The 51,400-nt window shown below is 72.6% G+C and carries 46 protein-coding genes; 23 read left to right on the top strand and 23 right to left on the bottom strand.

Annotated elements, in window-relative coordinates; all coding sequences use genetic code 11:
* The first annotated feature begins 67 nt into the window (after positions 1 to 67).
* On the top strand, positions 68 to 1,579 hold the full coding sequence (locus AWX74_RS24075) for an NAD(P)/FAD-dependent oxidoreductase (RefSeq protein ID WP_054566110.1): 1,512 nt from the start codon (positions 68 to 70) through the stop codon (positions 1,577 to 1,579).
* A 207-nt stretch (positions 1,580 to 1,786) separates the two neighbouring features.
* Here AWX74_RS24075 and AWX74_RS24080 read toward each other — a convergent pair whose 3' ends face one another.
* On the bottom strand, positions 1,787 to 3,169 hold the full coding sequence (locus AWX74_RS24080; protein WP_091281238.1) for a M20/M25/M40 family metallo-hydrolase: 1,383 nt from the start codon (positions 3,167 to 3,169) through the stop codon (positions 1,787 to 1,789).
* Between the two features lie 95 nt (positions 3,170 to 3,264).
* Here AWX74_RS24080 and AWX74_RS24085 point away from each other — a divergent pair, with 95 nt between their 5' ends.
* Positions 3,265 to 3,798: a hypothetical protein gene (locus AWX74_RS24085; RefSeq protein WP_091281244.1), complete on the top strand. Its 534-nt coding sequence runs from the start codon at positions 3,265 to 3,267 to the stop codon at positions 3,796 to 3,798.
* A 362-nt stretch (positions 3,799 to 4,160) separates the two neighbouring features.
* Here the strand turns inward: AWX74_RS24085 and AWX74_RS24090 are convergent, their stop codons facing one another.
* The gene (locus AWX74_RS24090) at positions 4,161 to 5,102 is read right to left on the bottom strand and encodes a sulfite exporter TauE/SafE family protein (protein ID WP_091281247.1); all 942 of its coding nucleotides are present in this window, start codon (positions 5,100 to 5,102) and stop codon (positions 4,161 to 4,163) included.
* Between the two features lie 353 nt (positions 5,103 to 5,455).
* Between AWX74_RS24090 and AWX74_RS24095 the strand changes: the two genes are divergently transcribed.
* On the top strand, positions 5,456 to 5,905 hold the full coding sequence (locus tag AWX74_RS24095; RefSeq protein WP_091281250.1) for a hypothetical protein: 450 nt from the start codon (positions 5,456 to 5,458) through the stop codon (positions 5,903 to 5,905).
* A 199-nt stretch (positions 5,906 to 6,104) separates the two neighbouring features.
* On the opposite strand, the gene AWX74_RS24100 is transcribed toward AWX74_RS24095, so the two are convergent.
* The gene (locus AWX74_RS24100; RefSeq protein ID WP_091281253.1) at positions 6,105 to 6,590 is read right to left on the bottom strand and encodes a DUF456 domain-containing protein; all 486 of its coding nucleotides are present in this window, start codon (positions 6,588 to 6,590) and stop codon (positions 6,105 to 6,107) included.
* Positions 6,587 to 8,242: an ABC-F family ATP-binding cassette domain-containing protein gene (locus tag AWX74_RS24105; RefSeq protein ID WP_091281257.1), complete on the bottom strand. Its 1,656-nt coding sequence runs from the start codon at positions 8,240 to 8,242 to the stop codon at positions 6,587 to 6,589. The genes AWX74_RS24100 and AWX74_RS24105 overlap by 4 nt, the downstream gene beginning before the upstream one ends.
* A gap of 290 nt (positions 8,243 to 8,532) precedes the next feature.
* Here AWX74_RS24105 and AWX74_RS24110 point away from each other — a divergent pair, with 290 nt between their 5' ends.
* Positions 8,533 to 9,741, top strand: a complete 1,209-nt coding sequence (locus AWX74_RS24110; protein WP_091281262.1) for a serine/threonine-protein kinase — start codon at positions 8,533 to 8,535, stop codon at positions 9,739 to 9,741.
* 16 nt (positions 9,742 to 9,757) lie between these two features.
* Positions 9,758 to 10,420 carry a DUF309 domain-containing protein gene (locus tag AWX74_RS24115; RefSeq protein WP_091281265.1) on the top strand — a complete coding sequence of 221 codons (663 nt, stop codon included), beginning with the start codon at positions 9,758 to 9,760 and terminating at the stop codon, positions 10,418 to 10,420.
* Positions 10,421 to 10,456: 36 nt separating this feature from the next.
* Here the strand turns inward: AWX74_RS24115 and AWX74_RS24120 are convergent, their stop codons facing one another.
* Positions 10,457 to 11,122, bottom strand: coding sequence for a DUF6629 family protein (locus AWX74_RS24120; protein WP_091281269.1), 666 nt, complete (start codon positions 11,120 to 11,122; stop codon positions 10,457 to 10,459).
* A gap of 103 nt (positions 11,123 to 11,225) precedes the next feature.
* Positions 11,226 to 12,185: a DEDDh family exonuclease gene (locus tag AWX74_RS24125; protein ID WP_091281273.1), complete on the bottom strand. Its 960-nt coding sequence runs from the start codon at positions 12,183 to 12,185 to the stop codon at positions 11,226 to 11,228.
* A 487-nt stretch (positions 12,186 to 12,672) separates the two neighbouring features.
* Between AWX74_RS24125 and AWX74_RS24130 the strand changes: the two genes are divergently transcribed.
* Positions 12,673 to 13,212, top strand: a complete 540-nt coding sequence (locus tag AWX74_RS24130; RefSeq protein ID WP_091281276.1) for a helix-turn-helix transcriptional regulator — start codon at positions 12,673 to 12,675, stop codon at positions 13,210 to 13,212.
* 149 nt (positions 13,213 to 13,361) lie between these two features.
* Here AWX74_RS24130 and AWX74_RS24135 read toward each other — a convergent pair whose 3' ends face one another.
* Positions 13,362 to 15,038, bottom strand: coding sequence for a serine/threonine-protein kinase (locus tag AWX74_RS24135; RefSeq protein WP_091281279.1), 1,677 nt, complete (start codon positions 15,036 to 15,038; stop codon positions 13,362 to 13,364).
* A 710-nt stretch (positions 15,039 to 15,748) separates the two neighbouring features.
* Between AWX74_RS24135 and AWX74_RS24140 the strand changes: the two genes are divergently transcribed.
* The 3 genes from AWX74_RS24140 (at position 15,749) to AWX74_RS24150 (ending at position 17,909) form a co-directional block, all read left to right on the top strand.
* Positions 15,749 to 16,252 (top strand): MerR family transcriptional regulator, encoded by a 504-nt coding sequence (locus AWX74_RS24140; protein ID WP_242666382.1) that lies wholly within the window; start codon positions 15,749 to 15,751, stop codon positions 16,250 to 16,252.
* Positions 16,253 to 16,445: 193 nt separating this feature from the next.
* Entirely contained in the window at positions 16,446 to 16,904 is a 459-nt protein-coding gene (locus AWX74_RS24145) for a MerR family transcriptional regulator (protein ID WP_091281282.1), read from the top strand.
* 189 nt (positions 16,905 to 17,093) lie between these two features.
* Positions 17,094 to 17,909 carry a ClpP family protease gene (locus AWX74_RS24150; protein ID WP_091281285.1) on the top strand — a complete coding sequence of 272 codons (816 nt, stop codon included), beginning with the start codon at positions 17,094 to 17,096 and terminating at the stop codon, positions 17,907 to 17,909.
* Here AWX74_RS24150 and AWX74_RS42120 read toward each other — a convergent pair.
* Together AWX74_RS42120 and recD2 are read right to left on the bottom strand one after the other, a co-directional pair.
* Positions 17,838 to 18,503 carry a helix-turn-helix domain-containing protein gene (locus tag AWX74_RS42120; RefSeq protein ID WP_278184651.1) on the bottom strand — a complete coding sequence of 222 codons (666 nt, stop codon included), beginning with the start codon at positions 18,501 to 18,503 and terminating at the stop codon, positions 17,838 to 17,840. The two genes, AWX74_RS24150 and AWX74_RS42120, sit on opposite strands and share 72 nt — an antisense overlap.
* A 74-nt stretch (positions 18,504 to 18,577) precedes the next feature.
* A complete protein-coding gene (recD2, locus tag AWX74_RS24160) occupies positions 18,578 to 20,782 on the bottom strand; it encodes an SF1B family DNA helicase RecD2 (RefSeq protein WP_091281405.1) in 2,205 nt (734 codons plus the stop codon).
* Positions 20,783 to 21,137: 355 nt separating this feature from the next.
* On the opposite strand from recD2, the gene AWX74_RS24165 reads away from it, so the two are divergent.
* Together AWX74_RS24165 and AWX74_RS24170 are read left to right on the top strand one after the other, a co-directional pair.
* Entirely contained in the window at positions 21,138 to 21,854 is a 717-nt protein-coding gene (locus AWX74_RS24165) for a lysophospholipid acyltransferase family protein (protein WP_091281288.1), read from the top strand.
* Between the two features lie 279 nt (positions 21,855 to 22,133).
* Positions 22,134 to 22,871: a neutral zinc metallopeptidase gene (locus AWX74_RS24170; protein ID WP_091281291.1), complete on the top strand. Its 738-nt coding sequence runs from the start codon at positions 22,134 to 22,136 to the stop codon at positions 22,869 to 22,871.
* Positions 22,872 to 22,892: 21 nt separating this feature from the next.
* On the opposite strand, the gene AWX74_RS24175 is transcribed toward AWX74_RS24170, so the two are convergent.
* Positions 22,893 to 23,426, bottom strand: coding sequence for a pyridoxamine 5'-phosphate oxidase family protein (locus AWX74_RS24175; RefSeq protein ID WP_091281408.1), 534 nt, complete (start codon positions 23,424 to 23,426; stop codon positions 22,893 to 22,895).
* A gap of 314 nt (positions 23,427 to 23,740) precedes the next feature.
* Here AWX74_RS24175 and AWX74_RS24180 point away from each other — a divergent pair, with 314 nt between their 5' ends.
* From AWX74_RS24180 to AWX74_RS24195, 4 genes are all read left to right on the top strand, one after another.
* Positions 23,741 to 24,682 carry an SAM-dependent methyltransferase gene (locus AWX74_RS24180; RefSeq protein WP_091281293.1) on the top strand — a complete coding sequence of 314 codons (942 nt, stop codon included), beginning with the start codon at positions 23,741 to 23,743 and terminating at the stop codon, positions 24,680 to 24,682.
* 169 nt (positions 24,683 to 24,851) lie between these two features.
* Positions 24,852 to 26,321, top strand: a complete 1,470-nt coding sequence (locus AWX74_RS24185) for a TetR/AcrR family transcriptional regulator (protein ID WP_278184652.1) — start codon at positions 24,852 to 24,854, stop codon at positions 26,319 to 26,321.
* 327 nt (positions 26,322 to 26,648) lie between these two features.
* Positions 26,649 to 26,963: a hypothetical protein gene (locus AWX74_RS24190; RefSeq protein WP_091281298.1), complete on the top strand. Its 315-nt coding sequence runs from the start codon at positions 26,649 to 26,651 to the stop codon at positions 26,961 to 26,963.
* 14 nt (positions 26,964 to 26,977) lie between these two features.
* Positions 26,978 to 28,474: a class I adenylate-forming enzyme family protein gene (locus AWX74_RS24195; protein ID WP_091281301.1), complete on the top strand. Its 1,497-nt coding sequence runs from the start codon at positions 26,978 to 26,980 to the stop codon at positions 28,472 to 28,474.
* Between the two features lie 116 nt (positions 28,475 to 28,590).
* Here the strand turns inward: AWX74_RS24195 and AWX74_RS24200 are convergent, their stop codons facing one another.
* Complete coding sequence (locus tag AWX74_RS24200) at positions 28,591 to 29,325, bottom strand: VIT1/CCC1 transporter family protein (RefSeq protein WP_091281304.1); 735 nt, start codon at positions 29,323 to 29,325, stop codon at positions 28,591 to 28,593.
* 53 nt (positions 29,326 to 29,378) lie between these two features.
* Complete coding sequence (locus tag AWX74_RS24205) at positions 29,379 to 31,313, bottom strand: APC family permease (protein WP_091281307.1); 1,935 nt, start codon at positions 31,311 to 31,313, stop codon at positions 29,379 to 29,381.
* Between the two features lie 565 nt (positions 31,314 to 31,878).
* Here AWX74_RS24205 and AWX74_RS24210 point away from each other — a divergent pair.
* Entirely contained in the window at positions 31,879 to 33,183 is a 1,305-nt protein-coding gene (locus AWX74_RS24210) for a cation:proton antiporter (RefSeq protein WP_091281310.1), read from the top strand.
* Here the strand turns inward: AWX74_RS24210 and AWX74_RS24215 are convergent.
* Complete coding sequence (locus AWX74_RS24215; protein ID WP_091281313.1) at positions 33,170 to 33,823, bottom strand: response regulator; 654 nt, start codon at positions 33,821 to 33,823, stop codon at positions 33,170 to 33,172. The two genes, AWX74_RS24210 and AWX74_RS24215, sit on opposite strands and share 14 nt — an antisense overlap.
* Before the next feature lie 2 nt (positions 33,824 to 33,825).
* Positions 33,826 to 34,875 carry a sensor histidine kinase gene (locus AWX74_RS24220; protein ID WP_207550406.1) on the bottom strand — a complete coding sequence of 350 codons (1,050 nt, stop codon included), beginning with the start codon at positions 34,873 to 34,875 and terminating at the stop codon, positions 33,826 to 33,828.
* A gap of 145 nt (positions 34,876 to 35,020) precedes the next feature.
* On the opposite strand from AWX74_RS24220, the gene AWX74_RS24225 reads away from it, so the two are divergent.
* Positions 35,021 to 35,362 (top strand): STAS domain-containing protein, encoded by a 342-nt coding sequence (locus tag AWX74_RS24225; protein ID WP_091281316.1) that lies wholly within the window; start codon positions 35,021 to 35,023, stop codon positions 35,360 to 35,362.
* Here the strand turns inward: AWX74_RS24225 and AWX74_RS24230 are convergent, their stop codons facing one another.
* Positions 35,363 to 36,412 carry a sigma-70 family RNA polymerase sigma factor gene (locus AWX74_RS24230; protein WP_091281319.1) on the bottom strand — a complete coding sequence of 350 codons (1,050 nt, stop codon included), beginning with the start codon at positions 36,410 to 36,412 and terminating at the stop codon, positions 35,363 to 35,365.
* 440 nt (positions 36,413 to 36,852) lie between these two features.
* Between AWX74_RS24230 and AWX74_RS24235 the strand changes: the two genes are divergently transcribed.
* From AWX74_RS24235 to nhaA, 3 genes are all read left to right on the top strand, one after another.
* A complete protein-coding gene (locus AWX74_RS24235) occupies positions 36,853 to 37,965 on the top strand; it encodes a PP2C family protein-serine/threonine phosphatase (protein WP_091281322.1) in 1,113 nt (370 codons plus the stop codon).
* A 281-nt stretch (positions 37,966 to 38,246) separates the two neighbouring features.
* Positions 38,247 to 39,017 carry a class I SAM-dependent methyltransferase gene (locus AWX74_RS24240; protein WP_091281325.1) on the top strand — a complete coding sequence of 257 codons (771 nt, stop codon included), beginning with the start codon at positions 38,247 to 38,249 and terminating at the stop codon, positions 39,015 to 39,017.
* A 160-nt stretch (positions 39,018 to 39,177) separates the two neighbouring features.
* A complete protein-coding gene (nhaA, locus tag AWX74_RS24245) occupies positions 39,178 to 40,575 on the top strand; it encodes a Na+/H+ antiporter NhaA (RefSeq protein ID WP_091281413.1) in 1,398 nt (465 codons plus the stop codon).
* On the opposite strand, the gene AWX74_RS24250 is transcribed toward nhaA, so the two are convergent.
* Positions 40,519 to 41,361, bottom strand: a complete 843-nt coding sequence (locus AWX74_RS24250) for a DsbA family protein (RefSeq protein WP_242666383.1) — start codon at positions 41,359 to 41,361, stop codon at positions 40,519 to 40,521. The two genes, nhaA and AWX74_RS24250, sit on opposite strands and share 57 nt — an antisense overlap.
* A gap of 3 nt (positions 41,362 to 41,364) precedes the next feature.
* Here AWX74_RS24250 and AWX74_RS24255 point away from each other — a divergent pair, with 3 nt between their 5' ends.
* Entirely contained in the window at positions 41,365 to 42,957 is a 1,593-nt protein-coding gene (locus AWX74_RS24255) for an ABC transporter ATP-binding protein/permease (protein WP_242666384.1), read from the top strand.
* Positions 42,958 to 43,053: 96 nt separating this feature from the next.
* Here the strand turns inward: AWX74_RS24255 and AWX74_RS24260 are convergent, their stop codons facing one another.
* From AWX74_RS24260 to AWX74_RS24285, 6 genes are all read right to left on the bottom strand, one after another.
* The gene (locus AWX74_RS24260; RefSeq protein ID WP_091281334.1) at positions 43,054 to 45,105 is read right to left on the bottom strand and encodes an ABC transporter ATP-binding protein; all 2,052 of its coding nucleotides are present in this window, start codon (positions 45,103 to 45,105) and stop codon (positions 43,054 to 43,056) included.
* Positions 45,102 to 45,491: a lasso peptide biosynthesis B2 protein gene (locus AWX74_RS24265; protein WP_091281336.1), complete on the bottom strand. Its 390-nt coding sequence runs from the start codon at positions 45,489 to 45,491 to the stop codon at positions 45,102 to 45,104. The genes AWX74_RS24260 and AWX74_RS24265 overlap by 4 nt, the downstream gene beginning before the upstream one ends.
* Complete coding sequence (locus AWX74_RS24270) at positions 45,452 to 45,694, bottom strand: hypothetical protein (protein ID WP_091281339.1); 243 nt, start codon at positions 45,692 to 45,694, stop codon at positions 45,452 to 45,454. The genes AWX74_RS24265 and AWX74_RS24270 overlap by 40 nt, the downstream gene beginning before the upstream one ends.
* Positions 45,695 to 45,718: 24 nt before the next feature.
* Positions 45,719 to 45,973: a lasso peptide biosynthesis PqqD family chaperone gene (locus tag AWX74_RS24275; protein ID WP_091281343.1), complete on the bottom strand. Its 255-nt coding sequence runs from the start codon at positions 45,971 to 45,973 to the stop codon at positions 45,719 to 45,721.
* A gap of 1 nt (position 45,974) precedes the next feature.
* Positions 45,975 to 46,865, bottom strand: a complete 891-nt coding sequence (locus AWX74_RS24280; protein ID WP_091281346.1) for an AfsR/SARP family transcriptional regulator — start codon at positions 46,863 to 46,865, stop codon at positions 45,975 to 45,977.
* A gap of 157 nt (positions 46,866 to 47,022) precedes the next feature.
* Positions 47,023 to 49,284 carry a phosphoinositide-specific phospholipase C-related protein gene (locus tag AWX74_RS24285; protein WP_091281349.1) on the bottom strand — a complete coding sequence of 754 codons (2,262 nt, stop codon included), beginning with the start codon at positions 49,282 to 49,284 and terminating at the stop codon, positions 47,023 to 47,025.
* Between the two features lie 220 nt (positions 49,285 to 49,504).
* On the opposite strand from AWX74_RS24285, the gene AWX74_RS24290 reads away from it, so the two are divergent.
* Positions 49,505 to 49,753 carry a hypothetical protein gene (locus tag AWX74_RS24290; protein WP_091281352.1) on the top strand — a complete coding sequence of 83 codons (249 nt, stop codon included), beginning with the start codon at positions 49,505 to 49,507 and terminating at the stop codon, positions 49,751 to 49,753.
* A 33-nt stretch (positions 49,754 to 49,786) separates the two neighbouring features.
* On the top strand, positions 49,787 to 50,887 hold the full coding sequence (locus tag AWX74_RS42125) for a hypothetical protein (protein WP_091281356.1): 1,101 nt from the start codon (positions 49,787 to 49,789) through the stop codon (positions 50,885 to 50,887).
* A gap of 266 nt (positions 50,888 to 51,153) precedes the next feature.
* Here the strand turns inward: AWX74_RS42125 and AWX74_RS24300 are convergent.
* Positions 51,154 to 51,400, bottom strand: a 247-nt coding sequence (locus tag AWX74_RS24300; protein WP_278184653.1) for a group II intron maturase-specific domain-containing protein, incomplete at its 5' end; no start/stop codon positions are given.

A 51,400-nucleotide genomic window follows, 5' to 3' on the forward strand; every position in this document is an offset into this window, starting at 1 on the left:
CTCCGATTCACGGCGGAAGATGGTGAGGCGGACGGACCGTGAACCACTCCGTCAGAGACCCATCGGCATGTGGGGAGCGATTGTGACCGCTACGAGCGACGGACACCAAAAGCACCGGGTCGTAGTCATCGGCTCGGGTTTCGGCGGGCTGTTCGCCACCCAGGCGCTGCGCCGCGAGCCCGTCGAGGTGACTGTCGTCGCAAAGACCACACATCACCTGTTCCAGCCACTGCTTTACCAGGTGGCGACGGGCATCCTGTCCGAGGGCGAGATCGCCCCGGCCACCCGCGAGGTGCTGCGCCGCCAGACGAACGCGCGGGTGATCATGGGCGAGGTCACCGAGATCGATCTCGCCGCGAAGACGGTGACGTCGAACCTGCTGGGGCGGTCGGACGTGCAGCCCTACGACAGCCTGATCGTCGCCGCCGGCGCGGGCCAGTCGTACTTCGGCAACGACCATTTCGCCGAGCACGCGCCCGGCATGAAGAGCATCGACGACGCGCTGGAGCTGCGCGGGCGGATCTTCGGCGCCTTCGAGGTCGCCGAGACAGCCCCCAACCCGGAGGACGTCGCGCGCTACATGACCTTCGTGGTCGTTGGTGCCGGCCCGACCGGCGTCGAGATGGCCGGCCAGATCGCCGAGATGGCGCACCGCACGCTGCGCCACGACTTCCGGCGCATCGACACGACCAAGGCCCGGATCATCCTGCTCGACGCCGCCCCGACCGTGCTGGGGACGTTCGGCGAGAAGCTCGCCGCCAAGGCCACCGCCAAGCTGGAGAAGATCGGGGTCGAGATCCAGCTCGGTGCCCGGGTCATCAACGTCGATTCCCGTGGCATCGACGTCGAGGACTCCGACGGCAACCGGCGCCGGATCGAGTCGGTCTGCAAGATCTGGGCCGCCGGTGTCGCCGCCAGCCCGCTGGGCAAGCAGCTCGCCGAGCAGTCCGGCGCCGTGCTGGACCGGGCCGGCCGGATCCAGGTGCAGCCCGACCTGACCCTGCCCGGTCACCCCGAGGTCTTCGTCGTCGGCGACATGGCCACCCTCGACCGGCTGCCCGGTGTCGCCCAGGTCGCGATCCAGGGCGGCCAGTACGCCGCCAAGACGATCGCCACCCGGCTGCGCAGCGGCCCGCCGATGCGCAACTTCGAGTACAAGGACAAGGGCAGCATGGCCACGATCTCGCGCTTCAGCGCGGTGGCCAGCATCAAGGGCGTGCAGCTCAGCGGGTTCCTGGCCTGGCTGATGTGGCTCGCGGTGCACCTCGTCTACATCATCGGGTTCAAGCACCGGGTGACCACCCTGCTGCACTGGACGGTGAGCTTCATCGGCCGCGGCCGCTCGGAGCGCACGGTCACCCAGCAGCAGATCTTCGCCCGGTCGGCGCTGCAACGCCTCGGCGACGGGTTCTTCCCGACGCTGCCGGACGACTGGGCCTCCCGTGGCTCGTCGGCGGTGACGCGGCCGGCGGCGCAGCCGGGCGCGGTACCCAAGGCCCGCAAGGCGACGGCCGAGCCGTCCCGGCTGACCCCGGACAGCCCGGCGACCGGTGGCACCGCCTCCGCCGGCACCGCCTGACCGACCGGCACCGAACCGGCGCACCGGTGAACCACCAGGCCGGCGAACACCGAGCCGGCGGCCCGCCAGGCCGGCGAGGCAGCGGAACAGAACAACGACGAGCCCGTCCCGGGGATGCGCCCGGGACGGGCTTGTCTCGTTCCGTCCCGGCGTCACGTCACGCGGTGTGATCACACAGAGTTGATCACACCGCGTGGCGTCACCCGGTCAGGAAGCCGCGAGGAAACGGTCCAGCACCCGCACACCGAAGCGCAGCGACTCGACCGGAACCCGCTCGTCCACGCCGTGGAACATGCCGGCGAAGTCGAGGTCCGGCGGCAGCAGCAGCGGGGAGAAGCCGAAACAGCGGATGCCGAGCCGGGAGAACGACTTCGCGTCGGTCCCGCCGGAGAGCATGTAGGGCACCGCCCGGGCCGCCGGGTCCTCCGCACGCAGCGCGCTGGCCATCGCGTCCACCAGCGGCCCGTCGAACCCGGTTTCCACCGCCTGGTCGTTCACCACCCATTCACGGCGCACCTCGGGCCCGATCAGCTCGTCGACCTGGCGCAGGAACTCCTCCTCCTGCCCGGGCAGGTACCGGCCGTCGACGTAGGCCGTGGCCTCGCCGGGAATCACGTTCACCTTGTGCCCGGCCACCAGCTGGGTCGGGTTCACGGTGTTGCGGATCGTCGCCCCGACCATCCGGGCGATCGGCCCCAGCTTCGCGATCGTGCTCTCGATGTCGCCCGCGTCGAGCTCGATGCCCAGCGCCTCCCCGAGCGAGTCGAGGAACACCCGCACGGTCGGCGTGACGACGATCGGGAACTGGTGCCGGCCGAGCCGGGCCACCGCCTCGCACAGCTTCGTCACCGCGTTGTCCTCGCTGAGCATGGACCCATGCCCGGCCCGGCCCGCAACGGTGAGCTTCATCCAGGCGATGCCCTTTTCCGCGGTCTCGATGAGATACAGCCGCAGGTCGTCCGAAACCGTGTAGGAGAAGCCGCCGACCTCGCTGATCGCCTCGGTGCAGTCGGCGAAATGGTCGGGATGGTTGTCCACCAGCCAGCGCGCCCCCAGCGTGCCACCGGCCTCCTCGTCGGCCACGAAGGCCACGACAAGGTCACGCGGCGGCCGGCGGCCCGATCGGGCCAGGTCACGGACGACCGCCAGGGTCATCGCGTCCATGTCCTTCATGTCGATGGCGCCGCGGCCCCAGAGACATCCGTCCACCTCCTCACCGGCGAACGGGTGCACGCGCCAGTCGGACGGATCCGCCGGCACCACGTCCAGATGGCCGTGGATCAGCAGCGGGGACCGGGTCGGGTCCGCGCCGGCCACCCGGGTCACCACGCTCGTCCGCCCCGGGGCGGACTCGAGCAGGACGGGCTCCAGCCCCACCTCGGCCAGCTTCTCGGCCACGTACTCGGCGATCGGCCGCTCGTGGCCCTCACCGTTCCCGCGGTTGACCGACTCGAAGCGCAGCATGTCCCGACACAGGTCCACGACCTCGGACTCGGCCGTGGGCGCCGGTCGGGCACCGGCGGGCGCGGCGGCAGGCCTCTGCCTGACCGCCGCAGGGTCCTCAGAGAGGTCGTGGGACACGTTTGCCATGCCCCCAGTCTGCTCTCCCGGCCGTGCGTTCACCGGAGCAGGGACGTACCGTCGGGCCAAGCGTTCCACGCCGGTTTCCGGTAGGAGGACCCGCCATGACGTTGTATCGCTGCCCGCGCGAGGATCTCGGCTGCTCCGCCACCTTCCCCACCACCGGTGACCTCGACTATCACCTGCACCTCACGCACTACTACGGACGTCTCGCGCGGTTCGGCGCGGCGCTGCCCCCCACGAGGGCGCTGCCCGGCGGGCCCAGGCCGGCGCGTCGGGTACCGGACGGGCTCGAAGGTGGCGCCGGCACGCCGACGACCGCGCAGTCCCGTCATGCCCGCGACGCCCGCCCCGTTGCAGGGGCAGGAGCAGGGGACCAGGCGGCGATCGACAGCGGCACCATCGGCGAGCGCCCGGCGATCGAGGCCGCGAACACGGGCGGCACGGACCGCCCACCGCGCCCGGCATCCGGCGTGGGCGTGGGCGACCGGAGCGTCAGCCACCGCGGCGGGGGCAACCGGGGCGGGGGCCGGACCGCCCGGTTCCCCCGCCGCCGACGCCCCGCGGAGCGCCGTGTGCGGGAGCTGACCGCGGCCACGGCGCCGGACAGCGAATCGGACGGCCGCAGGCGTCACTAGCCGTGCTGCTCGCGGCCCCGGATGCCACTCGGCGCCGCGGCCACAGCGGGCGCCGGGGTGCGCGGGTGGTCCGGTGCCAGGTTCGACCGGCCTGTGGCGGGCGGTCGGTTGCGCTGGCGGCGACACGCCGACCGGCCCCGTCGCCGCGGGGTTCCGTCCGGCATTGTTCACAACAGCGGCGCATCCGGCCCGTTGCGCGGGACCGGGTCGGCCGGGCACGGTCACCGGCGGGCAGAGGTCGCTCCACCAGGGCCCGTCGTCACCGCAGCGTCCCCCGGGAAGCCGGGAACTTCCCGGGGGAACACGGCGGAGGTCTCCCCCGCGAGGTCGGTGGCGCGACATCTCCGTCGGAGCCCCTGGCGTCAGGGGCGGCGCGGCACCGCCTCGACGGGTGTGTCCCCAGGCCCGGACACGGCCGGCGTCGCGGAGGTGGCTGGCTGGGCGCGACGACTCCGCGCCACGACGCCCGCCGCAGCGACCAGCATGAGCGCCAACACCACGCCCAGGACCCCGGTGGGCACACCCACGAGCTTCAGTCCGCTGAGCGACACCACGACGACGATCGCCGGGCGGATCAGCGCGCTGGTGGCGCTGCCCGCCGAGATCCGGGCGCCGAGGTAGACCCCGGGCAGCGAGCCGATGAGCAGCGAGCCGGTCAGCCCCAGCTGGAAGTCGCCGAAGAGCAGGTGGCCGAGCGACGCGGCGGCGACCAGCGGAACGGCCTGGGCCAGATCGGTTCCCACCAGCTGCGAGGCACGGATCGACGGGTACAGGGCCAGCAGCAGGACGATGATCAGCGAGCCCGAGCCCACCGATGTCATCCCGACGACGAGACCTCCGACGACACCGACGGCCAGCGTCGGCAACCGCCGGACGGTGACCTCGGCGGCGGCGTCGTCGGTCGGTGCGGGTCCGCGGCGGCGGTCGAGCTCCGCCTTCGCGAGCATGGCGAGCGCGGCGATGATCAGCACCGCCCCCATGAAGATCTTCATCCGGTCCTGGACGGCCTCGCCGTCGCCCATCGCGCGCAGGATCAGGACACCGCAGAAGCCCGCGGGCACCGAGCCCAGGACAAGCCAGGTGACGAGCCCGCGGTGGACCGTGCCACGGCGCAGATGCACCGTCGCCCCCACCGGCTTCATCACCGCCGACGCGACCAGGTCACTCGAGACGGCCGCGAGCGGCTGCACCCCGAAGAGCAGCACCAGAATCGGTGTCATCAGCGCGCCGCCGCCCATGCCGGTCAGCCCGACGACGAATCCCACCAGTACCCCGGCCAGGGTCACCAACGGGTCGATCTCCATATGTGGACCACCTTCCCGACGGGGATGATACGCATTTCCGGCGACAGTCCGCCCAGTGCGGACCGAGAGCAACCAGAGGTTCTCGATCCGCACCGGGACGGTGGGAGCCGTGGTCATTCCCGCCGCCACCACCCCGCTGGGCGAGCCCCGGTCGGACCCGCCGCCAGGTCCCACCACCCGCCAAATCATTCTCCGGCCAGTTCGCGACCCGGCACACCAACATTCCGGAAATTACCCCGCACCAATTCGCCGCAATTTCGCGGCGGAAAGATTTTTGTTTGTCGATGAATTCCGGGTGGGAGGCCCTTCATTGCTGCGGGGCCGCCGCACGTGAATTCAGCGATGGGGGAACGATGGGAAAGTCCGCACCACGTAGGATCCTCGCCCTCGCGGCGACGGGCGTTGCCGCCGCCGCACTGGCCCTGGGTCCGGGTGCCGGGTCCGCGCAGGCGTTCTGGGACGACAAGGGATACCACCAGAACAAGCACGACAAGGACGACTGGTTCGGCGACGACTGGTTCGGCGACAAGGACAAACGACACAAGGACAAGGACGACTGGTTCGGCGACAAGGACAAGGACAGGCGGCACAAGGACAAGGACGACTGGTTCGGCGACAAGGACAGGCGGCACAAGGACAAGGACAAGTGGGACAAGGACGGCTGGGGCAAGGAAGCCAGCTGGCACAAGGACAAGGACGACTGGCACAAGGACAAGTGGAGCAAGGACGACTGGCGCAAGGACAAGTGGGACAAGGACCGTAAGCACAAGGACAAGTGGGACAAGGACGACTGGGGCTGGTAGTCCGCTGCCCCCGTCACGTTCCTGACCCACCACATTCCTGATCCACCACGTCCCTGACCGCTGATCACCGCCGAGCCGGACAGCGGCATGAGGACGGCGCCGGGGAACAGGCCTGTCAGGATGCCGGCGACATCAGCGGGCACCGGCGGGACGTTCCCCGGCGCGCGGCCACCAGGCCGTCAACGCGGCGACCGGGCGGTCAGGTGACCAGCTCACCGAGGCCCCAGACGGCCGCCATCGCGAGGCCGGCACAGATCTCGACCAGCAGGCCGACCCCGAAGGCGACCGTCGCCGCCCAGGTCGACGCGCCCGCCCGCACCGGGTCCCGCAGGCGGGCGAGCTCGGCCAGGTAGATGCCGGCGAGGCCGCCCACCAGCAGGCCCACGACCGGCACGACGAAGAACCCGACGACAGCGCAGACCGCGCCGACGAGCATCGTCCCGATCGTCGCACCGGAGGCGGACGCGGCGCGGCCAGGCAGCACGTACTTGGCCAGGGAGCCGGCGACGAACAGCGCGCTCATCACCGCCAGCACGGCCCAGCGCCCCGAGCCGCCCCCGTCGGCGATCGTCCACCACACGCCGGCGCCCCAGACCAGCAGCAGGCCCGGCAGGACGGGGACGAGGACACCGACCACCCCGACCGCCATGACCAGGGCCACCGCGAGGAGCTCGACACCGCTCACGGCACCGTCTCCGTCACCTGGCCACCGGCGACACGCAACCGTCGGGTCACCCGCACCGCGTCGAGCAGGCGGCGGTCGTGGGTGACCAGCAGCAGGGTTCCCGCGAAGCCCTCGACGGCCTTTTCGAGCTGCTCGATCGCGGGAAGGTCCAGATGGTTGGTGGGCTCGTCCAGCACCAGGCAGTTCACCCCGACTCCCTGCAGCAGCGCCAGTGCCGCCCGGGTGCGCTCACCGGGCGACAGCGACGCCGACGGCCGGGTCATCTGATCGGCACCGAGGCCGAACTTTGCGAACAGCGTCCGGACGTCGGCGGCCGAGGCACCGGTGGCCTCCTCGGCGACGGCGGCCGCGGTGGACGCCCCACGGAACGCCGACCGCGCCTGGTCGATCTCGCCGAGGCGCACGCCGGAGCCGAGCGAGTGGGTGCCCGCACTCAGCGGCAACCGGCCGAGCAGCGCGGCGAGCAGGGTGCTCTTCCCACCGCCGTTCGGTCCGGTGATGACGAACCGGTCAGCCCAGGCGACCGTGAGGTCCACCGGCCCGAGCCGGAAACCGGGGCGCTCCACGACCGCGCCGGACAGCGTCGCGACCACGTCACCCGAGCGGGGCGCGGCGGCGATCGACATCCGCAGCTGCCATTCCTTGCGCGGCTCGGCGACCGCGTCCTCGCTGTGGTCCAGGCGGTCGAGCTGCGTCTGCAGGGTGCGGACGCGCCCGGCGCTCTTGGTCGCCGCCTCGATCCGGGCGCCCCGGGCGGAGCGGTCGGAGTCCGAGGAGCGGCGCTTCGCCCTGACCGCACCGCGCACCGACTGCTCCCGCTGCCGCTGTACCTGCCCGACGAGATCGGCGCGGCGGTCGGCGAAGCGCTCGTAGCGTTCGCGGGCCTGACGGCGCGCGAGCCCACGTGCTTCCAGGTAGGCGTCCCAGCCGCCCGCGTAGCGGGTGACCGTGTGCTGGTGCGGATCGATCTCGGCGACCCCGTCGATCGAACGGTCGAGGAACTCCCGGTCGTGGCTGACCACGACGAGCGCGCCCGCCATCTGCGCCACGTAGCGCTCCAGTCGCTCCAGGCCGTCGAAGTCCAGGTCGTTGGTCGGCTCGTCGAGCAGGGTGATGTCGAACCGGGAGAGCAGCACGCTCGCCAGCGAGCCGCGCGCGGCCTGGCCGCCGGACAGCGCGACCGTCGGACGGTCCAGCGCACCGGCGGGCAGACCGAGGTCGGCGACGACCTGCTCGGCCCGGGTGTCCAGGTCCGCCGCGCCGATCGCCAACCAGCGGTCCAGCGCGTGGCTGTAACGATCATCCGCGCCCGCCACCGAGCCGGACAGGTCGGCGGTGGCCTCGTCCAGGGCCTGCTGTGCCGCCATGACACCGGTCCGCCGGGCCAGGAACTCCCGCAGTGTCTCGTCGGCACGCCGGTCGGGTTCCTGGGGCAACAACCCGACCACGGCGGTGGGCGGCGAGAGGTCGATCCGGCCGCCGTCGAGGGGGACCAGGCCCGCGAGCGCCCGCAGCAGGGTCGACTTGCCGACCCCGTTGGGGCCGACCACGCCGAGACGGTCACCTGGCGCGACGGTGAGCGAGACGCCCGCCAGGACGACGGCACCGCCACGCAGCACGGTCAGATCGGAGGCGACAAGTGTGGCCGACATGGGTCCAGTGTCGTCCGCCGCGCGGGCGCTGTGTCAGCCGGTCACACCGACGCCCGGTCGACCTGGTCACGCCGGCGGCTGATCCGGGCCCGGGCCGGGGCACGGACGGGCAGCTCACCCTGGTCCCGCCGGGAAGCGAATTCGCCGCAGAGGCACCAAAACGTCCACAATGGTGCGATCATGCGGTGTCTATCTTCATACCGGCGCGTGAGCCAGCGGCGTCCGGGTAACCGGCGCCCGGGCCATCGGCGCCTGGTGGATGTCGACGTGCCCGCGCGCCGGGCGGCGTCGTGAACGTCGATCGCGACCACATCGCCGCGGCGCTGCCGGGCTACACCCTCGGCGCCGAGCTCGGCCGTGGGGGCTCCGGTGTCGTGCTCGCCGCCCGGGACGAGGCGGACCAGCGGGTCGCCGTCAAGATCATGTCGATCGCCGACGAGGAACGGCCGTTGTTCGGCGTCACCGGCGTACCCCGAGTTCTCGCCGCGACCGATCCCGACGCCGAGGCCGAGGCACGCCTGCTGGCCGGCCTCGACCACCCCCACCTGGTGAAGGTCTCCCACCACGTCCGCCACGGCGACGTCGCGCTGATCGTCATGGAGCTGCTCGACGGCGGCAGCCTGGCGCAGCGGGCCGTCGCCGGGCTCTCCGTCGAGGCCGCCTGCGCGATCGGGCTCGGCACAGCCGCGGCCCTCGGGCACGCGCATTCCCGCGGGGTCATCCACCGCGACGTGAAGCCCGCGAACATCCTGCACACCTCGGCCGGCGTCCCGAAGCTGACCGATTTCGGCATCGCCCATGCGGACGTCCCGAGAGCCGGCGGACGAACACCCGTCCGCGCATCTTCGGGCACTCCGCGTTACATGGCGCCGGAGCAGTTCACCCTCGGCGAGCTCGGCCCCGCGACCGACCTGTACGGCCTCGGCGTCGTGCTGTACGAGCTGCTCGCCCGCCGGCCCGTCTTCCAGGTGCGGCCGTCGACGAAACAGGGCTGGGCCAACCACCACGTCGCGGTCACTCCGCGCCCGCTGACCGGCATACCCGGGCCGGTCGCGCAGGTCGTCGAGTGGGCGCTCGCCAAGGATCCGGACCGGCGCCCGGCCGACGCCCGCGAGTTCGCCCTCGCCCTCGCCCAGGCGATGGCGGGCACACGTGGAACCGACTGGCTCACGCGGGCCCGGACGCCGACGTTCCTGGACGACGACGTCCGGGCGGCGGCCAGTCGCTTCCCGGCCCGGACCGCCGAGCGGCCGCGGCAGGCGAGCACGCCCCCCGGGGACGACCACGGCCTGGAGCCAGTCCTGGACAGACCGGATACGGTCGACGACGACGTCGCTGTCGACAGTGACACCGCTCCCGACGGTGACACCGCTCCCGAAAGGGCCGTCGCCGCTGACAGCGACGGTGACGCACTGACGGACAGCGAGCACCGCCCGCCGCCGGGGCACCCGCGGCGGCCGAGGAGATCCTGGAGGTCGGCACCTTGGCGACGATCTTGACGATCGAGCTGCCTGGATGAACGATCGCCCGATACCACGCCACCGCAGGGAGCCACCACCGCTGGCCGCGGCACAACGACCACGGGACCGGCTCGGCCGGCCACTGCCCTACGGCTCGCCCGGGGTCCCTCCACTCACCGAGGACCTGCCACGGTCGCCCCGGGAGATCCTGCTCGCCGCGCAGAACCTGCTGGACGAAGGCCTGTACTTCCAGGCACACGAGGTACTCGAGGCCGCCTGGAAGGCCGCTCCGGCCCTGGAACGTGATCTGTGGCGTGGGCTCACCCAGATCGTGGTCGGCCTCGTCCATGTCGGCCGCGGCAACCGGCAGGGCGCGATCACGCTGCTGAGGCGCGGGCTGGCCGGCCTGGCACCGCGACCACGCCCATCCGAGGGGCCGGCGTCCGCACCCGCCGCCATCGACTCCACTACCGCCGACTCCCCGCTCCCACCTGGCGGGCCGGACCGGCCCCGCGAGCCCGACGCGGCGGCACCCGCCGAACCTGCCGCCGGTCAGGCCGGTCAGGCCGGTCAGGCCGGTGGAGCCGGCGGCGGATGGGGACGACGTGACGTCGATCTTCCCGGCGTCACCGGCTGGGCCGACGATCTGCTGCGCCGGTTGGAGGCCGGTGAGGTGCCGGTGACGGACCTGCGACCGCCCCGCCTCCTTCGGTCCTGACACCGCCGGCGGTCCTGACACCGCCGGCCGGCGGTGTCAGGGAGCGGACGCGCGCTCGCCGGACCTGCGGCTGTCGCCCTGGCGGCGCAGGTGCACCGCCACGGCGATGCTGGTCACGGCGGCCCACGCGCACCACAGAGAGGTGACGGCGTCCGTCTCGAACCAGGCCAGCAGGCCGACCGCGGCCAGGTTGGCGGCGCCGAACCAGCGAAGGAAGCGGAGGCTGGAGACGAGCAGCGCACCACAGGTACTGAGCAGATACAGCACGATGACCGCGATGCCGGCCCACAGATCCACGCGGTACACGATGTGGTGATGGTCCGGTTGGGCTGTGACCGGCCCGTCGATCAAGGTCGCGGCGAGTGCCATCGCGCAGAGGGCCCCGGCGACGAGGCTCACGATCTCGTACCGCCGATGCGCGGGCACCCGTTCCAGCGCGAGCACCGTGACGGGCACGTACATCGGCAGGACGACGAAGGCGAATCCCAGGTAGATCGCGGTCGCGACCGTCTGGCCCGGCTCACCGACCGAACCCCGCAGGCTCCACCACACGAACGCCTCGACGAACGTGTGCCCGGCCAGCAGAATCGGCAACGCGGCAAGCGGCCACTGCGCACGACGCTGAACGTGTCGGAGCGCGTCGACACCCGCGGCGCCGATCACGGCAGCGGCGACGACGTCCGCCTCCGGGGAGAAGCACATCCGGAACCCACCCCCGATCGCCGCCCCTTCGAGTATCGCGCGGGCCGCCCCCGGTTGGCTCCGGTTGGCTCCGGTCCACCCGGAACAGCCGGCGGCCGCCGGATCAGGTGGGCGCCAGTGTCGTCGCCTCCGGTGCTCCGGGCGCGACGGCCGCCAGCAACGCCAGGAACTCCCGCTCGTCACGGGTCGGGATTCCCAGCTGCGCGGCGGCCCGCGCCTTGCGGGTGGCTCCGTGCTTCTCGTTGGTCACCACAAGGCTCGTCCGCTGGCTGACGCTGGCGGTGACCTCCAGGCCCGCGGCCGCCGCCCGGTCGACGAGCGCGCCGCGCTCGGTCCTGGTCGGTCCGGTGAAGACGACCCGCATGCCCTGGACCAGCGGGGCCCCGGGCGCCAACGGGCCGGGATTGCGGTAGCCGCACGGCGGCGGCCGCCCCGCCGCGGAGTAGCGCGGCGGATACACCGCGACACCGTCACGTTCGACACCACACCGGGTCAGCGGCAGCTCGAGGAACTGCTCCGCGGCGCGGCTGAGAATGCGGGGAAGAAGTGCTGCGAGAACCTCGGCGTCGTCCTCGGCGTCATGCGCCCGCCGCTGGGTGACACCCCAGTGCTCCGCGAGGGCCGCCAGCCGTAGGCTCGCCAGTTCCAGGCCGAGCCTGCTGGCCAGTGTCAGCGTGCACAGCCGCCATTCCACCGGCAGTGTGCGCCCGATACGCAGCCCCTCACCGGCGAGCATCCGCCAGTCGAATGCCGCGTTGTGCGCGACCAGAACGCGCCCGGCGAGCAGCTCGGACAGCTCGTCGACAACGGCCGCGAAGGTCGGGCTGCCGGCAAGGCGCTCCCGGGTCAGACCGTGGATGTGCACGGGACCGGGATCGCATCCCGGATCGAGAAGTGTGGACCAACGGCCCTGTACCGCGCCGTCGGGAGCTGTCAGCACAACGGCCACGGACAGCACTCTGTCCCGAGCGGGCGACAGGCCTGTGGTCTCCACGTCAACCACCGCGTACGGGCGCGGGAACCGCGCTGGAAAGCCGAGCGGGTCAGCAACCTCAGCACTCACAGCCGGAGATGATGGCGCAGACCTGCGACAACGGGGCGCCGCCCAGGACGGAGCAGTGCACGGGCAGCGCGTTCCTGGTGCGCACGGAGTGCCGCGCGAGGGAAACGGCAAATACTTCCCACACGGAACGGTGCTATTGTGCTTCCGTTGCTTGAATGCCGATCGACGTTCCGCGCCTGGAGCGTGCGGGCGGGTCCGACCGTCCCGCGCGTCCGCTGCGGGCACGGGTCGGAACCGTCTCGCCGATGCCTGCCGGGGCTTCGACGAGGCTTGCACCGGTCGCTGTCGGGGGCGGCGCGATGCGGCTCCTTCCGCTGTGGAGGCACCACCCGGGTGCCACCTACCAGACGACCTCCGGGTCAGGGCGGACCAGGGCGGCACAACGGTGCGCGGCGATCGAAAGCACGCGACAAAGGCGTCGAGATGTCGAGATGAAGTCCGCGGCACGGATCGGAGGGCGGGGGCGCGCAAAAAAGAGGTGAGATGAATGTTTGTCGTGCGGCCCGACCATCCCCTTACCTTTCCAGAGCCAGGGCCCACCCATCCACTCCGCCGGCTACGCGCATTGCACGGCTGGTCCTATGAAACCGTGGCGCGAATCGTCGCCGCGCGTGCCCGTGAACTCGGTGTCTCCAGCATGGCGGCCCAGCGCCAGAAAATCTGGCGCTGGGAGAATCGCGGGGTGATCCCGGATCGGATTTCCCAGCTCGCGCTCGCCCGCGAACTGGGCGTCTCGGACCACGAGGTAAGCGCCCATCCGTGGCCGACCTGGCTGCCTTCGCTCGGCGCACCGACCTGTGCCCAGCAGATCGCGACCCTGCGCGGGCTCCTGGAACAGGTCAGGGACACTCTGCGCGCCGGCGACAGCGTCACGGCGTCGGTTCTGGTCGAGCAGGGTCTGACCGTCCCCGTCGACGAGATGGTGCTGGATACCGCGCTGCTGCGCACGTCGGCGGTGCGCAACGCGATGGTCCGGGCGTCACGGCACGGCTCGCCACACCGCGCCCCCGGTCAGCTCCGTTCCTGACGGCGCCGCGGCATTCCTGACAGCCCGGAGCGCGGTCGTCCCGTACTGAGCCCGCGCGGGACGACCGCGCCGGAACCTCTCCGGCCAACCTCCTCCCCACGCACGAGCGGGTGCGGGAAGGTGAGGGTGCGGTGCCGGGGTCCGAGCCGTCAGCGGGCCGCCAGACCGACCAGCATGAGCACCAGCACGGCGAGCGCCACGATGGCGATCCCGAACGAGCCGGTGACGGCTGTCACAGCGGTGGCAGCGGTGACAGCCGCTGTGACCGACCATGGACCCACCCGGGCGGTCCGCTCTCCCACGGCCTGGCTCCTGGATCGGGCGCGGACGGAGTGGGATCCGCCGACCCGTCGGTGCCGGCAACGCCTCCGCTCGGCCCGGTGGCTGCGGGGTCGCGGGGGCCGGGGCGGCGCCGCGGCGGTCACCGTGCCGGCCGGTGCCCCGGGCGCGGCCTGCCCGCCGGGCACCTGCTGCGCCGCAGGTACTACATGCTGGTCCCCAGGTGCATGCTGTGCGCCAAGTACATGCTGTGTCCCAGGTACGTGCTGTGCCCCGGGTACGTGCTGTGCCCCGAACGCCGCCCGTCTCGACGCCGCGGCGGTGGTTCCGCCCCGGGCAGGCCTGCCGCCCGGGGCGCGCGTCCCGGCGGCGGTGTCCATCCTGGGGGCCGCCCGCGGCGCCGTCGTCTCGGCTCCGCCGGTTCGCTGGTCCTCGGTCCGCTGCTCGGGAAGCACACACCGCAGGTACGCCAGTGGCGCTCCCCGTCCCGCCGACGCCGCCGGGACGCCCCGCCCCGCCGGGACGCCCGCGCCGGGCCTGCGCCGGCCGGCGGCCGGGGACGCCGAGGGAGACGGCGTGGGCCGCGGCGGCGTCGGAGCCCGCACGATCGGCAGCAGCTCGACGTCCTGGGTGTCGAGATCGAGGATCCGGGCGTCGAGATGCGCGGTGGACAGCCAGCCCGCCGCGATCACCTCGTTCACCAGCGCCGTCAGGTCGGTGCCCTCGGCGTCACTGCTGACCGTCGGTCCCACGTCCGACAGGGCGAGCAGCTCCCGCAGCAGCGCGCGGATGTCGGGTCGCGCCTGCGCGTTCTTCGCCAGGGCGCGGGCGAGCAGTCCGTACAGGCGGCCGGGCACCCCGTCCAGGTTCGCCGGGTCATGCCGGACGCGGAACAGCACGGCGTCCGCCGAGCCCCCGCCGAACGGCGAACGTCCCGTCGCCGCGTACGCCACGGTGCAGCCCCAGGCGAACACGTCCATGGCCGGGTCGTTGAAGCGTCCGCTGATCTGCTCGGGGCTCATGTAGGCGGGGCTGCCCACCGACGAGCCCGCGCCCGTGAGCGACACCGTGTCGACGGCCTGGGCGATACCGAAGTCGACGACCCGCGGCCCCTCCCTGGTGAGCAGCACGTTGGAGGGCTTGAGGTCACGGTGGACCACGCCGGCGTCGTGGATGGCGACCAGTGCCTCGGCCAGGCCGACGGCCAGCGTGCGCAGCGAGTCACCGGCGAGCGGGCCGTGCTGGCGCACGTACTCGGCGAGGCTGGGCCCAGCCAGGTACTCGGTGGCCAGGTAGGGCGGATCGCCATCCGGATCAGCGGCGAGCACCCGGGCCGTGCAGGCGCCCGCCACCCGGCGCACGACCTCGATCTCGCGCCGGAACCGCGCCCGGAACTCCGGGTGATCGGCGAGCTCCGCCCGAATGATCTTCACTGCTGCCGGCGGACCGTCGGGCCCGCCCATCGTCCCGTAGTAGACCGTCCCCATCCCGCCGGCGCCGATGCGGCGGGTGAGCAGGAACGGCCCCAACCTCCTCGGAATCTCCATCCGCCGGGCTCCCCCCGTTCTGAATGTCCGGACAGACATCCACCGAAATCGTGCCCTGGCAAAACGGATGTACCGGAAATTTCTGCCAGACCGTGCTAGCCCTTACACCCGTTCGGGACCAAGGACCCACGAAGATTCGATCATGAATCGACCGCGACGCCCGTCACGCCGGCCCGGCCGACCCGGTCAGGAGCCACTGAGAGGCCTGCTGGGCGCCCTGCCGGCGGCCCACCGATCGCCGGGCCGCCACAGCCGGCCGCGGCACGCTCCGCCGCCTCCGCCGCGACGGCGCACCTCATCGAGGGTGACCGTCCGACCACGGAAGTGGCGCCCGCCCGAGGCACCTGCGGGCCCGCCCACCAGAGGAGAGCGCCCCGCCCACGGGACGAGACCACGCGGGCCGACGGCACACCCCGGCGATCCGGGCGCGTCCCTCCGATGCCCGCCTGCTCCGGGACCCGCCGAGCAGGTCCGGATCTTCCGCCCCTGGCCGATTTTCGCCGGACTCCCAGACGTCGTACAGTGCTCCCTACCAATGGCACAGTCTCTGTAGACGTGTTCGGGAGTCACCCCGTTCGGCCGCCTGTCCGCCACGGCACACGATTCCCGACCCTGACGTTAGGGTAGCTTTGTCGACGATACGCAGGGACGAATCCCATCCCGGCCTGATCCGCCGCAACGCTCTCCAGATCGGAGAGGTCGCAGAGCGGGTGGGATTGTCACTGCGAACGGTCCGTTACTACGAGGAGGCCGGTCTTCTCGTCCCCACGGGCCGCACACCCGGCGGTTTTCGCCTTTATGACGACGACGCGGTTGACCGCCTCCTTCTCATCAAGAAGATGAAGCCCCTGGGTTTCACTCTCGAGGAGATGCGGTCACTGCTCACGGTCCGCGACGAGCTGGCCGACCCCGGGTTGACCGCCCAGCGGCGGGTGGAGCTTCGGGAGCGACTTCGGACCTGGGCCGTCCTGGCCGAGCAGAAACTCGCGGCCCTGCGTGAACAGGCCGGTGTCGCCGAGGACTTCGTCGTCGGCCTGCACGGGGACGTCGAGCGGTCCCGTGCCGGCTCCGACGACCCGCACGGGCAGCCCGGCCAGTCGGCACAACCCGGCCAGTCAGCACAGCCCAGCCAGTCGGCACAGCCCAGCCAGTCGGCACAGCAGGGGCAGCCGGGCGGGCGCCAGAACCAGGCGGACGACCAGCAGGCCCGGTGACCAGTCCCGCCGCGCACCGCGCCGGGTTCGATCGCTCCGGCGCGTTCGGCGCCGCCTCCATGCCCGCCGGCGGGTCCGCAATATGCTGGGTTCGCCCCTGCCGGCCACGGCGCGGCAGCCGAATCCGCCCCGGCCGGCGCGGTCGCGCCAACCCCACAGTCACCCCGCCCGCGATACCGACGTAAGGGTCGAATTGTCCACGACTGGCAACATCACCCCGTCCTCAGCCCACCGCGGCAGCTACGAGATCGGCGAGGTCGCCACTCTGGTGGGGCTGTCCCTGCGGACGGTCCGCTTCTATGAGGAGGCTGGACTGCTCGTGGCCGTCGGGCAGGCCGACGGTGGCGGGCCGCTCTACGACGACGACGCGCTCGACCGTTTCCTTCTCATCAAGAAGATGAAGCCGCTCGGCTTCACCCTCGACGAGATGCGCGCGCTGGTGGGCCTGCGGGAGGAGATCGAGCAGGACGGGCTTCCCCGGCAGCGACGCGAGGAACTGCACGAACGTCTCTCCGCCTGGGTCAGCCTCGCGGAGGACAAGCTGGCGTCGCTGCAGGAGCAGGTGCGCGTCGCCGAGGACTTCATGGTGACGCTGCACGACGACAGCGTCCGCGCCCGGCTGCGTTTCGACGCCGACCCGGACGCCTACTGACGCCTGCCGCTCCTGCCACCGCCGCTCCTGGCACCGGCGGCTCCGGGTCGGCACCGACGCTGTGCTCTGCCAGCAGCAGATCTGCCGGAGGCAGAGCACACCCCTGGCGGCCGTCGCCGTCGGTGAGGCTGGCAGCGCCGGCCCTTCGTCGTCTCCCACCCCCGCCGGGCCGGCGGGAGGTCAGCCACCATGCACACTTCGTCCAAGGCTCACCCACAGCTGCAGGCCCGCCCACAGCTGCAGGCCCACACCCGGTTCCCGGCGCAGGCGCAGCTCCCGGCCCACGCGGGCGGTGACGCCACGGGCTCACCGTCCGGACCGTCCGAGGAGCACGTCTTCCAGCGGCTTCTCGCGAACCGCATCGTGTTCCTCGGTTCGGCGGTCGAGGACGCGATGGCGAACGCCATCTGCGCCAAGCTGCTTCTGCTGGCGGCCGACGACCCGACCGCGGACATCTACCTGTACATCAACTCACCGGGTGGCTCCGTCAGCGCGGGAATGGCCATCTACGACACGATGCAGTACGTCTCGAACGACGTCGCGACCGTCGCACTGGGGCTCGCCGGCTCGATGGCCCAAGTCCTGCTCACCGCGGGCGCGCCCGGCAAGCGCTACGCACTGCCACGGTCACAGGTGCTGATGCACCAGCCATCCGGCGGCATCGGCGGCGGCAGCTCGGACATCGCGATTCAGGCCACGCAGATGCTGGCCACCAAGCGCCTGCTCCAGCGGCTGATCGCCCTGCATTCGGGGCAGCCGGCCGAACGCATCGAGGCGGACGCCGACCGGGACCGCTGGTTCACCGCCGAGCAGGCACGTGAGTACGGCCTGGTCGACCATGTGCTGCACCGTGCCGGCGAGCTGACCGACGGCCCGGCGGGAGGCCCGGCCGGCGGCCCGGCGGGTGGCCCGCCCGGCGGCCTGGTGGACGTCTCAGCGCGCCACGACCGCGTGCCACGCCACGGCGGACCGGCTCCCGAAACCCGGGTGGCCCGACCCGCCTGACGCAGGGGGCACGGCCAGGCCCGCCGCCCCGGGACGGACCGCGGGCCGGCGCTGCAGCCCGGGCCGCGGCGAGAGCGGGTACCGGTGGCGGGCGAGCGCCCGGCGGGCCAGGTGGCGGCCGAGGACCACGTGCGGACCGGAGAAACCACCGGACACGATCTCGTGCGGCCCGGCCACCCCCACCTGGCCCGCCTGGCCCACCAGACCGCCGACCGAGCGGACAGCGCTGACGCCGAAGCCGGCGCTGAAGCTGGAGCTGGGGCTGTAACTGGAACTGACGAAACCGACCGGGCGGGCGGGCTGCGCGGGCAGGGGCTCATAGCGGACGAGCTCACCCATCACGACGACGAGCAGGTCGACCAGCCTGATACCCAGGGCGCGGCAGATCGCCGCGAGAACCTCCGAGGAGGCCTCCTTGCGGCCGCGCTCGACCTCCGAGAGGTACGGCATCGACACCTGCGCCGCGTCGGCGACGTCCCGCAGGGTGCGGCCCTGCTCGCGCCGCAGCCGGCGCAGCGCCTCTCCGTACAGGTCACGCAGCGGCGGCGTGACCGCCTCGCGGGCCCCGGCCACCGGTCCGTCGGTTGTCGTCACGCCCGCGTCCTCTCCCCGCCCTGCCCCTGCACGCAGGGTACGCGCCCCGACGCGCCGGGACGACGGCCATCTGGTCAGGAACCTGCCGAACCCACCGCGGTCCGCAGCCGGTGGGCGAGCGAGGTGTGTCGCTGGCCGTGGCCGGCCGACCGGACCGCCTGGCCGATCGCGCGCCGCGACCCGACGATCACCACCAGCCGTTTCGCGCGGGTCACCGCCGTGTAGAGCAGGTTGCGCTGGAGCATCATCCAGGCGCTCGCCGTCAGCGGGATGACCACGGCCGGGTACTCGCTGCCCTGCGAGCGGTGGATCGTCACCGCGTAGGCGTGCACCAGCTCGTCAAGCTCGGTGAAGGCGTAGTCGACGTCCTCGTCCTCCTCCGTGCGCACGGTCAGGGTCTGGTTGTCCTCGTCGAGCGCGGTGACGACGCCGAGCGTGCCGTTGAACACGCCGTTCGCGCCCTTGTCGTAGTTGTTGCGCACCTGGGTGACCTTGTCGCCGACCCGGAAGACCCGCCCGCCGAAGCGGCGCTCGGCCCGGTCCGGGCGAGCTGGGGTGAGCGCCTCCTGCAGCGCGATGTTGAGCGCGCCGGCACCGGCGGGCCCGCGGTGCATCGGCGCGAGCACCTGGATGTCACGGCGCGGGTCCAGGCCGAACTTCGCCGGGATGCGGCGGGCGACGACGTCGGCGGTGAGGGCCGCGGCCTGCTCGGCGTCCTCGGCGGCGAAGAGGAAGAAGTCGTCGAGCCCGCGCACGTGCGGCTGCTCGCCCCGGTTGATGCGGTGCGCGTTCGTCACCACACCCGACTCGCTCGCCTGCCGGAACACCTGGGTCAGCCGCACGTGCGGGATGGGAGTGCCGGGGGCGAGCAGGTCGCGCAGCACCTGCCCGGCGCCGACGGACGGGAGCTGGTCGACGTCGCCGACCAGCAGCAGATGCGCGCCGGGTGCGACCGCCTTGACCAGCTTGTTCGCCAACAGCAGGTCGACCATGGACGACTCGTCGACCACCACCAGGTCGGCGTCGAGCGGGCGGTCACGGTCGAAGGCCGCGTCCCCGCCGGGGCGCAGCTCCAGCAGCCGGTGCACGGTCGACGCCTCGTGGCCGGTCAGCTCGGCGAGCCGCTTGGCGGCCCGCCCGGTCGGCGCGGTGAGCACGACCTTCGCCCGCCGCGCGCGGGCCAGCTCGACGATCGACCGGACCGTGAAGCTCTTCCCGCACCCCGGCCCGCCGGTCAGCACCGCCACCCGTGACGTCAGCGCCAGGGTCACCGCCGCCCGCTGGCCCTCGGCGAGCTCGACGCCGGTGCGCCCGTGCAGCCAGCCGAGCGCCCGCTCCCAGTCGACGTCCGCGAAGGCCTCAAGGCGGTCGGTGTCGGCCCGCAGCAGCCGCAGCAGCTGGTTCGCCACCGAGACCTCGGCGCGGTGGAACGGCACCAGGTACACGGCGGCCACCGGCTGCTGCGGGTCCTCCCCCGGCACCTCCTCCCGGGTGACCCCCTCCTCGGCGACCAGCTCCGCGAGGGCTTCGATCACGGCCCCGGTGTCGACGGCGAGGATGCGCACCGCGTCGCTGATCAGCTGGTTCTCCGGGAGGAAGCAGTGACCGCCGTCGGTCGCCTCCGACAGGGTGAACAGCAGGCCGGCCTTGATCCGCTGCGGGCTGTCGTGCGGGATGCCGACGGCCTGCGCGATGACGTCCGCGGTGCGGAACCCGATCCCCCAGACGTCGGTGGCCAGCCGGTAGGGCTCGGTGCGCACGACGCCGATCGAGGCGTCCCCGTACTGCTTGTAGATCTTGACCGCGAGTGACGTCGAGACACCGACGCCCTGGAGGAAGACCATGACCTCCTTGATGGCCTTCTGTTCGTCCCAGGCGGCCGCGATCGCCTTCGTCCGCTTCGGGCCGAGCCCCGGGACCTCGATGAGGCGCTCCGGGGTGTTCTCGATGACGTCCAGCGCGGTGAGGCCGAAGTGGTCGACGATCCGCTCGGCGAAGCGCGGCCCGATCCCCTTGACCAGCCCGGAGCCCAGATAACGCTGAATACCCTGGATGCTGGCCGGCAGGACGGTGGTGTAGTCCTCGACCTGGAACTGGCGCCCGTACTGGGGGTGCGACCCCCACCGCCCGCGCATGCGCAGCGACTCGCCGGGCTGCGCGCCGAGCAGCGCGCCGACCACCGTCAGCAGGTCACCACCACGGCCGGTGTCGACGCGGGCGACCGTGTAGCCGGTCTCCTCGTTGGCGTAGGTGATCCGCTCCAGCACCGCCTCCAGCACGGCGAGCTGGAACGGCGCCCGGCCCGCGGCGGTATCCGCGGCACCACCCGCGGCAGTCGTGGACACGGCTGCTCCCTCCAGATCCTCATGCTCGGGCCGCCGGCGCGCGCGGGACGTGTGCGTGGACGTCACTCTGATTATCAGGCCCGGTCACGACACCTCCGGGGGCGATGCGGTTCCTGGCCTGGTGGATCAAGATCCCGAACCTCGGGTTACCCCTACCGCCGGGCGCTGGGGCGCTGGAGCCGGCCCGCCAGCGCGCCTGGTGTTGCTACCGGACAAGCGTGAAGGATTTTGGTTCTCAGGACGACCAAAATCCTTCACGCTTCCCACCTGCCAACCCCTCCAACGCCTCATGGTCCGGGGAATCCTGCTCATCGGCCCTTATCTGCGGCTGCTGGGCCGGCCCACCATCACCGGCGCGGAGAACATCCCGCCCAGCGGCCCGGTCGTTCTGGCCAGCAATCACCTTGCGGTCGCCGACTCGTTCTTCCTGGTCTGGCTGATTCCCCGCCGCGTCACGTTTCTGGCCAAGCAGGAGTACTTCACCGGGCGCGGGTTGCGCGGCCGGCTGGTCGGGCTGCTGTTCCGCGCGGCGGGCCAGGTTCCCGTCGACCGCTCCGGCGGCACGGCCGCGGCGGCGGCGCGGCGCGCGGGAGCCGGCGTCCTGTCCGCCGGTGGAGCCTGGGGCGTCTACCCGGAGGGGACACGCTCTCCTGACGGCCGCCTGCACAAGGGCCGTACCGGCGTCGCCCGGGTCGCCCTCGCCACCGGTGCGCCGGTCGTTCCAGTGGTGATGACGGGCACCGAACGGGTCAGCCCACGGGGATGCCGCCGATGGCGGCGCGGGAAGGTGCACATCACCGTCTGCCCTCCGCTGGACTTCTCCCGCTACCGCGACCTGCTCGGCCCGGCCGTGCTCGATCTCGCGGGGCCGGCCTCGCCCCACCAGCGAGCCGTGACCAGATCCGTCACCGACGAGCTGATGCGGGTGCTCGCCCAGAACTCCGCCCAGGAGTACGTGGACGCCTACGCGGCCAACCACCGGAAGCCTGAGGAACCGGCCGCCTGACGCACCGGTTGCCTGACGCACCGGCCTCGCGCGCCTCTGGCGGGCTGACCCGTCGGTGCCGCTCGCCGGGGGCGCGCGACGACCATCACATCCCGCCGGACGTCCAATGGCGGGCGCCATCCGAACACGGATGCGCTGGGCACGGCGCCTGTCCGCGGTAAACCGGTCGGCCCGTAAAGGCCATCCCCCCGAATGCGGGGATCCACGAAGGCCAGCGCACCCACCAAAAGCCGCACTTCGCTCTTTACGGTTGCCGTCGTGCACGCCAGAAGGGCCTTTGTGGCCGCATTCACCCTGTCGGTCCTGCTGCTTGCGAGCTGGTTCGGTCTTTCTCCCGGGACGACGGCGGCGGCATGGGCGGAGACGCCGAGGCCGGCCTGCGGCGGCCGGATCTCCTCGACGGACGACGTCGTCGCTCTGATCACCGAGTCCGCCGACTGCCCGGGCTCGGTGAACGGCTACTGGCGCAACCAGCTCGGGACGGCGTGGACCGAGCCGCACTACGTGCCGTACCGCAACGGCGAGATCCCGAAGATCGCCTGCGCGGACGGCGTCACCGATCCCCAGGTGTTCGCCGACAACGCCCTCTACTGCACCCTCGACGACACGATCGCCTACAGCACGGACTTCATGTCCCGGCTCGCCGACGACGGCGGCCCGTCCTACCCCGCCTTCGTGGTCATGCACGAGCTGGGCCATCGCGGCGACCGGATCGCCGGCGTGCTCGGCGCGGTGTCCCGCGCCGAGGAGAACCAGGCCGACTGCCTCGCCGGCAACCAGGCCCGTTTCGCCGTCGACGCGGGCCGGCTCACCCAGGACGAGGCCGTGAACGGCACCACGCTGTTCTACAGCCTCGGCGACACCCGCGGGGGCTGGCTCGACCAGGGTGGCACCGCGCCGGACGCGCACGGCACGCCGGCCCAGCGCGCCCAGTCGTTCTCGCTGGGGTACCAGCAGAGCATCGCCACCTGCCGCACCATCGGTCAGTCCCGGGACGGCAACGTCCCGCTGATCTGACCCGGGGCGGCCTGATCCGGCTCAGCAGCGCCGGCCGGCGGAGCCCGGCGTCGTGGAGCGCCCGGACACCGAGTCCCAGTGGATGCGGATCCAGGTCGGCCGCTCCAGGTTCGCCGCCCAGGGTGCGAGCCCGCGGGCCTCGAGCCGCCTGATCTCGGCGTCGTCGCGGACGGCCTCGGCGTACCCGTTCATCAGGACGCTCCAGCCGACCCGGACGGTCTCGTCGAAGCCGTCGACCTCGAACGCGACCACGCTGTGGCTGGTGGCGGCGGAGAGCTTGGACCCGACGCGGGACCGGAACGCGATGGTGTTGCCGTCCACGATGTAGTTGACGGGGAGCACGAGCACCTCGCCGTCGGCCGCGAACGCGACCCGGCCGATGCGCTCGCCGCCGACCAGGCGCAGGCACACGTCGAAGGTGAGGACGCCGAAGCCGGCGTGGTCACGCGGGATGTCCTGCCCGGGGATGCCCCCCAGGTCACCGTCAGCCCGTGCGGCGGCCGTGGCCGCCGGAGCGCCGATGTGCGCAGGAGCAGGAGCATTGGTCCGCGTCATGACGGCCTCCCTGGTCGTGGATCTGGTCGCGGAACCGGGGTTCTGACCGGTTACCGGGCCACCGTAGGCGTGGCCCGCCCGCCGCGGGCAGTGTCGGTCGCCGCGTTCGGATGGTTCCTGCGGCCGGTCACCGGCCGCCGTCCGGACGGGCGGCGCCCGGGACCGATGGCCGCCGGAACCGGGCCGCGGCGCCCGATGGCTGCCATCCGCGCCTGGCGGCGTCGCGGACGGCAAAGGCCACGACATAGGCCACATCCGGGGCCGAAAACTCCAACAAGCACCACCCTTCGAGAGCATCCAGCTACGTTCAGTGCATGGACGAGGTTCCTCGCGGCGTAGGACGGACGGCGCTCGCCACGGCCTGGATCCGGGCCAGGGCGAGCCGCCGGCCGGACCGTCTCTTCGACGACTGGCTCGCGCAGCTCTTCGTGGACGCGGCCGGCGACGCGGTGCCCGTGGTCCCACCCGACGCCGACGACCAGCTGCGGATGTGGGCCAGAACTCTGATGACCTACCTGGACGTCCGCACCCGCTTCTTCGACGACGAGCTGGGCGCGGCGGTGGCCGCCGGCTGCCGGCAGGTGGTGGTGCTGGCCGCCGGACTGGACACGCGGGCCTTCCGGCTGCCCTGGCCGGACGGCACCCTCCTGTTCGAGGTCGACCGCCCCGACATGCTGTCGTTCAAGGAGCGGGTGCTCGCCTCGACGAGCTTCCGGCCTCGGTGTGAACGCCATCCGGTGGTCGCCGACCTGACCGAGGACTGGGTCGACCGGCTGCTGCGGGCGGGCCTGCGCCCGAGCCTGCCCACGGCCTGGCTGGCCGAGGGCATTCTCGTCTACCTGGAGGCCGCCCAGGCCGAGCGGCTGCTGACGAACGTCACCGACCTGTCCGCACCGTCGAGCCGGTTCGCCCTCGAGGACGCGACCGGCCTGTCGAAGGAACTGCTCGACGAGGTGCGCCGGATCCCGCCGATGGGTGAGTTCGCCGACCTGTGGCACGGTGGCCTGCAGGGCGAGTCGGCGGCCTGGCTCGGTGACCACGGCTGGCGCGGCCACGAGACCACCTTCACCCGGGCGGCGGACCGGCTCGGCCGGCGACCGGACCAGTCGATGCCCGTCGAGGGGTCCTTCGTGACCGCCCAACGGACCGGCCCGTCGGAGCCGGCCGGTGTCACCCGGGCCACCGCGCCGCGCCACGCCGGGGCGACCGAGAGCAACCGGCTCAACGGGCGCCGCCCCACGGCGACCACCGGGTGAATTCCACCTTTCGGCGAACGCGCGTGTTCCGACGCGCGGAACGGAATACAACGCCGCCTGTTCGCATACTCTGACGTGGATGTCCGAGAACGAGATCCTTCGGCGAGCGAGCTACGGCCCCACCAGTCCGGTGGTCGGAGCGCGCGGTTCACGTACCCGCACACGAGTCGTGGAGACGGCCCTGGGCCTATTCGAGGCGCAGGGCTTCCACGGCACGTCGGTGGATGACATCGCCAAGGCCGCCGGCGTGTCCCGGGCCACGCTGTATCAGTATTTCGAGAGCAAGGAGCAGATCTTCATCGAGCTGCTCCAGGAATGCGGAACGGCGCTCATGCGGGTGGTCCGCCGGATCGGCCCGCTGGAACCCACCGAGCTCGGCTTCGACAATCTGCACTGGTGGCTCGGCGAGTGGGCGTGGGTCTACGACCGGTACTCGACCATGTTCGTCCAGTGGGCGAACATCAGCTCGCCCGGCACCCCGATCCCGGAGATGGCCAGCCGCTTCCTGGCTGACTATCACGAGCGGATCGCTCGGCGGCTCACCGCCTCCGGTGTGACCGGCATCGATCCCGTGGACGCCGCGGTCGTGCTGACCACGCTGGTCAACGCCGCGAACTACACGCGGCACGTCGACGGCGCGGCCGGCCCCGCAGCCGGGCGTACCGCCGGCCAGGGCAGCGGTCCGGGTACCGGCCCGGGCGGCGCGCGGCCCGCCGCACGCTCCACCCCGATCAGCACGGAGCACCTGACCGACGGGCTGGCCGTCCTCATCCAGCTGCTGCTTTTCCCACAGACACCGCCAGCCGTTTTCGCGCAGCTCGGCCGTGAGATTCCGACGCCGCGCCCTCCGAGCGGCGGCGAGCGGCTGTGGTCCGCACCATCGGCGGCACCGGCCTCGACATCAGCACAACCGCCGGGCCCGGCGGCGCCCGCACAACCACCGACACCGGTTTCTTCACCGGTCGCCGCACCGCGCCCCGATGACCGGTTCGCCGGCCTCAGCAGCCGGGCGGGAGCCACTGTCGCCCGGCTGCTCGACGCCGGCGTCCAATGCTTTACCGAAAAGGGTTACCACCAATGTTCGGTGGATGACGTCGTCTCACTCGCCGGTTACGCCCGCGGAACCTTCTACAAGTATTTCGACGAAAAGCTCGACCTGCTGGTTGCGTTGAGCGACCGGGCACTGGGAGCCATCACCGAGCTTGACGAAAGGCTGCGCGGAATCCGCGCGGCGGCCACACCGGCCGCGTCCGCCGCGTCCGCCGCGCCCGATCCCGGCGATCTGCGTGACTGGCTGGGTGCGGTCGCGACCTTCGCGCTGCGGTATCTCGGGGTCACCCGGGTGTGGCTCGACCAGCAGCCACACCATGCGCGGCTGGACGAGGTCCGGCGGGTGATGAGCGAGCGGCTGCACACCGGCTACGCCACCGTCCCCGGCGGCGGCCGGTGGCCGCACCCGCTCGACCCGCGGATCGCCAGCATCGCGTTCTTCACCGTGCTGGAGCGGCTGCCCGAGGCGCTCGTCGACGCCGCCCCGGAGCGGCCCGTGGCACAGATCGTGGACGTCATGGCCGCGGCGCTCGACCGCACCCGCCTGCTCACCGGCGTCAGCCTCCCGGTGGCACCCGACCTGCCGTAGTCCCTGGTAGGAGCGGATCTCCAAGTCGTCACGGCAGGAAGCAGCACTGTCGCCGTCAGTGAACTTCAGCGCCGTGGGCGGAACACGAATAACCTCGTGACCTGTGATTGCCGGCACCACCTGGTCCCGGATTCGGTCGCCCGCGCCGTTTCGTGACGGTGCGTGGCGCCGCACCGCCGTCGCGCCCCCGCGGCCCGTGCGTACGACCGAGCCCGACGACCGCGGTGCCCGGCGGGCACGGATCCGTGGCGGTTCTGCGATGTCCTACGAGGCGAGAACGGCCCTTCCACGGCCACGGTGGGAGGCCCGCACAAGGAGGTCACACGGGTGAGCACCCTGGTCAAGCCCGGTACGCGCTACAAGTCCACGGTGTGCGACACCGAGGTGATCATAGTCAAGCCCGCGTCCGCCGCCATCGATCTGCGGTGTGGTGGGCATCCGGTGGTCCAGGTCGGCGAGGAGGCCCCCGCCGGGCTGGCGCTCGACCCCGCGTTCTCCGCCGGCACGCCGCTGGGCAAGCGTTTCGCCGACCCCGAGTCCGGGCTGGAGCTGCTGGCCACCAAGGCCGGCGCCGGCTCGCTGTCGATCGGCGACGTTCCGCTTCCGCTGAAGGACGCAAAGCCCCTCCCCTCCTCTGACTGACGGGCGAGAAGCACATGCACCTCGGGATGCTGTTGGAGATGGCCGCGGACGGCTTGGCCGACCGCGTCGCGCTCGGCCCGCTCGCGGGCGGGCTCACGTTCGCCGAGCTCGGGCACCAGGCGCGCCGGGCCGGCGCCGCGCTGGCGGCGATGCCGGGTGACCGGGTCGGCCTGATCGATCTGAACTCCCCCGCCGTGCCGCTGACGCTGTTCGGGTCGGCGCTGGCGGGCAAGCCGTTCGTCCCCATCAACTACCGGTTGGCGGACGAGCAGCTGCGCGCGATCGTCGCCCGGACCGCGCCGGCGACGATCGTCGTCGGGGCGGGTGTCGCCGAGCGGCTCGGTGACATCGACGGCATCCACCTCGTCACCCGGGCCGAGCTGCTCGCCATCGCGGCGGACAGCGAGGCCAAGGAGGCCGACGGCTGGGGCGGTGATCCCGAGGACATCGCGGTGCTGCTGTTCACCAGCGGCACCACCGGCGAGCCCAAGGCGGCCGTCCTGCGCCACCGCAACCTCACCGAGTACGTGATCACCACGGTCGAGTTCGCCGGTGCCGCCGACGACGAGGTCGGGATCGTCAGCGTCCCGCCGTACCACATCGCCGGTGTGTCCGCGTCCTGCTCGGCCACCTACTCGGGGCGCCGGACCGTGCAGCTCGAGAGCTTCGAGCCGCGGGCCTGGGTGGACCTCGTCCGGGCGGAGTCGGTCACCCACGCGATGGTCGTGCCGACCATGCTGGGCCGCATCCTGGACGTCGTCGAGGCGGACGGGCTCGGCCTGCCGTCCCTGCGGTCGATCTCCTACGGCGGCGGGCCGATGCCGGTACCGGTCATCGAGCGCGCGGTGACGATGCTGCCGCACGTCGGTTTCGTCAACGCCTACGGGCTCACCGAGACGTCCAGCACGATCGCGGTGCTGGGCCCGGACGACCATCAGGCGGCGATCGGCAGCACCGACCCCGAGGTGCGGGCCCGGCTGGGTTCGGTCGGCCGGCCGCTGCCCAGCCTGGAGGTCACGATCCGCGACCCCGCCGGCGTCGAGGTGCCGACCGGGGAGCGCGGCGAGATCTGGGTCCGCGGTGGCCAGGTGTCCGGGGAGTACCTCGGCATCGGCCGGATCGAGAACGACGGCTGGTTCCCGACCCGCGACGAGGGCCACCTGGACGCGGGCGGCTACCTGTTCGTGCACGGGCGCCTGGACGACGTCATCGTGCGCGGCGGGGAGAACATGTCCCCGGGCGAGATCGAGGCCGTCCTGATCACCCATCCCGCCGTCGAGGAGGCCGCGGTCGTCGGCATCCCGCACCGCGAGTGGGGCGAGCAGGTCGTCGCGGCCGTCGTCGCCTCCGGTGAGGTGACGGAGGAGGAGCTGCGCAGCCACGTGCGGGCGCAGCTGCGCTCCAGCCGCACGCCCGAGCACATCCAGTTCCGCTCGGAGCTGCCGTTCAACGAGAACGGCAAGCTGCTGCGCCGGGTCCTGCGCAGCGAGCTGGAGAACGCGTTCACCTGAGGGTGGACAGAACGGGGCGCTGACGGGGCTCCTGCCGGCCGGACGGTGACGTCCGGCCGGCCAGGCGCTGGTCACGCGCCGGTCAGCCGCCGGACGGTCAGCCGCCGGCCGGCCGGTCAGCCCATGGAGGCGTTGACGAGCACGCCGATGCCGTAGGTCGCCGAGGCGGCCACCAGACCGAGCAACAGCTGGCGGGCCCCGCTGTAGACGAACGACCGTTCGGTGAACCTGCTGACGACGGCCCCGAGCAGGAACAGAGCCAGCGCGGCGAGCATCGCGGCCAGCGCGAACGAGGAGAACCCGAGCAGGTAGGGCGCCACCGGGATGACCGCCCCGACGGCGAACGCACAGAACGACGCCCCGGCCGCGCCGATCGGGGAGGGCAGCTCGTCCAGGTTCAGCCCGAGCTCGGTGCCGACATGCGCCCGCAGCGCGGAGTCGGGCCGGTTCCCCAGCTGGCGCGCCACCGACGCGGCGGTCTGCGCGTCCACCCCCTGGCCCTGGAAGTAGGCCGCCAGCTCCGCGGCCTCGGCCTGCGGGTACAGCTCCAGCTCGCGGCGCTCCACCTCGATCTGCGCCCGCATCGCCTCGTTCTGCGACCGGACGGAGGTGTACTCCCCGGTCGCCATCGAGAAGGCCCCGGAGGCCAGGCCGGCCAGGCCGGCCAGGATGACCGCCGGCCGCCCCGCCGCCCCGCCCGCGAACCCACTGATCAGCGCGACGTTGCTGACAAGCCCGTCCATCGCGCCGAAGACCGCGGGGCGCAGCCAGCCGGCACCCGCGGAATGAGCGGAATGGCCGGCCGGATGCGCCTCCGCCGGCCGCGCCCCGCTCTTCTCGTCAGTTCCCACGGGTTTCGAGGCTAAGGCCGACCGCCACCCGGCGCAGCGCCTTCGTGACGGATCTATCCCACATGCACGAAGGGGCGGTTCTCCGGGTCCGGCTCGGCCTCGCGCACGATCTCGCGGGTCATCGAGGCGACCTCGCCCACGCCGAAGAACACGAACCGCGCCAGGTTCTGCAGCGGGTTGCCCTCGGACCACTCGAAGTACACATGCGGCCGGGTGCCGGTCAGGTCCCGCAGGTGCAGCAGCAGCGCCGCGATCGCGTTCGGCACGGACGTGCTGGTCAGCCTCAGGATGCGGTACCCGTGCCGCTCCCGCCCGTGGACGACCAGCTCGCTCTCGAACTCCGACGAGTCCGGGACGTCCACCTCGATGAACAGCAGATGCTGCGCGGGCGGGACGTGCAGCAGCTCGTGCGCCTTGCTGGCCTTGTCCGCGTACTCGGCGGCCTCGCCGGTGTCGAACTCGTTGGCGACCAGGTGCAGCGCCCCGGCCCGCGCCGCCTCCTGCACCCACCGGGTCGCCGTCGGGTCCAGCTCGACCCCGGTGACCCGCAGCTCGAACGAGCGCACCGCCCGGGACAGGAAGGACACCAGCAGGATCACGATGATGAAGATCGAGCCGATGATCAGCCCGTCCGGCCGTTCGATGATGTTCGCGATGGTGGTGTAGACGAACACCGCGCTGATCACGCCGAACCCGGCCGCCCCCCGCCAGCCGCCACGGTGGTGCGCCGAGATCGTCACCGCGACCGACGCCGACGTGATCAGCACCAGCACTCCGGTGGCATAGGCGCCGCCCTGCTTGTCGACACTCGCGTCGAACACCAGCGTGACGACGAAGCCGATCGCCGTGAACACCAGCGCCAGCGGCCGGACCGCGCGGGCCCACTGCGGCGCCATGCCGTACCGGGGCAGGTAGCGGGGCACCAGGTTCAGCAGCCCGGCCATCGCCGAGGCGCCGGCGAACCACAGGATCGCCACCGTGCTCAGGTCGTAGGCGGTCCCGAAGGCGTTCCCCAGCTCCTCATGCGCCAGGTAGGCCAGGGCCCGCCCGTTGGCCGGCCCACCCGGCTCCACCAGCTTCTCCGGGATGAGGACCGTCGTCGCGAGGCTGCTGGACAGCAGCAGCACCCCCATGATCAGCGCGGCGGTGGTCAGCAGCCGCCGAGCCCCCTGGATGCGTCCTGCCGGGCGTGCCTCGGTGTCGCCCGGCGCGCCGCGGATCAACGGCATCACCGCGACACCCGTCTCGAAGCCGGACAGGCCGAGCGCCAGCTTCGGAAAGATGATCAGCGCGACGCCGACCAGCGCGACCGGGTTCGGATGCTCCGCGACCAGCAGCCGATGCCAGTCCCCGAGCATCGACGGGTGGGTCACCACCCTGACGAGCGACACCGAGATCACGGTCAGGCTGAGAGCGAGGTAGACGGCCACCAGCACCACCGCGATCCCGACGGCCTCGGTGAACCCGCGCAGGAACACCGCGCCGAGCAGCGCGAGCAGCACCAGCGTGACGGCGACGTGATGACCGGCCAGCGCGTCGGGGGCGTACGGGTTCTCCAGCAGGTGCGCGGACGCGTCCGCCGCCGACAACGTGATCGTGATCAGGAAGTCGGTGCAGGCGAACCCGAGCAGCACCAGGACCAGCAGCTTTCCCTTCCACCAGGAAAGATGCTTCTCCAGCATCGCGATGGAGCCCTCACCGTGCGGGCTCTCCCCCGCCACCCGCCGGTACACCGGCAGAGCCCCGCACAGCGTCACCACGACGAGCACCAGCGTCGCGATCGGACTCACCGCCCCGGCGGCGAGAATCGCGATTCCGGGCTGGTAGCCGAGGGTGGAGAAGTAGTCCACCCCGGTCAGGCACATGACCCGCAGCCAGTGGTGGCGCTGGTGCTGCGGCTCCGGCTGGGTGTGCGGCCCGGCATGCCGCCGCGCCTGCTCGGTCCCGGCCATCAGCCAGTCCCCCACCCGCTGGCGCACCGCGGTCATCCGCGGCCTCGGCGGTTACGGCCGTGGCGTCGGGCCACCGCGGGCAGCTGGCCGGTCGTACAGGGGCGGAGCATGGGGCATGTCTCCGGTCCGTCGCGGGCGCTGGCGGCAGCGCGCAGCGCGGTGGGCACACCTCGGCCCGTGCTCGACGAACCTACGCCGATACTGGCAGCCTCGGCGACCTGCCGCCCGCCAGCCCCCGGCCGGCCCGCCGGCCGAAGCCGCCCGCCGGTACGAAGCCGCCCGGCCGGTACGAAGCCTCCCGCCGGTACGAGGCAGCCACCGACCGCCAGCTCTGTCGTACTCGATCGCCACGCTGTGACGATCGTCCCACCCATCGTCGTCGTGACCGCCGTCGGGCGCGGACCTGTGCCGGTGTCCGTGGAGCCCGACCCGGGGCCGAAATGGGTGTGCGCCCCGATGGTCACCGTCGCCGCGATACCGGATCGTTGACCGAAACGGTTGTCGTGACGCAAAGGTGAGGTGCGCAGTGCTGAAGGAAGTCGAACACAGGCTGGCGGGGTCGCTCACGGCTGGGCCGAGCCGGACGCGGGGAGGCTGATCCGTGGGGCACGCCGACACCCTGCTCGCCATGGGCGGAGCCTTCCTGGCCGCGGCGCTGCTGGCCCGCGCCGGGGTCCGGATCGGGCTCCCGACCATCCCGCTGTTCATGCTCGCCGGAATTCTGCTCGGCCCGCACACCCCGGGCGTCGTCCTGGTGGACAGCCCCGAGGACCTCGAGACGCTCTCCGCGCTCGGGCTGGTCCTGCTGCTGTTCTACCTCGGGCTGGAGTTCCACCTCGACGACCTGCGGCGCGGCGGGCGGCGGCTGTTCGCCGCCGGCGGCATCTACCTGCTCCTCAACGTCGGGGCCGGCCTGGGGTTCGGGTTCGCGCTGGGCTGGGGCGCGCGGGAGGCGCTGGTGCTGGCCGGCGTCCTGGGTATCTCCTCGTCCGCGATCGTCACCAAGATCCTGATCGACCTGGGCCGGCTGGCCCACCCCGAGACCCGGCTGATCCTGGGTGTCCTCGTGGTGGAGGACCTGTTCCTGGCGATGTACCTCGCCGCGTTGCAGCCCGTCCTCGCCGACGTCCACGGCGTCGGGGAGACGATCGCGCAGGCCGGGAAGGCGTTCGGCTTCCTGGTGGCGCTCGCCGTGGTGGCCCGGTTCGGCACCCGGCTGGTCGGCCGGCTCATCGCCGTGCGGGACGACGAACTGCTGGTGGTCACGTTCCTCGGAGCGGCGGTGCTGGTCGCCGGGGTCTCCGAGGTGCTCGGCGTCGCCGACGCGATCGGCGCGTTCATGGTCGGGCTGATCTTCGGCAGCACCAGCTCCGCACCGCGGATCCGCGAGCTGGTGCATCCGCTGCGCGACGCGTTCGCGGCCATCTTCTTCTTCGGTTTCGGGCTCTCGATCGACCCCGGTGACGTCGCCGGGGTGGCCGGGCCGGTCGCCGCCGCCGTCGCGTTGACGGCCGCGACGAGCGTGATCGCCGGTCTGGTCGCCGCGCGCCTGCACGGGTTCGGGGCGCAGCCCGCCGCCAACATCGCGACCACCCTGGTCGCCCGCGGCGAGTTCGCGCTCATCCTGGCGGCCATGGCGGCCGGCGCCGGGCTCGACAGCCGCCTGGCGTCCTTCGTCGCGGGGTACGTGCTGGTTCTCGCGGTGCTCGGTCCCGTCATGGCCGGCCGGTCCGGCTGGCTCGTCCGCCTGCTGGCGGCCGTCGGGAGGAGTCCCGCGAGGACTCCCGCGGATACCGCCGCTCCCGTTCCGTACGCCGCGCCGCCGGGCGCCACGGCTCATCCGACGCCGGATGATCCGACGCCGCACGCGCCGACGCCGCACGACTCGCCGCTCACGGCTCGATGAGCCCGGCGCGGATCGCGTAGCGGGTCAGCTCCAGCCGGTCCCGCAGGCCGAGCTTCTGCAGCAGGTTCGAGCGGTGCCGCTCGACCGTCTTGACGCTGATGAACAGGATGTCGGCGATCTGCCGGGACGAGTGCCCCTCGGCGACGAGCTTGAGCACCTCATCCTCCCGGTCGGTGATGACCCGGCCGGTGCCGGGGTCACCGGCCGCGGCGCGCTCGAGATAGTCGCGGATGAGGGCGTTCACCGCACCCGGGTAGAGGAACGCCTCACCGCGCACCGCGGCCCGGCAGGCCTCGACGAGATCCCGGTCGGCGACGGACTTCAGCACGTAACCGGACGCGCCGGCCCGCAGCGCGGCGAAGAAGTACTGCTCGTTGTCGTACATGGTCAGGATCAGGATCCGGACGTCCGGCAGCGCCCGGGAGAGCTCGCGGGCGGCCTGCAGGCCGGTCATCCGCGGCATGGCGATGTCGAGGATCGCCAGGTCCGGCTGTTCGGCGCGGGCCCTCTCGATCGCCTCGGCGCCGTCGGCGGCCTCGGCCACGACGGTCAGGTCGGGCTCGCTGTCGAGAATCAGCCGTACCCCGCGGCGGACCAGCGCGTGGTCGTCGGCCAGCAGGATCCGGATCGGTCGGGGCATGGTCAGTCCCTCTCCTCGGGCAGCGGCACCGGCGGCTCTTCGGGCAGCGGCGCCCACAGCCGGACCTCGGTGCCACCGCCGGCGGCGGGCCCGATCGTGAGGTCGGCCCCGATCAGCAGCGCACGTTCGCGCATGCCGCCGATGCCCGAGCCCTCCGCGGCACCACCGAGCCCACGCCCGTCGTCGCGGACCCGCAGCTCGATGCCGGTGCCCCGGCGAGCCACCTCGAGGCGGGCCTGGCGGGCGCCGGCATGGCGGGCCGTGTTGGTGAGGCATTCCTGTGCGACCCGGTACAGCACCAGCTCGGCGTCCCGGCCGAGGCCGAGGTGACGTTCGACGCTGTGATGCACCACGAGCCCGCCCGTGGTGAACTCGCCCGCGAGTGCCTTGAGCGCGCTGGTCAGCCCGAGCTCCTCGAGGACGCCCGGGCGCAGCCGGCGCGCGATGCGGCGGATCTCGTCGAGGCCGTTGCGGGTGGTCTCCTGCACCTGCCGCAGCCGCGTGCGAAGCGGCGGCGGTGCGCTGTCCGCGACGCTCTTGAGCTCCAGCAGGACCGCGGTGAGCGTCTGGCCGATCTCGTCGTGCAGCTCCTGCGCGATCCGTTGCCGCTCCGCCTCCTGCGCGGTCAGGGCGCGGGCCGTGCTGGCCGCGCGTTCGGCCTCCAGCCGGTCCAGCATCGCGTTGAAGGTACGGACGAGGTCCCCGATCGGGCCCGCCTGCCCTGCGTCGACCATCCGGTGGCCGGGGCGCGACAGGTCGATCGTGCTCACGGCCGCGATGAGCCGGTCGATCGGGCGCAGGGCGACGCGCAGCAGCGCGGCGTTCGTCACCAGCATCGCGGCCAGCCCTCCGATCAGGATCAGCACCTCGGTCAGGACCACCGGCGTGGAAACGGTGACCGGGCCGAGCATGAGCCCGAGCATCGCCGCGGTGAACACCGCCGCGTTGAGCGCGAAGACCCGCCAGAACAAGGTCAGCCCATGGGCCCGGTCACCGTCCTCCGCCGCTGCGCACACGCCCCAGCCTGTTCCGGCGCAGTCACCGCTGTCCATCGGGCCTGCCACCCATTCGGCGGCGCGGCCCCGCGCCGGACCGACGGGCACCACGGGCCCGCGGGCGATGAGTTCGTCCCGTGACGGGGGTCTGCAGTCTGTGGGCGGGCGGTGGCAGCTCCCCCCGACGGATGGGAGCGCAGCAATGCCCGAGGATCCGACATCCCCTCCGCCCGGCCTGGCCCCGGTGGTGTTCCACCTACCGGCGGCGCCGCGCCGGGACGACCTCTCCGGTCTGTGCGGGCAGGCGGAACGGCTCCTGCGGAACCACCCGGGGCAGGCCCTGCTCGTCGACGCCACCGCGGTCGGCCGGGCGGACCTGGTGGTCGTCGAGGCGGTCGCCCGGCTGGCGCTCGTGGCCAGACGACACAACCGCGCGTTCCGGCTGGAGGCGCCCGCACCGCTGCGGAACCTGCTCGCCCTCACAGGCCTCGCCGGGCTGGCCGATGAACGACCATCGGCCGGCCCGGCCACGCCCGCCGGATGATCACACCTCGGGCGGCAGGTGTGCCGGCAGGCCGAACGCGGGAAAAAGGCGTTCGACGTCCAGGAAGGTGTTGATGCCGATCACCCGGCCGGCCGCGATCTCCAGGACGACCAGGCCCCAGGGGTCGTGACCGGCCCCCGACGCGCTCGGCCGGTACTGGCCGAAGGCGGGATGGCCGTTGGCCGTCGTCGGCAGCAGACGGGAGCCCCGGCACCCGGACCCGGTGCCCAGCATCCAGGCCCGGACGTCGCCGTGCCCGCGCAGCCACAGGTCCAGCGGCGGCATGGACAGTGTCACGCCCTCATGCAGCAGCTCGACCAGGGCGTCCATGTCGTACCGCTCGAAGGCGTCGACGTAGCGGGCGAGCAGCGCCTGCTGCTCGGCGTCGGCCGGCCGCAACGGCTCCGCCTCGGAGGGGTCGATCGCGGCGATGGTGGCCCGGGCCCGCTGCAGCGCGCTGTTGACCGAGGCGACCGTGCTGTCCAGCAGCTGGGCCGTCTCGCTCGCCGACCAGCCGAACACCTCCCGCAGGATCAGCACCGCCCGCTGGCGGGCCGGCAGGTGCTGCAACGCGACGACGAACGCGAGCCGGACGCTCTCCCGGCGGGTGGCGACGTCCGCCGGGTCGGCGCCACCCGGGCCGGTGGCGAGCACCTGCCCGTCGGGTGCGGGGACGATCCAGGTCGCCTCCGGCAGCGGTGCGCGCACGGGCGTGTCGGCGGTGGACGGGCCGGTGAGGTCCATCGGGCGGGCCCGGCGCTCACCGGCGCTCAGTGCCGTGAGGCAGACGTTGGTCGCGATGCGGTACAGCCACGACCGAAGGGCGGCCCGGCCCTCGAACCGGTCGATACCGCGCCAGGCGCGGATCATCGTCTCCTGCACCGCGTCCTGCGCGTCGAACGGGGAGCCCAGCATCCGGTAGCAGTAGCCGGTCAGCTCCCGGCGGAACGGCTCCAGCAGTTCGACGGCCTGCGCTGATGCTCCGGGAACGGCCGAATCCTCGCCCGGCGGGCCGGCAGCCACGGGCGGGCCGGCAAGAACCTCACTCATCGTTGACCCTCATGCCCAGCAGTGTGCCGGTCACCTCCGACAGAACTGGCGCCGCTCCGCGCCCCCACCCGCACGGCCCACCCGTCGAGGATCCCGCGCCGCCGCACAGCACCCGGCGATTCACCTCAAGAGGGGCAAAAGGGATGGCGATTTACTTGGCGGCCCACAAGAAGCGAGGATTCTGGTCGAGAATCGTTCACCCTTGCGACCCGCCAGAGATCGAGCCACCACGTCACCAAGCCACCGAGTCACCGGCCTCCCGGGCTCCCGGAGGTCCGGCCGCGTTCGTGGAGCGCGGGCCTCCCCGCCCACCGAGCAGCGGTCCTGACCGGCCCCAGTCCGCGACAGGCTCCTCCCGGGAGAAACCGTGTCCGCCCTGACACGCAGCCGACACGGCACGGGTCTTCTCCCACCCAATCCTGTAGGAGAAGGTCATCCGTATGGATACGGGAGGAACACCGCCGGCCGGCCCTGAGCCCTCCGCACCTCCTCCCGCGGCTGACCCGGACGCCGCCGCGCCGACCGCCGAGGCCGACGGGCGCACGGCCTGCGACGAATGCGGCGCGACGGCCGTCGACGAGGACGGTTTCTGCCGGGAGTGCGGGCTGCGGGCCGCGCCGCAGCACGGTCCGGACACCTGGCTGTCCGACCTGGGCGCCGCGGCCGGCCTGTCGGACCGCGGCCGGGTGCATATCCACAACGAGGACGGGATGGGTCTCGAGCTGCTCCCGCCGGGCGTCCACGGCCCGCGGCTCGGCGGTGCCGTCGGTGTGGTCTGTGACGGCGTGTCCAGCGCGTTCGGCTCCGGTCCGGCCGCGCAGGCGGCCGCTGCGGCAGCCGCGGCGACACTGGCCCGGCTGGTCGCCTCCGCGACACCCGATCCGGACCCTGCGCCGGTCGAGCCCGGGGACGCACCAGCCGTGGCACCGGAGCTGCACAAGGCGCTGACCACCGCACTCACCGACGCCGTCCAGGCCGCCCAGGACGCCGTGCTCGGCGTCGCCGAGGAGCAGGGCCTGGCACCGGCATGCACGTTCGTCGGCGCCATCGTGCTGGACGACGTCCTCGCCGTCGGCTGGCTCGGAGACAGCCGGGCCTACCTGGTCGACGGCGCCGGGGCACGGGTCCTCACCGAGGACGACACCATGGCCGCGGAGGCCGTCCGGGCCGGGCTGCTGCCGCCGGAGCTCGCCGAGCAGGGCCGTGCCGCGCACACCATCACCCGCTGGCTGGGCAACGCGCGGACGTCCTGGCCGCCGAGGACCCGGGTCGTGGGGCTGCGGCCGCCCGGGCGGGTCGTCCTGTGCAGCGACGGGCTGTGGAACTACGCCTCGGCCGCGGCGACGCTCGCGGCACACGTCGACGCCTCCGGTTCCGGCTCCGGCTCCGGTCCCGGAACCGGGACCGGGACCGGGACCGGGACCAGCACCGGGACCGGGACCGGGGCCACGCCGATCGCCGTGGCGCGGCATCTGGTCGACGTCGCGCTGCGGGCCGGCGGGGCCGACAACATCACCGTGATCGTCATCGACATTCCGGGGAGACCCGGTTGACCGTCACCGCGGAGTGACCTGTCCCGTTCGCAGGTGTACCCGCCGTATGTGTTCTTTGTCGTGTCTCATACAGTCACGGAGCCCGGCGGATGCCGCGCGTTCGCCGTTCACCTGCCCGGTCACCGGCGGGCCACCCGGCCGGTCACCCGGTGCAGGCCCACGCCCAGGGCGGGCCAGCCCGGACATCCGGGACACGGCGCGGACGTCGTCCACCACCGGCATCCCCGACCAGCCCGGGCCACGTGACGTGGCGACGACGTTCAACGAGGAGCGACGAAAGGATGATCGGCAACGACGCCCATGTGCGGAACAACCGCACCCGGTGGAACGAGATCTCCGACGACTACCAGCGGTTCAACGCCCCGCAGATCCGTGAGCAGGCCTTCACCGGGGACATCACCTGGGGCGTGTGGGGCATCCCGGAGTCGCGACTGAACATTCTCGGCCATGTCGTCGGACTCGACGTGCTCGAGATGGGCTGCGGCGGCAGTCAGTGGTCCACCGCGCTCGCCCGGCGCGGCGCCCGCCCGGTCGGGCTGGACCTGTCCGAACGGCAGCTGCACCACAGCCGCAAGCTGCAGCGCGAGACCGGGCTGGACTTCCCGCTGGTCCAGGCCAGCGCCGAGGACGTGCCGTTCGCCGACGCCGCGTTCGACATCGTCTTCGCCGACCACGGCGCGTTCTCGTTCGCCGACCCGTACCGGGCCGTGCCCGAGGCCGCGCGGATCCTGCGCCCCGGCGGTCTGCTGGCGTTCGGGCATGTCAGCCCGATCTACGAGATCAGCATCCCGGACGGCGCGGAGGCGGCCGGCGACCGGCTCGTCGGCGACTACTTCGGCCTTCGCCTGATCTCCGACACCGACGGCCTGGTCAGCGCCAACCTTCCGTACGGGGCGTGGATCCGGCTGTTCCGCGACTGCGGGCTGGTCGTCGAGGACCTCGTCGAGCCGCGGCCCGAGAACGAGCTGGACTCGTCGCACCGCGACAGCGCCGAGGAGGCGTGGGCCCGCCGGTGGCCGTCGGAGTGCATCTGGAAGGTCCGCCGCAGCTGACGAGTCGACGCCTCACGACCTGACACGATTGCCGGATGGCTGCCGCGGAGGTTCGACCGCCCACGATGACGACACGAAGGCCGGCACCGCCCCGGAGGCCGGAAGCGTTCCGAAGGCCAGCACCGCTCCGCATGGCGACACCGTCCCGGTCCGAGCCGGCGTGACCGCGCCGACCAGGCCGGGGCCCGAGCTGCGGGTCCGGCTTCCCCAGGTCGCGCCGTCGGTGCGGGAGTTCCTCGCCACCGAGGCGGGTGGTGCCGTCCTGCTGGTCATCGCCGCGGTCATGGCGCTGGTCTGGGCGAACAGCCCGGTCAGCGACAGTTACCACGACCTGTGGGAGACCACCGCCACGCTCGGCGTGGGCGACGCGACGCTGTCGATGTCGCTGCATCACTGGGTCAACGACGGCGCGATGGCGATCTTCTTCGCCGTGGTCGGCCTGGAGATCAACCGCGAGTTCACCACCGGGGAGCTGCGTGACCGCCGGACGGTGGCGGTCCCGGCGCTCGCGGCCGTCGGTGGGCTTGGCCTGCCGGCCCTGATCTACTTCCTGTTCAACCCGTCCGGTCCCGCCGCGGTGGGCTGGGGCATCCCGATGTCGACGGACACCGCGTTCGTCATCGGCATCCTCGCCCTGTTCGGGCCGCGCTGCCCGGACCGGCTGCGGCTGTTCCTGCTCACCCTCGCGATCGTCGACGACATCGGGGCGATCGCGGTGGTCGCGGTCTTCTACACCGAACACGTGGAGCCCGGGTGGCTGGGTGCGTCCGGTGCACTGCTGCTGCTGATCGCCGCGATGCGGTGGATGCGGGTCTGGCGGCTGGGGCCGTACGTGCTCGCCGCGGTGGCGCTGTGGGTCGCGATCTACTCGTCCGGCGTGCACGGGACACTGGCCGGGGTGATCGTCGGCCTCGTGCTGCCCTCGGCTCCCCCGCGCCGCGAACAGATCGACAACGTGCCGATCTACGTGCGCGCGCTGCGGGAGGACTCGACGGCCGGGCGCGCCGCGCTCGCCGTGTCGGCCGCCCGGGCCACCGTCGCCACCAGCGAGCGGCTCCAGTACAGCCTGCATCCGCTCAGTGCCTACGTGATCGTGCCGGTCTTCGGTCTGGCCAACGCGGGTGTGCACCTGGACAGCCACGCGCTGACGGCCGCGGCGTCGTCGTCGGTGACGATCGGGGTTGCCGTCGCGCTGCTGGTCGGAAACGCGGTCGGCATCACCGCGGCGGCGGTGGTGGCGATCCGCAGCGGGCTCGGCGCGCTGCCCGGCGGCGTTCGCTACGGCCACCTGGTGGGCGCGGCCATCCTCGCCGGGGTCGGCTTCACCATCTCCCTGTTCATCACCGAGCTGGCCTTCACCGACCCCGCCCTCGCCGAACAGGCGAAGATCGGAATCATCGCGGGCTCCGTCATCTCCGCCGTGCTGGGCACGATCACCCTGCGGTACGTCGGAGAACGCTGGTCGCTGTGCTCTCCGGGTACGGACGAGGCAATCCCGGCGCTACCGCCGCGACCATGGCGCGCGCCGGCGCCGGCGGTCAGCCCCGTCATCCGATGATGGTCCGTCCCCTGGCTGGCCGTCCCCTGGCTGCCCGTTCGCCGGCTGGCCGGCCCCGCCCCCGGCACGGGCGACGGCGGCGCGCAACGGGCCGAGTTCCAGCCGGCCACGGTAACGCACCCCGTCGATGAAGATCGTTGGGGTGCCCTCGACCCGCAGCTGCGCGGCGCTGGCGTAGTCGTCCTCCACCGCGTCGCCGTAGGGCTGCGCCGGGTCGCCGACGACGAGATCGGAGTCAAGGCCGACGGCCCGGGCAAAGCCCATCAGGTACTTGTCGGCGAGCTTGTCCTGATTGGCGAACATCAGGTCGTGCATCTCCCAGAAAAACCCGTGCGCGCCGGCCACCTCGGCCGCCAGCGCGGCCGTCAGCGCGTAGGGATGCAGATCGAACACCGGAAAGTGCCGGAAGACCTGCCGGACCTGACCGTCGGAGGTATTCACCAGCTCATGCAGGATACCGGCTGCTCGGGCGCAGTACGGGCACTCGAAGTCACCGTACTCGACAATCACCACGCCCGCGTCCGGAAATCCCCGGGAATGCCGGAACGGATCCGCCGCCACGCGCTTCGCATTTTTCGTCGTATTCCCGCCGACCTCGGCCATACGGGTCATTGTATCGGGCGTCACGGGGACGGCGATCGGGCTAGGGTTGAGCCCGTGGCCGAGGTGAAAACATCGGACCGACGCACCGAGAATGTGGACGACGTGCTGGCGATCAAAGCGGTCGACGTCCGAATTCGGCGCGGGACGGCCTGGGGTGGCCGCGACGGCCGGGAAATCGTCCACGGGGTGTCCTTCGAGGTCGAGCGGGGAACCGTGACCGGCCTGCTCGGCCCGAGCGGATGCGGGAAGACGACGCTGATGCGGGCGATCGTCGGTATTCAGCGCGGGGTGAGCGGTGACCTGCGGGTGCTCGGCCGCGGGCCGTGCGAGCGCGAGCTGCACCGCCGGGTCGGCTACGCCACCCAGACCGCCTCCGTCTACAGCGACCTGACCGTGACGGAGAACCTGCGCTACTTCACGGCGCTCAGCGCCCAGCAGGGCGCGCTCAGCCCGCAGGAGGTCATCCGCGGGGCGGAGCGCGCCGCCGCCCGGGTCAGCCTTTCGGCCGAGATGCACACCCAGGTCGGACGGCTCTCCGGCGGTCAGCGCGGCCGGGTCTCGCTGGCCGCCGCCATCATCGGCGGGCGGGAGCTCCTCGTGCTGGACGAGCCGACCGTCGGGCTCGATCCGGTGCTGCGGCGCGAGCTGTGGGACGGCTTCCACCAGCTGGCCGACCAGGGGCTCACCCTGCTCATCAGCTCCCACGTGATGGACGAGGCCTCCCGCTGCGACCGGCTGCTGCTGCTGCGCGAGGGCCGGCTGATCGCCGACGAGACCCCCGAGTCGCTGCTCGAGATCACCGGCGCCGCTGATCTCGACCACGCCTTTCTGTGCCTGGTCGAACCCCGCCGAGCGCCGCGGCAGACGCCACCGCCACCCGCCGAGCGGGCCCAGGACCTCAGCCGGGCGACAACGGACTGCGCCGACCCGCCGGAGACCGCCGACCCGCTGAAGACCGCCAACCCGCCGGAGACCGCCGGCTCTCCGGGGACGTCCCGCTCCGCGGCGGCCCCCCAGCAGTGCGACGACCGTGGCCTTCGGCTGAACCTGCCGCGCACGACCGTCACCGCGCTGCGGGTGCTGCGCCAGATGCGCCGGGATCCGCGGACCATCCTGCTCGTGCTCGTGCTCCCACCGGCACTGCTGGTGCTGCTGCAGGCGATCTTCGCGCAGAGCCCGACGGCGTTCGACCGGGCCGGGGCGGGCCTGCTCGGGGTGTTCCCGCTGATGACGATGTTCTTCCTGACCTCGGTGGCGATGCTGCGGGAGCGGCGCTCCGGCACCCTGGAGCGGCTGATGACCACGCCGATCGGCCGCGGCGACCTGCTCACCGGCTACGGCGTCGCCTTCGGCCTGCTCGCCGTCGCGCAGGCCGCGATCACGACGACGACCGCCGTCGCGTTACTGCACCTGGCCATCGCCGGGCCGCTGGTGATGCTCGGCCTGCTCGCCGTGCTCTCCGCCCTGTTCGGCACCGCGCTCGGCCTGCTCACGAGCGCCTTCGCGAACTCCGAGTTCCAGGCGGTGCAGTTCCTGCCGCCGGTGCTGCTCCCGCAGTTCCTGCTCTGTGGCATCCTCGTCCCGCACGATCAGCTGCACCCGGTTCTCGGCGTGGTCAGCATGCTCATGCCGATGACCTACGTCGTCGATGCGCTGAGCCGGATCAGCACGAGACCCGGGGTGTCGATGATGGTCGTGCGGGACGCCCTCGTCATCGCGGGGTGCGCCGTGGTCGCCCTCGCGCTGGCGGCCGGTACCCTGCGCCGACAGACCCCCTGACCGGACGAACCGGGCCCGGCGGGCGACCGGGCCCGGCAGCACTCACCGGATGCCAGCTGGGACAAGCCAGCTGATCAGGCGGAACGAGCCGGCCGGTCAGGCGGTGCGGTCCAGGGTGCCGGCGGCGAGCCGGGCGTAGTGCGGGGATCGCCCCAGCAGGTCCTCGTGCCGCCCAGCGGCGACCAGGGCCCCGTCGTCGAGGACCAGGATCAGGTCCGAGGCCCGCACCGTCGAGATACGGTGGGCGATCACGAGCAGCGCGCGGCGGGCGGCGATGTCCGCCATCGCCCGGGTCAGGGCCCGCTCGTTGACCGCGTCCATCTGCGAGGTCGGTTCGTCGAGCAGCAGTAGATCCGGTGCCGCCAGCAGGGCACGCGCGACGGCCACCCGCTGGCGCTCGCCTCCCGAGAGCAGGACCCCGTGGTCACCGACGTCGGTCTCCAGCCCGGCGGGCAGTCGCCGGACCACCGTCGTCAGCCGGGCGATGTCGACCACCTCGGCGACCTCGGCCTCGGTCGCGTCCGGCCGGGCGTAGACGATGTTGTCGCGCAGCGAGCCGCAGAGCACCGGGGCGTCCTGCTCGACCAGGTTGACCTCGCGCCGCGTCAGCGCGCGGCCCACCTGCTCCAACGGCCTCCCACCGAGCAGGATCTCGCCCTCGTCCGGCTCGTAGAAGCGCTCGATGAGACCCAGGATGGTCGACTTGCCCGCGCCGGACGGACCGACCAGCGCGACCTGCCCGCGGGCCGGAACGGTGAACGACACGCCCCGCAGCACCGGGCGCGGCCCGTAGGAGAACCAGACGTCACGGAACTCCAGCGCGGGCGGTCGGGCCCCCGGGACGGCCGGCTGGCCCGGCCCGGCCGGCTGGGCCCCGACCGGCTGGGCCCGCCGGTCGGATCCATCCCGCCGGTCGGATCCATCCCGCCGGTCGGATCCATCCCGTGGGTCGGGTTCCTCCCGCGGCATCGTGAAGACGACGTTCACCCTGGTCAGCGCGCCGAGCCCACGTTGGATCGTCTGCGCGGACTCGATGAGCTGCGACAGCGGCATCACCAGGTAGGTCGCGTAGAGGAGGAACGCGACCAGGTCACCCAGCGAGGTGGTCCCGCGGGCGACGAGGACACCGCCGGCGAGCAGGACGACCAGCACCGAGCCCTGGACGGCGAGCTGGGTGGCGGGCGCGATCACCGCGCTCAGCCGCGCCATCCGCATCCCGGCCTGGTAGGCGTCCTCGGCGTGCCCGCCGATGCGTTCGCTCTCCCTGGCCTCGGCGTTGCTCGCGCGCACGGTGCGGATCGCCGTGAGCGCCCGCTCCAGGTCGGCGGACATCCGCCCGACGCTCGCCTGCCCCTGCTCGGAGATGGACCGCACCCGCGTCAGCGCCGTCACCACGACCGAGCCGGCGACGACGACCGACACCACCACGAACGCGAACAGCACCGGGCTCAGCCACACCATCAGCCCGATCGCCGCGAGCACGCCGATGGTGCTGGTGACGAGGGTGGTGAGGCTGTAGGCGACCGCGTCTCGCACGACCATGGTGTCGGCGTTGGAGCGGGAGAGCAGGTCCCCGATCCGCTGGGCGTCGAACACCCGGATGCGCAGCCGCAACAGGTGGCCGATCAGCCGGTGGCGGAGCCCGAGCAGGACGCGCTGGCCGGTCCGTTCCAGCAGGTAGTGCCCCCAGGTGTCGACCGCCGCCTCCAGCAGGAACACCGCGACGAGAACCCCGATGAGCAGCGCCGGCACGTGCCCGGTGCTCGCCCCGTCGATGACCCCGCGGACCAGCAGCGGCTGCGCGAGGCCGATCACCGAGCCGAACGCGGTCAGGGCCGTCGCGAAGGTGATCAGGCGGCCGTGCCCGCGCAGCAGGCGCCACAGGTCCCCGAAACCCGGCCGGGGCCCGTCCGGGCGAGCCTTGCCCCGGCCACGGAATCGAGGCGGTGGCGGCCCCGGCGGAAATGCCCCCGGCGGCGGGGGTCCCGGTGGCGGGCCGGACGGCGGCGGGCCGGACGGCGGAAAACCCGGCGGTGGCCCGGACGGCGGGGGTCCCGGTGGCGGGCCGGCATAGGCCGGGTGGCCGGGCGGAACCGGCGGCGCCCCGGCCGGCCACCCGGCCGGCCACCCGTCGGCGGCCGGCGTCACCGCGACCGCACCCGGCCCCGTGGCCGCGACCGTACTGTGATCACAGGTCGGAACGCGTCCGGGGGAAACGACTCGCCGACCGTCAGCCCGTCGGCCTCCACCCATGCGTGCGCCGCGAACGAGCCTGCGACGCGGACTCCGGTCCGCCATGTCGGCCACCTCCCCGAAACCCGGCAGAACAGTGCGGTCGCCACCGCGCGCGGCAGGCATCCGGCCGGGCCACGGCAGGTCCGGCTCACCGCCGTGACCGCCTCCATCGCGGCCAGCGTCTGCCCGTACCCTGCCGGGCGGGTGCCGGCCGCCAGCACCTCCATCACCCGCCGCAGCCGTCGTGGCGGCAGCCTCGTCAGCCCGCGGGCGACCGCGACGACGGGTACGGCGACCACGGTGTCCGCGGCCCGCCGCCAGCCGGTGGGCCCGCGCCCGGATCGGCCGCCGCGCCACGCGGGGTCACCACGCCCGGCACGGGCACGACGTCCCGTCGGGGCATGAAGTCCAGCGCCGGCACGACGTCCAGCGCGGGCACGACGCCCGACCGGGCCATCGCCCGGACGCTCGCCATGTCCGCCGGGCCGACATGCCCGATCACGGATGCCGTGAATCGTCACCAACGTCACCGGACGAGCCCGGCGTCGCGCAGCTGCGCGACGAGCGCGTCGATGTCGGCCCGCGCGGTGGCGGTGTCCACCTCGTAGGCCTCGGTCACCGCCTGCGCGGCCTGGTCGGGTGTGCCGCCGCCGGCGAGGACGCCGACCGCGACGTCGGCGGTCGGATTGAGCGTGAAGTACCGGCCGGTCCGCTCGTCCAGCAGCACGGCACCGTAGTCGGTGTGGGTGCGGACGACATGCTCTCGCAGCTGGGTTGACATGTCAGGATCCGTCCTCTCGTCCGGCACCGGTGGGCCGCGGTCGGCCGTCCTGGTCCGTGTGGTCCGCGTGGTCCGTGTGGTCCGCGCCGGCTCCGTGCCGGACCCTGCGCGCCGCGGCGGTCTCGGCCGGCTCGCCGGCGAGCACCTGGGCGTGAATCCGGCGCAGCTCGACGCTCGGTTCGACCCCGAGCTCCTGGGACAGCAGGTGGTAGGCCGTGCGGTAGGCGACCAGCGCGTCGGCGCGGTGCCCGGAGCAGCTCGCCGCGACCAGGAACTGCTCCCACAGCCGCTCCCGCAGCGGGTACTGCAACGTCAGCGCCCGCAGCATCGGCAGCGCCCGGTCGTACTGGCCGCGGTCGAGCAGCGCGTCGGCGAGGTCCTCGTGGACGACGGCCCGCAGCTCCCGCAGCCGGGCCGCCTCGGTGCGGACGACCTCCTCCGGAAGATCCTCGTAGGGCTCGCCCCGCCACACCGCCAGCGCGTCGCCGAGCAGCTCGACGGCGCGGGCGGCGTCCCCGTTCCAGCGGGCGTCCTGGCCGCGACGGGCGAGATCCTCGAACAGCCAGACGTCGACCTCCGTCGCCGCCGCGTTGAGCCGGTACGCACCGTGCCGGCCCTGGATCCGGCCGAGGCCCGCGGTCTCACCCTCCGGCAGAACCTGGCGCAGGTCCGAGACGTAGGTCTTGATGTTGCCGACAGCCGACGGTGGCGGGTCGACATCCCACAGCACGGCGCGGATGTGCTCGGTGCTCGCCCACCGGCCACGGACCAGCAGCAACAGCGACAGCAGGCGCCGCTTCTTCGGCTGCGCGATGGGCACGGCGCTGCCGTCGGGCGCGCTTACCTCCACCGGCCCCAGAATCCGGAAGGGCAGGTGCCGCCGCGATTCCATGGCCGGATTCCTCCCCCGGCGGCGCCGTCCTCGAACGGCACGACAGCCGGGCTACCTGCGGGGATGTCGCGTCCGTTCCACCGGCGGCGGAAATGTCCGACGGCGCTGACCGCCACCGCGGGCTGGCCGGGCGCACCGCGGCGGTGCACGTCGGTCATCAGCGTGGGCGGCGCCGGTTGTAGTTCGCGACGGTCTGCACCAGGTCACCGACCGTCGCGAAGTTCACGGCGAGAAACGTGGGCCGCAGCCCGCTGGCCGCGCACTGCTCCGTGTGCGCGGCCAGCGCCGACGCGGTGTTCACCAGGGCCGCGTCCGCCCGGGTCGCGGCATGGTCGGTGAGCCAGTGGTTGATCAGCAGCATCTGCGGGTGGGCGTTGCCCCTGCCTAGCCGGCAGCTGAAACCGCCGGGGATCCGCACGTCGAACGGTGTGTCCGCGTTCAGGCGGAAGAAGTTGCGGTACCAGGTGCCCGGCACGTCACCGTTCTCGGCGAAGACGACGAGCCGCCGGCCGCGGTCGATCATCTGTCCCAGCGTGGGCCACGGCCGTCCCGGTGCGGGCGGGCGGGCCAGATAGTCCCCGAGGCCGGCGGCCCGGAAAGCGGCCATGACCGGTTCGGGCGGGACCTCGTCCTGCAGGATCAGGGTGATGACCTCGGCCGGGTTGCGGGCGAGCCAGCCCGCGACGCCGGCGAGCGCGTCGTCCAGTGCGGTGGCGCCGAGCTGGCAGATCCCGTGGCAGAGCCAGAGCCCGGGGCGCTCGGAGCGGGCCCCGGTGGCGAACGGCGCGAGGGCCTCGCGGGCGGCCGGGCGCAGTTCGCCCAGGAACGTCTCGACCTCGGCGGGTGTGGTCCAGTGGTGGACGTCGAGCATCAGCGCCCGGATCCCGCTGTCCAGCTGACCGACCAGGTCCGGGTCCTGCACGGCGCCGAGGAAGCCCGCCCGCACCGACGCCATGCCGTTGTGCGTCGTTGGATAGAGGACGTCCGGGTAACGCCGGGCGCACAGCTCGACCCCACCGTTGCAGAACGCGGTGCCGGTTCCCGCCTGGCCCGGCAGCACCGTCCAGGACACCCCGAGGAACATCAGGGCCGCGCCGGCCACCGCCAGCAGGCGCCGGAACCGCCCCCGCGCCTGGTAGATGTAGCCGGCCAGCACTGACCCGGTCGCGAGCACTCCCCCGGCCACCAGCGGGACGACCGCCATGGCCAGCCAGGTCGACCGGACGTCGGCGACGAGCACCTGCCCGACGTCGGCGAGCAGCCGCTGACCCGCCGGCGGCAGCGGCGAGTCGGGGCCGCGCAGCGCGACCAGCGGATCGCCGATCGCTGCGGTCACTCCGACGCTCGCCGCGGTCACGGTCGCTCCGGCGGCGACCAGCACCAGGCTCACCGTCCGCAACGCGGCCATCGGCCCGGGCCGGTACGACGGGGCACGTCGCCCGGACGGTCCAGGCCGACCTGACGGGCCATGTCGACCTGACGGGCCATGTCGACCCGACGGGCCATACGGTCCGGGTGCACCGGTCCGCCCGGTCGGGCCAGGCGGACCGGCCCGGCCGGGCGGGCGCAGCGCACGCACCAGGGCCCAGGCGGGCACCGCGAAGCAGAGCGCCGCGAGGATCACCATGCCGGTGCCGCCGATCCGGTGGACCGTCCGCAGCGCGAGCCCGGCCGACCCGCCGCGACCGCCCGACAGCGGACGTCCCAGGTCGAGCACGGCGCCGCCGGCGAGCCGGGCGCGCAGGTCGGCGACCGCGGAGACGTCCCCGGCGAAGATCAGCGGACCGACGAGCGCCAGCGCCTCGCCGAGGTCGCCGGAGCGCAGCGCGACCAGCACCTGCTCCCGCACGTGCGGCCGCCGGGGCTCCGCCACCCTGCTCAGCAGCAGGTCGGCCACCCAGGACGCCTGGTCGTCGGTCAGCTCGATCTCGGGGATGGAGGCCGGCGGGCGGCCCTGGCTCACCCGGTCCACCCCGTCGAGCACGTCGCGCAGGGCCGCGGCGACGTCCTCGGTGCGGTAGCGCGGGGCGCCGGACACCTGGCCGGCCAGGTAGACCGACGCCAGCCGGCCGATGTTGTCCAGGACCGGGCTCAGGTCGACGGCGAGAACGAACTCCGCTTGGCTGCCGTCCAGGTAGGCGGCCACGTTGTCGGCGACACCGTCGGTCAGCCCACGCAGCGCGGACGGCGGGACCACAAGCTGCAGGTTGTCGACGACGAGGTCGGGGTCCACGGGGAGATCGGCCAGCAGGTCACTGGTCACATCCGCCAGCCGGGGGTCGGTCAGGACCTCGTCGCTGATCCGCTCGTGGACCTGGGCGGTCTCCAGCGCGCCGCGGTAGAAGGCCGCGTTCTGGGCGGTCTCGTGCACCACGAGCACGGCGGTACCGACCGGGGCGAAGACGGCCGCGGCCAGCACTGCCAGGCAGGTCCCTGCCAGGAGTCCTCCCCGGCGGGGACGGCTCGGCCGGCCCATGGGACGCCAGACTACCGAGCGCCGCGCCGGCGACCGGCACGAAAGCCGAGGTCGTCCCACGTTTGGTGGCCAGATCCCCCGATGGGATGCGCCGGACCGGGGTACCCCGATACGGAACGGTCCGCGCGCGAGACCGCGGCCACCAACCACACCGAGGTGTCCGATGACCGTGCACACCAGTCCGACCCAGCAGCGGCCAGTCCTCGTCTGGGCACTGACCGCAGTCGTCGTCGTCGGAGTGGTGCTCGCGCTCGTCGGGATGATCCTCAACGCCTGGGTGCTGCTGGGGCTGGCCGCGGGCGTCGCGGCACTGGCAGCCCTCGCGCTGTTGCCGGCGGGGGTGATGTCCCACGTCACCACGACCCAGTCGGCGACCGATACCCAGTCGGTGACCGACCGCAGACCGCGGTGAGGTCACGACCGGTCCGCCGGGGAGGAAGAAGCGATGGACACAAATGTGATCGAACGGCCACGCGGCCGAGACATGATGCACGTCCCGCGCACCAAGGGCGCGCTCAGCGGGGTCCTGCTCGTGGCGGCGGGCCTGTGGGGAGCACTCATCCCCTTCGTGGGGCCGTACTTCGACTTCGGCTTCACCACCGATGCGTGGTCCTGGACCGCGAACCGGTTCTGGCTGTCGGTGCTGCCCGGAATCGTGGCGATCGTGGCCGGTCTGATCCTGGTGTTCAGCCGCAACCGGGCGAACGCCCTGATCGGCGCGGCCCTGGCGGCGGTGGCCGGCCTGTGGTTCGTCCTCGGTGCTCCGCTCTCCGAGATCTGGAATCCGGGGGCGCTCGGAACGCCGCTCGGGGGGAAGACCCGCCAGACCCTGATCATGATCAGCTTCTTCTACGGGCTGGGCTCGTTGATCCTGTTCCTCGGTTCCAGCGCCCTGGGCCGACTCAGCGTGGTCGGTGTGCGTGACGTCGCCGCCGCCCGCAACCGCCGGCTCGGGATGGCCGAGGCCACCGGTCGGCACGCCCGCGGGCACCGACGTCACGCCGAGGTCGGCGCCGCCGCGGCACCCGCCGACCGCGAGTACGCGGACCGCTCGTACGCCGATCGCGAGTACGCCGATCGCCAGTACGCCGATCGCGAGTACGCGGACCGCGGGTACGCCGGTCGCGAATCGGCCGGCCGCGAGCACGCCGGCGCCGAGCCGGCCGGGCTCAGGCCCTTCGGCCGTGAGGGCTCCGCAGGCAGGCCCGACGATCGGGCACAGGTCGACCGCGAGCCGGTGGGTGCCGGGTCCGACCGGCTCGACGAGGCCTCGGTCTACCCGGACGAACCGCGCCGGTTCCACAACGGGCACGCTGATCCGCGTGCGTCTGCCGACCACGCTGTCGACAGGCACGACACCGTCGACGTACACGGTGCTGACGGCAACCGTGGGCCGGGCACCCGTGCCGACGAGGAAGCCGCCGGGCGGGCGATGAGCGACCGCGAGCGGGCCGAGCAGGAGCGTCGTACCGACCAGAACGCGCCGATCGGCGCCGGCTCGGGCGCGCGCTCCGGGCGCCACCACTGGTGGGAGCGCCCGCACTGATCCCGCCGCGTACCTCCCGGCAACCCGCCCGCCCTCGGGGCATGTACCCCGCGGGCGGGTCGGTGCGTGGGTGCCGGCCGGTGCCTGCCCGCACCGCCACGCAGCACCATCAATTCACCTCAAGAGGGGCAAAGAGGTCGAACGAGCACCTGGCAACCCGCAAGGAGGAAGGATTTTGGTCGTGCGAACGCCGGGTAGCCGGCGGGGGTTTCACCCGCCGGCCCCCACAGATCCGGACGTGACACTCTCGCGTCATCCGGCTCGTGCTATCCGCTGGCCGTGGAGAGCGTCCAGTGGGCGAAGAGGGTGGGTCTGCGGCGTTTGATCGCCAGCAGTGTCCTCCAGGCCCGTCCCGGACGTCCCCTGAACCGTCTGTACTTGCGTTGCAGCCATCGGACCAGGTAGCGGTCGATGGAGTAGAGGACTGGATACAATGCGGACCGTCGGAACGCCCCGAAGTAGTTGATCCAGCCCCTGGTCACCGGATTGATCTCCGATGCCAGGTCTTCGAGG

It is taken from the genome of Parafrankia irregularis, assembly GCF_001536285.1.
Taxonomy (GTDB): domain Bacteria; phylum Actinomycetota; class Actinomycetes; order Frankiales; family Frankiaceae; genus Parafrankia; species Parafrankia irregularis.

Bases quoted from the DNA above. Each gene is read 5' to 3' on its own strand.
- AWX74_RS24175 (WP_091281408.1), bottom strand. From the start codon at position 23,426: ATGACGCGGACCAATGCTCCTGCTCCTGCGCACATCGGCGCTCCGGCG.
- AWX74_RS24290 (WP_091281352.1), top strand. From the start codon at position 49,505: ATGACCGTGCACACCAGTCCGACCCAGCAGCGGCCAGTCCTCGTCTGG.
- AWX74_RS24090 (WP_091281247.1), bottom strand. From the start codon at position 5,102: ATGGAGATCGACCCGTTGGTGACCCTGGCCGGGGTACTGGTGGGATTC.
- AWX74_RS24220 (WP_207550406.1), bottom strand. From the start codon at position 34,875: ATGGACAGCGGTGACTGCGCCGGAACAGGCTGGGGCGTGTGCGCAGCG.
- AWX74_RS24080 (WP_091281238.1), bottom strand. From the start codon at position 3,169: ATGGCAAACGTGTCCCACGACCTCTCTGAGGACCCTGCGGCGGTCAGG.
- AWX74_RS24180 (WP_091281293.1), top strand. From the start codon at position 23,741: ATGGACGAGGTTCCTCGCGGCGTAGGACGGACGGCGCTCGCCACGGCC.
- AWX74_RS24150 (WP_091281285.1), top strand. From the start codon at position 17,094: ATGCACACTTCGTCCAAGGCTCACCCACAGCTGCAGGCCCGCCCACAG.
- AWX74_RS24165 (WP_091281288.1), top strand. From the start codon at position 21,138: ATGGTCCGGGGAATCCTGCTCATCGGCCCTTATCTGCGGCTGCTGGGC.
- AWX74_RS24105 (WP_091281257.1), bottom strand. From the start codon at position 8,242: ATGTCGGCCACACTTGTCGCCTCCGATCTGACCGTGCTGCGTGGCGGT.
- AWX74_RS24135 (WP_091281279.1), bottom strand. From the start codon at position 15,038: ATGGAGATTCCGAGGAGGTTGGGGCCGTTCCTGCTCACCCGCCGCATC.
- AWX74_RS24280 (WP_091281346.1), bottom strand. From the start codon at position 46,865: ATGGAATCGCGGCGGCACCTGCCCTTCCGGATTCTGGGGCCGGTGGAG.
- AWX74_RS24275 (WP_091281343.1), bottom strand. From the start codon at position 45,973: ATGTCAACCCAGCTGCGAGAGCATGTCGTCCGCACCCACACCGACTAC.
- AWX74_RS24205 (WP_091281307.1), bottom strand. From the start codon at position 31,313: ATGACCGCGGTGCGCCAGCGGGTGGGGGACTGGCTGATGGCCGGGACC.
- AWX74_RS24195 (WP_091281301.1), top strand. From the start codon at position 26,978: ATGCACCTCGGGATGCTGTTGGAGATGGCCGCGGACGGCTTGGCCGAC.
- AWX74_RS24115 (WP_091281265.1), top strand. From the start codon at position 9,758: ATGAACGATCGCCCGATACCACGCCACCGCAGGGAGCCACCACCGCTG.
- AWX74_RS24240 (WP_091281325.1), top strand. From the start codon at position 38,247: ATGATCGGCAACGACGCCCATGTGCGGAACAACCGCACCCGGTGGAAC.
- AWX74_RS24225 (WP_091281316.1), top strand. From the start codon at position 35,021: ATGCCCGAGGATCCGACATCCCCTCCGCCCGGCCTGGCCCCGGTGGTG.
- AWX74_RS42125 (WP_091281356.1), top strand. From the start codon at position 49,787: ATGGACACAAATGTGATCGAACGGCCACGCGGCCGAGACATGATGCAC.
- AWX74_RS24095 (WP_091281250.1), top strand. From the start codon at position 5,456: ATGGGAAAGTCCGCACCACGTAGGATCCTCGCCCTCGCGGCGACGGGC.
- AWX74_RS24085 (WP_091281244.1), top strand. From the start codon at position 3,265: ATGACGTTGTATCGCTGCCCGCGCGAGGATCTCGGCTGCTCCGCCACC.
- AWX74_RS24130 (WP_091281276.1), top strand. From the start codon at position 12,673: ATGTTTGTCGTGCGGCCCGACCATCCCCTTACCTTTCCAGAGCCAGGG.
- AWX74_RS24230 (WP_091281319.1), bottom strand. From the start codon at position 36,412: ATGAGTGAGGTTCTTGCCGGCCCGCCCGTGGCTGCCGGCCCGCCGGGC.
- AWX74_RS24215 (WP_091281313.1), bottom strand. From the start codon at position 33,823: ATGCCCCGACCGATCCGGATCCTGCTGGCCGACGACCACGCGCTGGTC.
- AWX74_RS24075 (WP_054566110.1), top strand. From the start codon at position 68: ATGTGGGGAGCGATTGTGACCGCTACGAGCGACGGACACCAAAAGCAC.
- AWX74_RS24235 (WP_091281322.1), top strand. From the start codon at position 36,853: ATGGATACGGGAGGAACACCGCCGGCCGGCCCTGAGCCCTCCGCACCT.
- AWX74_RS24120 (WP_091281269.1), bottom strand. From the start codon at position 11,122: ATGTGCTTCTCCCCGGAGGCGGACGTCGTCGCCGCTGCCGTGATCGGC.